We start from the raw sequence: 57,156 nt of genomic DNA on the forward strand, positions 1-57,156 counted from the left end.
GAGCCGTTGTTCGCGGTGGCGTCGATCATGGCCTGGGCGACGGCGCGGGTGCCGTCGGCGAAGTTCGGCTTCTCGAACACACCCATGGGGCCGTTCCAGAACACGGTCTTGGAGTCGGCGATGATCTCTGCGTACTTCTTGGCGGTCTCCGGGCCGATGTCGAGGGACATCCAACCTTCAGGGGTGCCGTCGAGGTCGACGACCTTGCGGTCGGCATCGTTGTCGAATTCGGAGGCGACCACGAGGTCGACCGGCAGGACAATCTTGTCGCCGTACTTCTCGATGAGTTCCTTGCAGGTGTCCACCATCTCTTCCTGCAGCAGGGAGGCCTGGGTGTTGTGGCCCTGCGCGGTGAGGAAGGTGTAGCACATGCCGCCGCCGATGATGACCTTGTCAGCCTTCTCGGCCAGAGCCTCGATGACACCGAGCTTGTCGGAGACCTTGGAGCCGCCGAGCACGACGACGTACGGGGAGGTCGGGTTGTCCTTGACGGAGGCGAGCTTTTCCACCTCGTCCTGGACAAGGTAGCCGGCGTAGGCGGGAAGGCGCTTCGCTACGTCAAACACGGAGGCCTGTGCGCGGTGAACAACGCCGAAGCCGTCGGAGACGAAGGCGCCGTTGTCTGCGGCCAGGGCAGCGAGCTCGTCGGCGAAGGTGCCGCGCTCGGATTCGTCCTTGGAGGTCTCACGGCCGTCGAAACGCACGTTCTCGACGAGGAGCACATCGCCTTCGGACAGGCCGTTGGCACGCTCGTGAGCATCCTCGCCGGTGACGTCGGATGCCAGGGCGACGTACTGACCGAGCTTGTCGGACAGGGCCTCTGCCACAGGCTTGAGGGAGTACTTCGGGTTGACTTCACCTTTGGGACGGCCGAGGTGGGCGGTGAGGATGACCTTGGCGCCGCCGTCGATAAGCGCCTTGATGGTGCGCAGCGACGCGTCGATGCGTCCGGCGTCCGTGATGTTGCCGTCGTCGTCGAGCGGGACGTTGAAGTCAGAGCGGACGAGCACGTGGCGTCCGTCGACGCCCTCCTTGAGCAGTTCGTCGATGGAACGTACAGCCATGATTTTTACTCCTTGGAATCAGGGTGAAACGAGCAAAACCCGGACAGGGTGCGAGATTGCACTCTACCCGGGCATCGCGATTGGAAGTTGTGGTTTAGAGGTTGTCCGCGACGTGCTTGGTCATGCGGATGTACTGGGACGTGTACGAGAACTCGTTGTCGTACCAGGAGATGATCTTCACCAGGTTGCCGTCGATGACGCGGGTCATGCCGGCATCAAAGATGGCACCGTGGGAGTTACCGATGATGTCGGAAGACACGATCGGATCCTCGGTGTACTCGAGCGCGCGACCGAACTCGGTGTCCTGCACAGCGTTCTTGACTGCCTCGTTGACCTCCTCGACAGTGACGTCCTTGCCAACGGTGACGGTGAGGTCGGTCGCGGAACCGGTGATGGTCGGCACGCGCATCGCGAAGCCGTCGAGCTTGCCCTCGAGCTCCGGCAGGACGAGCGCGACGGCCTTGGCGGCACCGGTCGTCGTCGGGACGATGTTCTGGGCTGCGGCGCGGGCGCGGCGCAGATCCTTGTGCGGCGCGTCCTGGATGCGCTGGTCGCCGGTGTAGGCGTGAATCGTGGTCATCAGGCCGCGCTCGATGCCGAATGCGTCGTTGAGGACCTTAGCCACCGGAGCCAGGGAGTTGGTGGTGCAGGACGCGGCGGAGATGATCGTGGCGTCGTTGGTGTAGTCGGTGTGGTTGACGCCCCACACGTAGGTACCGTCGACCTCTTTGCCCGGTGCGGAGATGATGACCTTCTTGGCGCCGGCGTCGATGTGGGCCTTCGCCTTCTCGCCGTTGGTGAAGATGCCGGTGCACTCGAGCACGATGTCCACGTCGGCGTCGCCCCATGCGAGGTTTGACGGATCCTTCTCGGCGGTGACTTCGATGCGCTTGCCGTCAACGGTGATCGACTCATCGTCGTACGTGACCTCGCGGCCGATCTGGCCGTAGGCGGTGTCGTACTTGGTCAGGTGAGCCAGGGTCTCGTTGTCGGTGAGATCGTTGATCTTCACCACCTCGAGGTCGTCGGCGTACTCGTTGAGGATAATGCGGAACGCGGAGCGGCCGATGCGGCCGAAGCCATTGATGCCAATACGGGTGGTCATGTGTGAGTGCTCCTTCGGGGAGTATTGGGTTCCTTCTCTTAGACCGTGCGATGTTTCTTTGTCAATTCGCGGTCTCCGAAACCCAGTGTAGAGAATTGGCCTCTCCCCCGCAGTCGCTTTTCGACGACTGCGTACCCCACCTTTCCAGCACCGTTACGGCACCAAGCGCGAACTATGCTTCCTCGTCGACGGCAGCGTGGGTGTCGGGGATGCCGAGTTCTTCGGCGCGTTTGTCCGCGAGCGAGAGCAGTCGGCGGATGCGTCCGGCAACGGCGTCTTTGGTCATCTGGGGGTCGGCGAGGCGGCCGAGTTCCTCGAGGGAGGCATGGCGGTGCTTGACGCGGAGGTAACCGGCGTCGGCAAGGTGCTCGGGCACGTCGTCGCCGAGAATGTTCATGGCGCGGTCGACGCGGGCGGCCGCTGCGGCGGCTGCTTGGGCGGAGCGGCGCTGGTTCGCATCATCGAAATTGGCGTGGTGGCTGGCACTGGTGCGCTCATCGCGAATCTTGCGTTTTTCGTCCCATTCGAGGCGGGTGCGGGGTGCGCCCATGCGGGACAGGAGGATGCCGATGGCGTCGCCGTCGCGCACGAAGACGCGCTCGGTGCCGCGGGTCTCTTTGGTCTTGGCCGGCACGGACAGGCGCCGTGCGAGTCCGACGAGCGCCAGGGCGGTCTCCTGCCGTGGGCAGATCACTTCGAGATTGGAGGTGCGGCCGGGTTCGGTGAGGGCTCCGCGCGCGAGGAATGCCCCGCGCCATGCAGCTTCGACCTCGGCGGTGGTGCCGGAAATGATTGTGCGGGGCAGCCCCACCACTGGGTGGCCGGAGGCAGTGACGAGCTTGAAGCGGCGGATGACATCGCGGGCGCCGTCGGTCACGGTGACTTCGTAGCGAGTCTCGCGGGAATTGCTGCCAGCTGCAACGGAGTCGACGGCCACGTCGACCTCGCATACGTCGCGGATGGTGGTGGCGAGGTGATCAGCCACGGCGAGCTCGGCGAAATCGGCATGCACCTCGATGCCGTGCAGCCCCTGGGTGAACTCCCCTGCCACGCGGAGCATCGCGGTCGCCTCGGCGATGCGGGCGTCTGTCCCTGACGGGGTGACCGCCAGCAATTCGTCTTTGACTTTCGCTGTCAACGCCACGTGAGAATTCTCCCTTTCCCTGGTGCCAGCAACGTTTCGTGAATGAACCGGTAGCTGTGCGACAGTCTAGTTTCCGTCGAGTTCCGCCGTGATGGCAGCTGCCAATTTGTCCGGATCGTGCCTGTTCATGGGCTCACCCGATGCATCGATTTCGCGGAGATCCGCGAACACCATCCGCGCGCCAGCTTGGTCGGCGGTGCGTGTGAGATAGCTGCGTTCCCCTGCGGTCAGGTCGGTGCCGTTGTCGACTAAGAACATGTCCACGCGTAGCTCGGGTGCATGTTGGCTCAAAACATGAATGTGGCGTTCGGTGGAAAATCCGGGGGTCTCCCCCGCTTCAGGCGAGAGATTGAGGATCACCACGACGGTGGCCTTGGTCTCGTTCAAGGCCGCCACGATCTCCGGGATGAGCAGGTGCGGCAGCACTGAGGAAAACCAGGACCCGGGACCGATGGTGACGATGTCGGCGTTCAAGATAGCGTCCACCGCTTCCGGGTTCGCGGCTGGCTGGGCCGGGTGCAGGCGAACGCGGCGGACGGATCCAGGGGTCGTGGCGACGGCGACTTGGCCGCGGACGGAACGGATCAGACGCGGGTCGTCGTCAAGCCCGGCGACTTCTGCTTCGATGTCGAGCGGTTCGAGCGCGACCGGCAGGACACGTCCTTTGGCGGACGTCCAGCGCGCGACGGTATCGAGTGCTTGCTGGATATTTCCCGTCATTTCGGTGAGGCCCGCGATGATGAGGTTGCCGACGGCGTGCCCCGCCATGGCCCCGTTGCCGCCGAAGCGGTGCTGTAATGCGTCGCGGCGGAGATCACCGTCGTCAGTTTCGGGGGTCAGCGCCGCCATGGCCATGCGCAGGTCGCCGGGAGGGATGACAGCGAGTTCGCGGCGCAGACGGCCGGAGGACCCGCCGTCGTCGGCGACGGTCACAACGGCGTGGACGCGGCAGGCCTCTGGGTCGCAACCGTCGCCGTCTTGTGCGCTGGTCATGCGTTTAGCGGCGATCAAGGTCTGATGCAGGCCGTGGCCGCCACCGAGACTGGTGATGCGGAGTTGGGTCATGGTCGGGTTGCTGTTCTTTCTAGTGGCGCTGCAGGTCGCGGTGCATGACTGAGACGTCGAGGCCTGCTTGCTGGGCGAGCCTGCGGCCGACTTCCTCAGAAATCGCGACGGATCGGTGGTGGCCGCCGGTGCAGCCGATTCCGACGGTGACGAAGTCTTTTCCTTCGTGTTTGTATCCGTCCATCATAGAGGTCAGTAGTTTCACGACACCATCGACGAAGTCCCCGGCGCCAGGACGCGAGAGCACGTAGTCGCTGACCGGTTTGTCGACGCCGCGGAAGTGGCGGAGCTCCTCGATCCAGTAGGGATTCGGCAGGAAGCGGACGTCGAAAACGAGGTCGGCGTCGCGCGGCGAGCCGTGCTTGAAGCCGAAGGATTGAACGGTGACGTGCTGTTTGGCGGAGTCGAGGTCGCCGATGGACGCTTCGATGGCGCGGCGCAGGTCGTGGATGGACAGGTTCGAGGAATCGATGATCACATCGGCGGTGTCGCGCACGCGGGCAAGTTCGGCGCGTTCGCGGGCGATGCCGACGCTCAAGGGGTTGTCGCCCTGGAGAGGGTGAGTGCGCCGGACGCTGTCGAAGCGGCGGATGAGGACATCATCACGCGCTTCAAGGTAGAGCACGAAGGGGTTGAAGCCACGGTCGCGCGCGACGCTGATCATCTCCATCAGGGAGCCTTTGAAGATGCGGGCGCGAACATCGGTGACGACGGCGAGCTTGTCCACGGGCGAGTCTTTGCGCGCCGCGAGGTCCATGAGCTCGAGGATGAGTTGCGGCGGGAGGTTCTGGGAGACGAAGTAGCCCTTGTCCTCGAAGACTTTCGCGGCGGAGGACAGCCCGCCACCGGAAAGACCCGTGATAATGACGGGTCGCAGCTCAGTTGGGGTGGTCATGTGCCCCATCGTATCCAATTGCACGCTTGACGACGTCAGCTTTTCCGCAGATGCTCGTACACCGTTTCCGCGAGCTTGGGACCAATCCCCTTGACTTCTGCGATGTCGTCGACGCTGGCTTGTTTGAGCTTTTTCACGCTGCCGAAGTGCTTGACTAGGTCGCTGCGGCGGGCGGGACCGAGGCCGGGGATCCCGTCGAGGGCGGAAGCGCGCATGCGTTTGGAGCGTTGCTGCCGGTGGTAGGTGATGGCGAAGCGGTGCGCTTCGTCGCGGATCTGCTGCAGCAGGTACATGCCTTCGGAATTGCGGGGCAAGATGAGGGGTTCATCGTCATCAGGCACCCAGATCTCTTCAAGGCGTTTGGCGAGACCGATGAGGGTGACGTCGATAATGCCGAGCTCGTCGAAGACTTTCTGCGCGGCGGTGACTTGCGGCTTGCCGCCGTCGACGATGAACAGCTGCGGCGGGTACGCGAACCGCTTGTTGTCGGTGGTCTCCGTGGAAGAGTCGGCGAGTTCCTCGTCGGTGAAGCTGGTCTCGTCGAGGTCCGGGTCTTCGGGGTTGGCCAGCTTGTCCTGGTTGTGGCGCTTGAAGCGCCGGCGAGTCACCTCGGCGATGGAGCCCACGTCGTCGCTGCGGCCGTCGCCCGCGGCTTCCTTGATGCGGTAGCGGCGGTAGTCGGATTTCTTGGGCAGCCCGTCTTCGAAGACGACGAGCGAGGCGACGACGTCGGTGCCCTGAATGTGGGAGATATCGGTGCACTCGATGCGCAAGGGTGCGTCATCCATGCCGAGGGCGTCTTGAATGTCCTGGAGTGCCTGCGATCGCGCGGTGAGGTCGCCGACGCGCTTCAGCTTGTGCTGGCGCAGCGATTCCTTGGCGTTGCGCTGGACCGTCTCCATGAGCGCTTTCTTGTCGCCGCGCTGCGGGACGCGGAATTCGACAGGGCCGCCGCGGAGCTGTTCCAACAGTGCCCGGGTCTCTTCCGGCTCGTCCGGCATCACTTGAACGAGAATTTCGCGTGGGACAGGCATCGGCGGGCGGATTTTCTCGTGCGATTCCTGGTCGACACCGCGGCGCCGGACCTTCTTGGCCGCCAGCCGTTCATCCTCGGCTTTTTCCTGCTCCATGCGTTCGACAGCATCGGAATAGTGCTGCACCAGGAAATTCTGCATGAGGGCGGGCAAGGCGGGATCGGCTTCGCCGTCGTCAAGCCGTGTGAGCGATCCCGGCTCGTCTCCCGTTTTCTCGACGACCCACCCGCGCTGCGAGCGGATCCGACCCTCGCGCACGGCGAAGATCTGCACGGCGGCCTCGAGCTCGTCGGTGTCGAAGGCGATGATGTCGGCGTCCGTGTCGATGCTGAGCACGACTGTCTGGCGCTCCATGACCTTGTTGACGGCACCGAGATCGTCGCGCAGCCGCGCCGCTTTTTCGAATTCGAGGTTCTCGCTCGCCTCCATCATCTGGCTGGTGAGTCCTTTGACCACAGCGTCGGTCCGGCCAGACATGAAGCCCATGAAGCCGGAGACGATCTCGTCGTACTCTGCCTCGTCGACACGTTGCACGCAGGGCGCGGAGCACTTGTCGATATACCCGAGCAGGCACGGCCGCCCGAGCTGCTCGTGGCGGTTGAAGACGCCGTTGGAGCACGTCCGGACGGGGAAGACCCGCGTGAGCAGGTCCAGCGTTTCGCGTACAGCCCAGGCGTGGGAGAACGGCCCGAAATAGCGCACGCCTTTGCGGCGCGGACCGCGGTAGAAGAACGCGCGCGGGTAGCGCTCCCCCACGCTGACGGCGAGCATCGGGTACGTCTTGTCGTCGCGGTACATGACGTTGAACCACGGGTCGTACCGCTTGATCCAGGTGTATTCGAGCTGGAGCGCTTCGACTTCACTGGCGACGACGGTCCACTCCACCTTGGAAGCGGTAAACACCATCTGGCGGGTACGCGGGTGGAGCTGCTCCGGCGGCTGGAAGTAGTTGTTCAGGCGGACGCGGAGATTTTTCGCTTTGCCGACGTAGACGACGCGTCCGGCGCCGTCGCGGAATTTATACACACCCGGCTCGGTGGGAATCGTCCCGGGCGCGGGGCGGTAGGTAGCTGGGTTGACCACAGCGACTGCCCCTAGTCTTCCGGCATGTAGCGGGCCTCGAGACGGCGGAATTCCTTCACCGACTCGACAGCGCGCTCTTTATCGCCTGACTGAATGGCCCACAGCGGGACGTACTCAAATTCAGGGAGTTCGAGGCGGGCCATGCGTGAGCCGCGCGGGAACGACAGGCCGTAGACGACGACCCACGGGTAGAAGCGGGTCCCGATGATATTGCGGACCTCCACCCCGTCCTCGTTCGCGCGGACGCGTGGGCGGGTGAGCGCCAGCCACACGAGCACGGACAGGATGAGCCCGATCGCCGGGAAAGCAAACTTATCGACGGTCGTGATCGCCGCCCCCGTGAATTCCACGTCCACCATCACGCCGGTGAAGATGTGCGCCGCCATGATCACGATGACGGCAGCGAGAGCAACGCGACGCAGGTATTTCGAGGCGATTTCAACTTCCCACGGCTTGGTCGAGGTGACCGCGTGCGGGTCGAGTGCGTTGAAAAGGGCAAAATCGCGGTCACGGTCAGGGATGTGCTCGTTGCCTCCGTTGTCGGCCTTGGCTACCTCGTTGACCACGTGTCTCCCCTTTGTCGTTCCTTTTCTCGCGCAAGCGCTGCGCGGCGGGGCCATGGTCGCGTGTGCCCCGCCGCTGTGTCGCTGACTGCGAAAGCCAGCCCTGTTACTGCGGTGTCTTTTTACCAGGCGTCGTGAGCGTCGCCGCGGGTGAGCTTCATCAGCGGGAAGCGCTCGATTTCTTCCATGACCTTGGCCGCACCGACAGCGGCGGCGAATGCCTCTGCGCCCTTGTCCTCGTGGGCGTCCGGGCCGCCGGTGCGGTCCATCGCCTGCGCGTAGGTGTCCACAGTGAGGACACCGTTGCCGACCGGGACAGACATGTCCAGGGCGACGCGAGTGAGGCCGTCGGTGACGGAACGGCAGACGTAGTCGAAGTGCGGGGTTTCGCCGCGGATGACGCAGCCGAGAGCCACCACAGCGTCGAAGCGCTTGGACGCGGCCTGCGCCATGAGCGGGAGCTCCATTGCGCCAGAGACCATGAAGACATGGACCTCAGCACCAGCTGCTTCAGCCAGCTCCACTGCGCGTTGGATCAGGTGGTCCACGACCTCAGCGTTCCACTCGGTTCCGACGACGGCAACACGCATGCCTTTCGCGTCGATCTTATCCGGTGACGTGTCGGGCGCTCCGAAAATCATGGTTGCTCCTTAATCAGTTTCGAACATCTTCGGCGAAGAGTCGCACAACCCCATCTTAGATGCCATGCGCCTTATCCCATTCTTTGACTACAGGGAGGTCGTGTCCCATTCGGTCTCGCTTGGTCCGCAGGTACTTGATGTTGCTGTGCGAAGGCGCGATTTCCACGCGTGTCCGGCCCAGAACGACCGGACCGTAACCGCTCAACGCCTCCACCTTAGCGGGGTTATTCGACAACACCTCCATCGAGGCGAGGCCGAGGTCAGCGAGAATGTGACCGGCGACGGAATATTCGCGCGCGTCAGCTGGAAGACCTTGCTCGAGATTGGCGTCGACTGTGTCTAGGCCGTCCTCCTGCAGGCGGTACGCCCGTAGCTTCGCGGCCAGACCGATGCCGCGGCCTTCGTGGCCGCGTAGATAGACGATCACGCCTCGGCCGGCCTCCTGGATGATCCTCATCGACTCGTGCAGCTGCGGCCCGCAATCGCAGCGCCGCGAACCGAATACGTCGCCAGTCAGACACTCTGAGTGCACGCGGACGAGGACGTCTGCACCGCCGGAAACGTCGCCGTGGACGAGGGCGATGTGCTCGGAGGCGTCGATAAGCGATTTGTATGCGTACGCCGTGAAGTCCCCGTACTCGGTGGGAAGCGTCGTCGAGACAACGCGCTCGACAATGCGCTCCGTGCGACGGCGGTACGCGATGAGCTGGGCGATGGAAATCATCTTCAGGCCGTGCTCGTCGGCGAAGCGGCGAAGCTCGTCACCGCGGGCCATGTCCGTCGGGTCGTCTTCGGAGACGATCTCGCACAGCGCGCCGACCGGCTGACACCCGGCGAGCCGCGCGAGGTCCACCGATGCCTCCGTGTGCCCGTCACGGACGAGCACCCCGCCGCGGCGGGCCCGCAACGGCACGACATGGCCCGGACGGGTGAAATCCGCGGCGGTGCGGGCTGGATCGGAAAGGCGACGGATCGTCTCCGCGCGACAACGGGCGGAAATGCCGGTGGTGCCGGTAGCTGCGTCAACGGTGACGGCATAGGCAGTGCTGCGCGCATCCTCGTTCACGGCGACCATCGGTGGCAGGTCGAGGCGCGTGGCTGCCTCTTCGTCCATGGCCACGCAGATATATCCAGAGGAATAGCGCACCATGAACGCGACGAGCTCCGGGGTGGCGTGCTCAGCCGCGAAGATCAGGTCGCCCTCGTTCTCGCGGTCCTCGTCGTCCACCACAACGACCGCTTCACCGCGGCCGACCGCCGCAACAGCTTCTTCAATTGAATCGAGTCGCAGGGTGTCCGTCATGAGGACTAATGGTAGACCCCCACCATTTTCTCAACGTATTTGGCCACCACGTCGACCTCGAAGTTGACGGTCTCGCCCACGGTGAGCTCTCCGAAAGTGGTGTCCCGCAGCGTTGTCGGGATGAGGGAGACTTCGAGATAGTCCTCCCCCACCGCTGACACAGTCAAGGAGGTGCCGTTGATCGCGATGGAACCCTTCTCAACGACGTAGTGGCACAGCGCTGCCGGCAGGGAGAAACGCAGGACGTCCCAGTGCTCGGAGGGCGCGCGGGAGATGAGTTCGCCTACTCCATCGACGTGGCCTTGGACGATGTGCCCGCCCAGGCGCGCGCTGGCGGACACAGCGCGTTCGAGATTGACGCGCGAACCAGGCTCGTAGCTGCCGAGCCGAGAGCGGTCGAGCGTTTCCTTCATCACGTCCGCGGTAAACGCCCCGTTAGCTGAATCGACGACGGTCAAGCACACGCCGTCGGCGGCGATGGAGTCACCAGGTGCGGCATCGGAGGTGACGGTCGGGCCTGACACTGTCAGGCGCACAGCGTTATCTAGCTGCTCAAGGGTTTCTACGGTGCCGATTTCTTCCACGAGGCCTGTGAACATTAGTCGCTCTCCTTGTCGTGTGGTCGCGGGCGGCGCAATTCGACGACGGCGTCGTCTCCGAGGGAGAAGGCGTCGTACAGCTCGAAGCGGTGGGCGTCGGCAAGCGTGCCGGCGAGTGGCCCGCCGAGCAGACCCCGTCCGCTGCCGAGCAGCATGGGCGCGAGGTAGGCGTGGACGCGGTCAACGACGTCGAGCTCGAACACGCTGCGCATGAGCGTCGGGCCGCCCTCGACGAGGACATCGCGGGCGCCGGATTCATACAGGGCATCAAAGGCTTCCTGTGGGGTGGCGTATTGCTCGAAGCCGAGGCGTGTCAGGTTTCCGTCGGGCACTGGCCGCGTGCCGACAACGATTCTGCGCGGCTGGTGCTCAAGGAGAGATCCGTCACGGTCGCGGGCGGTGAGCGATGGGTCATCGGCGATGGCGGTGCCCGTCCCGATGACGATCGCGTCGCGCATTGCACGGTCGAAATGCGTGTACTGGCGGGTGTTGTCGGAGGTGATCCACTGGCTCGTGCCGTCAGATGCCGCGGTGAAACCGTCGAGGGTGGCGGCGAATTTCGCGGTGACGGACACGCGGTCGTACACCGTCGCGTCGAGCCACGGCTCGAGACCGTCGACCGGGTAGCTCACCTCGGTGACCTGCACTCCGCTGGCGCGGAGATGCTCTGCACCTCCCCCGGCGAGCGGGTGTGGATCGCGGTGAACGAAATAGACGTGCGCAATACCTGCATTCACGATCGCTTCGGCGCACGGGCCTGTCCTGCCGGTGTGGTTGCAGGGTTCGAGGGTGACGGCGAGCGATGCGCCGCGGACACGCTCGGGCGCGGTTGCGGCAGCGGCATCGAGGGCGACGCGTTCAGCGTGCCGGCCGCCGACGGGTTCGGTAGCGCCGGTGGTGATGATGCCTGCGTCGTCGAAAAGCGCGCAGCCAACAGGCGGATTCGGGCTCGTCGTTCCACGGACACGTTGGCCCGCATTCGTTGCGGCGATCATCGCAGCTTGAACAGCCGGAGACATGTCCGCGTGAAAGTGTGCGGTCATGCTAACGCTCGGAGGCCGCGGTAGCGAGAGTGCGAAGGGTCTCTACCGCCTCGGCCGGGTCTTCGGCGCCGAAGACCGCGGAGCCTGCGACAAAGGCATCCACACCAGCTTCGGCAGCCAGGGCGATCGTGGATTGGGCGATGCCGCCGTCGATGCCGATGATCGTCGATAAGCCAGCTTCTTCGATGCGTTCGCGCGCGGCCGCGACCTTGCTCAGCACTTCAGGCATGAATTTCTGGCCGCCGAAGCCCGGTTCAACGCTCATGATCATGACTTGCTCGAAATGCTCGAGGTCGTCGAGGTACGGCTCGATCGGGGTACCGGGCTTGATGGCGAATCCAGCCTGAACTCCCAAGTCGTGGATCTGTTTCGCCGCGGCGATATGGTCATCGGTCGCCTCAATGTGGAATACGAGACGGTCGCCGCCAGCCTTGATATAGGTCTCAAACCAGATTTCCGGCTCCTCGATCATCATGTGGATGTCCAGGAACTGGTCAGTCACGCCGTCAACGGCTTTGGTCACGTCGGGCCCGAAGGAGAGGTTGGGCACGAAGTGGCCATCCATGATGTCAACGTGGATCAGGTCAGCGGACGGCACTTTGCGCACGTCAGCACCAAGATCGGCATAGTCTGCGGCGAGGATCGACGGGGCGATGTAGATCATGACCCCAGACTATCGCTTTCGCAGGACGGCGAGGAACATCGCGTCGGTGCCGTGGCGGTGTGGCCACATCTGTGCACTCACGTGCGGGCCGAGATCGCCCATCTCCGGCAGCACGTCACGCACGTCGAGCTCGTCGGTATCGCCTGCGGCAAGCTGCTTATCGACGATCCCCCGCGTCTCCCTTTCATCCGGCGAGCACGTGGAATACACGATGACACCACCAGGCTTGGCCAACCGCACGGCGGAGGCCAGAAGCTCGGACTGCAGCTTAGTCAGCTCCGCGATGTCCTCCTCGCTCTTGCGCCACCGGGCCTCGGGGCGGCGGCGAAGCGCACCCAACCCGGAGCACGGAGCGTCGACGAGCACGCGGTCGTATCCCGGCTCGAGCCCCGGGTCGCGGCCGTCGGCGACGTGAACCGTCACCGGCATTCCTTCAGTGGATTTCCGGATCAGGTCCGCGCGGGTCGCGCTGACTTCGATCGCGTCAACGCGCGCGCCGTCGATGGCAGCCAGCGAGCCCATGAGCGCTGCCTTGCCGCCCGGCCCCGCGCACAAATCGAGCCAGCGTCCACCATCGTCGGCGACAGGCAGCTCGGCCACAGCACGGGCAATGAGCTGCGAGCCTTCATCCTGCACAGCGGCCATCTTGTCGCGGACGGGCTCGAGCGAACCTGGGTCTCCGCCCTCGTCGAGGTACACGGCGTACGGGCTGTAGCGTCCTTCTTCCCCACCGGTGACCAGCGCTAGTTCCTCTGCCGACATCTCGCCCGGGCGTGCGACGAGGTGAACGATCGGGCGCTGCGAGTCGGCCTGGAGAGCTTCCTCCAGTTCGGCAGTCCCGACGACGCGGGCGAAAGACTGCGCGATCCATTCCGGGTGCGCCGTGCGGAACGCAACGGCTGCGATCTCACCGTCCGGGGTGAGCTTGTCCATCCACTTCTCGACGCTCGTGCGGGACATCGTGCGCAGGATGCCATTGACAAAGCCCTTCGCTTTTTCCGCACCCGCGGCCGCCACGAGACGGACTGAGGTATCAACCGCAGCGTGGTCGTCGACACGCGTGAACAGCAATTGGTACGCGCCCAGGCGCAAAGCGGTGAGCACCGCCGGGTCGAGACCGTCCAGCGGCCGCGACGAGCAGTTGGCGATCACTGCGTCGAGAACACCGAGCGTGCGCAGCGTGCCGTAGGCGATCTCTGTGGCGAATGCCGCGTCGCGCCCGGTGATCTTCCGCTCCCGGAGAATCTGAGGCAGGACCAAATTGCCGAATGCATCCTCGACTTCCACCCGCAGCACCGCGTCGAAGGCCGCTTGGCGAGCCGGATCGCCGATACTTCCGACACCGGCATTCCTGCCACGGGGCTCGCCTGAATCGCGGGCTCGGCGGGGGCGACGCGCGCCGTCGTCACGCCTCGGCGAGTGTTTCTTCTCCCCGTGAATCGCCTCTTGCGCAGCCTGTTCCTTCGCGCGCTTGGTGCGGGACCGGAAACCTCCGCTCACTCGAAAGCCACCCCTTCATTGTCCTGCAGACCGCGAGCCCAGTCGGCCGCGGCCATCATCTTCTTGCCCGGGGGCTGAATCTGGCCGAGCGCCACAGCTTCGGTGCCAGTACCAACATGGACCGCAGATTTACTCACAGCGACCTGCCCCGGCTCCAGTTTCTCGGCGGCGGAATCGATGCTTACGGGCCCGACCTTGACACGGTCCCCGCCCAGCGTGGTCCACGCACCGGGCCCCGGGGTGTATGCGCGGACCGCGCGTTCGATCTCCACTGCCGGAGCGGACCAGTCGATCCGGGCGTCGTCCTTGCTGATCTTCGGCGCATACGTCGCATCCCCCTCCTGCGGAGTGAACGTCGCGTGCCCGGTAGCGAGATCGTCCATCGTGCGCACGAGCAGATCGCCGCCGGAATAAGCAAGCCGGGTCAGCAGGTCATCCGCCGTATCAGTCGGCTCGATGCGCTCCGGCTCCTGCAGCAAGATATCGCCAGTATCCAGGCCCGCATCGATGCGGAATGTCGTCGCCCCGCTGTATTCGTCGCCGTGCAGAATTCCCGCTTGCACCGGCGCGGCGCCGCGCCAACGCGGCAGCAACGAGAAATGCAGGTTCACCCACCCGTGCGTGGGAATGTCCAAGAAATCCTCCGGAATGAGGTTGCCGTACGCCACGACCGGAATCGCATCGGGCGCGAGCGCTTCAAGTTCGGCCTTGACCTCCTCATTGCCTTTGAGCTTCTCCGGGGTGAGAACCTCGATCCCGTGCTCCTGCGCCAGGGCCTTCACCGGCGACGGGTGCAACGTGCGACCGCGCCCCTTCTTAGCGTCAGGGCGCGTCAGTACCGCCACCACTTCATGCTCCGAGGCGATGAGCTTCTCCAACGCCACCACCGCCGGTTCCGGTGTTCCCGCGAAAACCACACGCATGTGTCTATTTTCCTCCTACTCGCTCGCTACTCGCCCGTGAACCAATCCATACCGCGGATCATCTGCATCGCTTCTTTCCGCACCTCCGGTTCAAGCCGCCGCAAGAAGAGCACGCCGTCCAAATGGTCAGTCTCGTGCTGGATGCAGCGTGCGAGCAGACCGTTGGCGCGCAACGTCACGGGGCGCCCGAATTCGTCCCGGCCGGTCGCCACCACCGTCTCGTGGCGGGCCACATCAGCCTGCAGATCAGGAATCGACAAACAGCCTTCCGGGCCGATCTGCACCATGTCGTCGATCGGCGTCCATTCCGGGTTGATCAATGCGCCGCGCATGCCGTCGCAGTCGTACACAAAGACCCGCTTGGTCAAACCGATCTGGTTGGCGGCCAACCCGACGCCGCCGGCATCGTCCATGGTCTCGAGCATGTCGTGGACGAGGCGCTGCAACGCGTCGTCGAAAAGCTCGACGGGGGCGGCCTGCGTGTTTAAAACCGGATCACCGAAGATCCTGATGGGACGGACGGTCATGGCAGCCCAGTCTACGTGGCGCACGAGCGCTAGCCGATGTGCATCGGGTTCACCTGGATCCGCAACGGCAGATCCTGCTTGCGGGTCGCGCGGTTCACCGCTGCCGCACGGAGCGCTTTGCCCAGCGCTGTGCGCGTGGACAGCGGGGTACGGATGAGGACACGCTGAGCCTGCCCGGCAGTACGGCGATCCCATTCACCGGGCAGGTCCACGCCGGCGGGAAGATCGACGGGACCGAGAATGTCTACTTCTGCGGGTAGATCAATGTGGTCGAGGAAATCATTCAGCGATTCCCGCGGGCTATCCACTGCTGCCATGTGCACAGCCGGCGGGAAGCGTACCTCGCGTCGCTGGGCGAGCTCCACTGCCGCATGACCGGTTGCATCCCAGCGAATCAGATGCTGGACGACGGGGAGTGCTGCATCAGCGACCACGACCACTTCCCCGCCTTTGCCATGCGGAGCGACCAGCGTGGCCGCCGCCATCCACTTCGCCATGGTCTCCTCCGCGGCGCGAAGGTCTGGCCGGCCGAGCAACGCCCATGTGTCCAACAGAATCGCGGCGCCGTACGCACCGCCGTCGGCGACTCGCGGCTCGGCACCAGGAGTGGCCACGACGATCGCCGGCTTATCCTCCACCTCTGTGTGAATGCGCTCACCCCACGACGCAATCACCTTGTGGGGTGAAAAGGCACGCCCCAGTTCTTCCGCCGTGCGCTGCGTTCCCACCACCACGGCGCGCAACCGGTGCGAACCACAATTCGCGCACACATAAGCGCTGTCCATTCGCCCGCACCACCGGCACGTCGGTGCGGCGGCTTCGTTGCCGGACGGCAGCCCGAGCGGACCGTTGCACGCGCGACACCGTGCGGGGGCGCGGCAGTTCCCACACGCCAGAGCCTGGACATACCCGGCCCGGGGCACCTGGAACAACACTGGCTTGTCAGCGTTGAGCGCGCGCCGCGCCGCTTCGAAAGCGACGGATGGAAGACGTGCAGCGCCAGCGCGGGGATCGCGCTCCAGTTCGAAATCGCTGTCGCCAGCGGCGTGAATGTGTGGTGAGCGCGTTCGCAGGCTCGTGCGCGGGGCGATGAGATCGTGCGCCCAACCGGACTCGACTAAGAGCTGCGTTTCGGCGGTGCGAGCATGACCGCCGATGATCAGCGAGCATTTCTCCACCGAGGACCGTGTTGTGAGCACCTCCCGAGCATGCGTGTACGGGGCACGGGGATCCACGAGCGAATCGTCACCGTCGAACATGACCACTGCCAGCCGCAGATTCTCCACCGGCGCGAACGCGGCGGAACGAGTACCAACGACCAGGCGCCCCTGGCCGTGCAGGATTGAAAGGAAACGGCTGTAGCGTGCCTGCGGGCCGAGCGAGGCAGTGAGAGTGGTGATCTGGCGCGGGCCCACAACTTGCCGAAGTGCCGTGTGCATTCGGTCCACATCGGTCTGGTCCGGCACGACAATGAGCACTCCGCCACCGTCGGCCGCGATCTTGGCCGCCAATGCGGACAGTGCATCTGCCCAGTCATCACCAGGCGCGATCTGCCACGCAGCACGGGCGACAGTGTCGCCGACCACCGCATCGACAAACGACTCGCCGTGGGAATAAGCGCTCCACCCCGACAGGTCCGGTTCTTCCGCGCTGCCGAGCTCCTCCCACGGCGTTGCGGTGTCCGTCGACTCTGCTTTGGTGTGGCGGGCAGGAATCGCAGAACGGATGATGTCGGAGCGGGTCCCGGCATAACGGTCAGCCAACGCGTCCACGAGTTCGCGCATCTGACGTGGATAGACCACCTCCGGCGAGACCACACGCTCAATGAAACGGAGCTTGCCGTCGTGGTCCGACTCAGCGGTGCGCGCGAGCACCAGCGCGTCGACGAGCCTGCCCGCGAAACGGATGCGCACGCGCACCCCCGGTTGCGCATCAGCCGACTGACTTTCGGTCACCAGGTAGTCGAAGCCACGGTCCAGGTGCGGCAACCCCAAAAGTGGCAGCACGTGCGCGACCGGGTTGGCCGCGGCGGGGGCACTGTTGGAGCTTGCTGACATGCACCAAAGTGTAACGGCCACAGCGACCACATCATTGTGACCTATTTGTTACCTGGACTTTTACCCTGAAAATCGCGTGTAAATGCTTGCCAAAAAAGTGCACGAGACGCATAATCAATTCGGTTTCAGTCGTTCGTCGTTGGAAAGTGCGCTTTAGCTGTGAAACGCTCCGTTATCGCTTCTTCGTTGGCTCTGATCACCACCGTCATGCTGGCTGGCCCCGCTACCGCTGGGCCGCTGTCGGCTAATCCGGGTCCATCACTGAATCCGGATCCTGCCGCGTTGAGTTCGCAGGTATCGCACAACATCTCCTCTGGTGTTGAAAACGGCATGCGCCAGGCATACGACGCTCTGCCTCCCGACATGAAGAAGGCGATCCCGGAGGGTCTCCGCCCGGTTCAGCAGACCCCGCATCCGCGCACGCAGCCGCTGCCGAAGGAACCCTCCATGTGCTTCGACACCAATGGCCGTAAGAAGCCAGCACCGGAGACCCCGCCTGCATGCACGAACACCGTGGCGCTCACCTACGATGACGGCCCGTCGCCGGAGACAACGCCGCGTCTGCTCGACATTCTGAAGAGCAAGGATGTCAAGGCGACATTCTTCGCGATCGGCACCAATTCTGACGCATTCCCGGAACTTCTCCGCCGCGAGCGCGATGAGGGGCACCTGGTAGCCAATCACTCGTACAACCACCCGCAGCTCAACGCGATCCCCGAGGATCGAGTCGGCCGCGAACTCGACGAGACCAGCCGTGCCATCGAATCGGCGTTGGGCACAAAGCCACACTGGCTGCGCCCGCCCTACGGCGCGACGAACGACCGCGTTGCCGCTATCGCCGGTGAGCGCGGCATGGCGCTGGCGCTCTGGGACGTGGACACTGCCGACTGGCAGAACCGCAATGCGGACATCACCTGCCGCAATGCCGTGGACAATGCCCAGGCAGGCTCGATCATTCTCATGCACGATATCCACCCCAGCACCGTGGATGCCGCCGCCTGCATCATTGACGGACTCCGTGCGAAGGGTCTCCGCCCAGTCACCTTGGACGAGATGATCCAGCCGGAGCCGGGTCGCACCTACACCAGGGCCGAATAGCGAATCGCTCTCCCTGCCCACCTCATTGCTTTCCTCTGACCGTGCGCTCGATCACACGGCCAGTCGCATTGAAACTACATTTTTGATCGCATAAGTTCGGGGCATGAGTGAATCGGATGCGGTATTCGTCGATAAGCAAAATGACGGAAAACCCGAGCGTCGAGGCTGGCAAAAGGTCACCCCGTATGTGATGTTCGCGGTGTACTTGCTCGGCCCTTTGGTGCTGATTCCGGCTGTCGGCGAAGAAAACGCCGGCGCCCCAACCGCGGGACTGATCTTGGGTACCGCTGCTTTGTTCGGCTTCATCGACGGCTGGACGTACCGTCCGACCTGGTCCCTGCCGTTCACGGCGGGCGTGGGCTTCATGGCCGCGAAGCTGCTGTATTTCAACGACGGAACCGTCATTTACTTCATCGGTGTGATCATCATTGCCGCGGCCTTCGATTACCTGGCGGGGCTTTTGGCGGGAACCACTGGGGATGATGACTAAGTGCTAGAGACGTGGGTACTCGACCATCCCGATTACGGGCGCATCGAGGTGCGCTCCGGCTTCGACAAAGACTTTCTCGCCGCCGACCCCGATTGGCCGGGCGAGCTTCCGGAGAAGTTCAGCGACGACCCGGACGCCGGCGAACGCGCACCCGCCGACGCGAAACCGTGGACGCGTCTCGGCGAATTCCGAAAGAATCCGCCGCTGCGCCTTCAGGTCCTCGTTGACGGCGAGGTGCAGCACCAGTACGACAGCATCGAGCAAGGCTCCAACCGGATTCCGTTGCGCGGTCCGGGCAAGAAGGACAAGCTCGAGCTCTTCGTCAATTTCGGCACCGACCGCTCCAAGCCGCACTTGCGGTTGCAGGTGAACCACTTCAAGGACATCCTGCAGATTGAATTCCGCGAGGGCTCGACGGTCGTCGAATTCGATCCGCCCGCAGGTTCGCGCGGCGAACGGCGCCGCGAGATGATGCAGTCCAGCCCCGTCCGGCGCACAGCGATTCCCATCATCGAGGGAATCGGTAAATCCGGCTGGGCGATCGCAGTGCTCGTCCTGAGCCCCATCATCGGTCGATTTTTGGACTGGCTGTCGCAATTCCTACCGGATTGGGAGCTGCCTGATTTCACGCTTCCCCATGTTGAGCTGCCCGTGCCTGATCTCCCTCAGGTCACGCTGCCGACTCCGAATATCGACCTGCCGAATCTTCCGTCGCTGCCTGCGCTTCCCGAGTGGGTGCAGCTCATGATGGAGTACACGAAAATCTGGGTTCCCATCGTCGTCGGCATTGTTGTGGGAATCATCGCACTGCGCAATTACCGAAAGTCTGAAGCAGAAAAAGAGCAGTGGCGCGAATAAAGCGCCTCCGCTGACACAGCGGAGACGCGTCCGTCCAGCACGCGTGAGCAGCCTGGACAAACCGAGGAGGATTCCGCCGAGGAGACGAACCCCTACCGGCCGAAGGATTAGAGCCCGGCAGCCGACTTCAGATCGTCGACCTTGTCCAGCGCCTCCCACGGGAAGTCCACGTCGGTCCGGCCGAAGTGGCCGTAGGCGGCGGAATCCGAGTAGATCGGGCGGAGCAGATCCAATTCACGGATGATTGCGCTCGGGCGCAGGTCGAAGACCTTCTCCACTGCCTGCTGGATCGTCTCGTTGGTCTGGCCTTCAGCTGCGGTGCCGAAGGTCTCCACGTACAGGCCCACCGGGGTCGCACGGCCGATTGCGTAAGCAACCTGGACTTCCACGCGCTTAGCGAGGCCTGCTGCGACAATATTCTTCGCCACCCAACGCATCGCGTACGCCGCGGAGCGGTCCACCTTTGACGGGTCCTTGCCTGAGAAGGCGCCACCGCCGTGGCGGGCCATGCCGCCGTACGTGTCCACGATGATCTTGCGTCCTGTCAGGCCCGCATCGCCCATCGGGCCGCCCAGCACGAAGGAACCGGACGGGTTGACCAGCAGCTTGGTGTCCGGTGTCAGGAAGTGAGCCAGCCCGGCATCCTCAAGCACCCACTCGAGGACGTGCTCGCGCAGGGCGGCCTCTAGCTCAGCGCCGGTGAAGTCTGGGTCGTGTTGGGTAGAGATGACCACGGTGTCGAGATACACGGGGGTGTCGCCGTCATAAGCGAAGGTCACCTGCGTCTTGCCGTCTGGGCGCAGGCCTCGAACAACCCCCTCTTTGCGCACCTGGGTGAGGCGGCGTGAGAGTCGGTGCGCGGTAGAGATCGGCAGCGGCATGAATTCCGGGGTCTCGTCGGTGGCGTAACCGAACATCAAGCCCTGATCGCCGGCACCGGACTGGTCCTCTTCCCCGGTTGAAGTGTTCGAGCGCACTTCGAGCGAGTCAGTGACGCCGTCAGAGATCTCAGCGGACTGGTCGCCGATGGAGATATTCACACCGCAGGTGCGGCCGTCGAAGCCGACCTCGGAGGAAATGAACCCGATTTCGACGAGCTTGTCACGCACGAGTTTGGCGATATTGGAGTACGCCTTCGTGGTCACCTCACCGACGACATGAACCTGGCCGGTGGTCACCAGCGTTTCCACGGCCACGCGCGACAACGGGTCCTGGGCGAGCATGTCGTCCAGAATGGTGTCGGAGATGGCGTCGCAGATCTTATCGGGGTGCCCTTCAGTGACGGATTCACTGGTGAAGAGGCGGTAGAAGGGGTCTGTCATCGTGTGGTCGGTCCTTTGTCTTAGACGGCTGTCTCATAGCGTGACCCGCGTCGTGCGCGGCGCGCACACAACAATAGACCAAGCTGTCTAAAGAAGACAACCTCACTGTCTGTTTAAAGAAAGCGCTTCGATTCCGTCCCAGATCCGCGCAGCTACCACGTGCTTCGGACCGTCCGGAATTTCCTCGACGTTCCCGCCCTTGCCGATCAGCCAGCCGCTGTTGCGCAATTCACCGAATACCGCACCACCGGCGACGGAGTTGACCATGAGCAGGTCTGCGCCCTTGCGCTCCAGCTTCGCCTTGCCGTATTCCAGCGGGTTGTCCGTCTCCGCGGCAAAGCCCACGATCGTCGCCACAGTCTCGCCCGCATCGCGCTTTTCGACGAGGCCTTTGAGGATGTCCGGGTTTTCCACCATGTGCAGGGTGGCCAGTGCATCGTCGGACTCGCCCTTCTTCAGTTTCGAGTCCGCTTCATGCTCCGGCCGGTAGTCGGACACAGCCGCCGCCATGATGACGATGTCCGCGTCCGCTGCTGCCTGGTCCACCGCCTCTTTCATGTCGCGTGTGGACCGCACCTTGATGATCTCCGCTCCGGGCGGTGTGTCCAGTGCATCTGTGTCGCCAGCCACGATCGTGACATCGGCCCCGCGGTGGGCGGCGATGTCGGCCAACGCGAAGCCCTGGCGTCCGGACGACCGGTTGCCGATATAGCGCACCGGGTCGATATTCTCCTGTGTGCCACCGGCGCTGATGACGACTTTCTTGCCCTGCAGCGAAAGACCGAACGAACCGGTCTCGAGGACGGTGCGCGCCATCTCGGCGATCTGCTCGGCTTCGAGCATCCTGCCCGGCCCGGTGTCCGTTCCGGTCAAACGTCCGTGTGCTGGTTCCAGCACCACGATGCCGCGGCGGCGCAGCGTTGCCACATTGTCCTGTGTTGCGGGGTTCTCCCACATCTCCGTGTGCATCGCCGGCGCCAGCACGACCGGACACGTAGCCACAAGCACAGTCGCCGTCAACAGATCGTCTGCCCGTCCCGCAGCGATCCGCGCGATGGTGTCCGCGGTCGCCGGCGCGATGACGATGAGGTCTGCTTCCTTGCCCACGCGGACGTGCTGCACTTCGTCCACGCGGGAGAACACATCGGTGTCCACCGGGTGACCTGACAATGCCTCGAACGTCGCCGCCCCAACGAAATTCAGCGCCGCCGGCGTCGGCACAACGCGGACGCTGTCTCCGTCCTCGGTGAACTCCCGGACGAGGTGGCATGCCTTATATGCGGCAATTCCGCCCGCGACTCCGACGACGACGTTGCGGGGTGTTTTCGTGTTCTCACTGGGCTCTGGGCTCATGGCCCCCGAGCTTACCCACCACCGCTAGGTCCGGGGCTGCCGGACCCAGTCCCCGATGACCCCGGGCACCACTTCAGGTGCCTCACCAAGCAGTGCTTTCAAGTTTCCTTCACGCTCGACCGCCGATGTCACTGCTTGCACCTTTCCCCGCTTGCCGCTGTTCGCGCCTGCCCCGCGATGACCAGCTCCATACATGCCCGGCCCGCCGGCAACCGCTCCACGCGCGCCCGCACCGTTGCCTGCCTGTCCTCCACCGACGAACGTATTGCCGCCCTGGCCGACAGCGCCAGTGCCCATGCCCGCACCAGTTCCAGCACCGAATCCTCCCATCGGTCCTGCAACCGCACCAGCACCAGCACCAGAACCACCGACACCACCCAGGCGACCACCGCCCCCAGCACCGGATAGGCCAGAGCCACGTGCGCCGCCAAGTGCGCCACCAAGTCCACCTGCACTACCTGACGCCCCACGGCCCGCACCGCCCAGCGGCGCCATCGCCGGACCGCCAAACCCGCCCGAACCACCAGGGCCAATCCCTGCAGCAGCACCAGCGCCAGCGCCAACGCCACCAGCAAGTCCGGTTCCCGCACCAGCTCCCAGCGAGCCCAGTTGGCCCATACCCGGCAAGCCTGCACCAGCACCACCACCTGCTCCGACACCAGCGCCACCGCCAGCGCCGCCACCAGTGAGACCTGTCAGCGCCGGCGGCATTGACGGTGCGGCCGCTGTTGCTGCCTGCGTCGGTGTCGCTCCCGCCGCGATGGACTGGAGCATATCCGGGTTCGGCCGCCCGAACTGCTCAACGACTTGGCTCGGTGTCGACGCGTAGGCCAGATCCCGGTAGCCGGCATTCGACAGCGCCTGCTGCACGATCTTCGGCAGCGGGGTGTCCTCAAACGTCGGCGTTCCCGACCCGGCCGTGCCCGACTGATTCGTTCCGTTCCCATTCGGCGCACCCAACTCTGGCAACAGCTGCGTGAACAGCGGTGTCACTGGCACGAGCTCGGTGGTGAGCTTCGGTGAAAATGCAGTCAGGAAAGTTTCCTCGAATGTCTTGGCCAGACTCGCATTCGGTATCGCACGCGCTACTGCGAGCGCCGCCGCTACTTGGAGTGCGTTCGCCTCGGTCACTGTGACCAGACTCGCGGTGAGCGTGGATAACGCACTGGCATTAGCCATGTATTCGCCACCGGCAGTCTCGATTTGCCCGAGGTTCTCGATCGCTTTCGCGATGGACTCGGTCTCCGACGACCCCTGCAGGTCGGCGATAGCACCAGGAATGTACGACAGCGCCTCCCCGATCGTTGCTGCCGTATCCGCCCAGTCCGTCGACATTCCCGACATCGACGCCACGTCAGTAGCAATCAGCTCCGTATTCAACGTATCCAAGCTGAACGGCTTTCCCGCCACCGGATTCGTCGCGGTGAAGTTGTTCACCGTAGGTTGCTCCGTACTGACATTCTCGATAACCGCTTCCAGGCTCTTCCCCATCACCGATTGCCCGACATTCCCCAGCACATCCGCGAAACTGTTGTCCGCCATCTGATAGCCCGTCAGCTGCGCGGTGAGAAGGTCAACCGCATTCGCGAAGTGTTGCGATAACCCCTTTGTTGCCTCCGGCTCGCTGTCGTTCCGAATGGTGCCGTGCATTGATCCCGATTCGTCCAGGCCCGAGACCTGGGAGAATGACTTTAGCCATGCAAATCCTGATGTAAATTTCTCGCTGGACAATACATCCGCAGCAGAGACGAGCTTGTCGACGGCACTTTGAGCGTCATTCAGTACTAATTTCATTTTCCCCCCAATTTTTGATTAAAGCTTGTAGAGCGCTTCTAGAGTCTCAATGGAACGGTTGCAAAGATCGTCATGGTCGTAAATGCCGCTGGTGCCCGCTCTACCTACAGCGACTGCTAGCTGCCCTCGATCTGTGTCTACGCCTGCATAACAGATATCGTCATCGAGGCCGATCGGACCGTAGGAATAAACACCGGGAATCAAATCTGACACTCCGGTTTCCACAATCGCACCTTGCTCAACTGACATCTTGAGGTTTGCCGGGCCTCCGAGTATCACGTAGTGGAGATAGCTGGAGTCATCTCTGGCGCTCAAGAAACAGGAGTTGATGTCCTTAGTTTCTGACCGCTTACTCTCCCCCTCCGTCTCAAACCCGATGCGGGCAAACTCCTCGGGGGAGATTTCTTCGCAGGGGTTGAAAATGTTGCCTTTGACGTCGTCGTAGACGAAGTCGCCGAGGAGAACGTCGCCGCTTTCGAAGTGGAAGGCGGGCGGGTCGTCATCGGATGGGGTGGTTGGGTTCGGTGCGGTGGAAGAGCTGACGTCGGATTCAGCGGATGGGTGCTGGGTCTCGGCGGCAGCGGAGTTGAGAGCGGGTGCGGGATTCACCGTGAGGGATCCTCCCGACGAGCAGCCGGCCAGCACCGCTACCAACACAGCCCCCCAAGCGGCAAGGAATGCGCGGGCAGACGTAGTCCCCCAACTATGCGTCGTGCGCCGTGACATTCCCATTTCCTCCGTCCCCCCAGTGCGGTGGATGTCGCCTGTGTTCGTAGTGGTGCTGGCCGACAGACACAAGGATTACATGAGTCAAGCAAAAATAAAACGAAACGATGTCTACTTCAGTAGACATCGGGATCGGCGCGACCAAAACCGCACGTCAAAGGGATGCGAAGGAGGGGCGGAAGACAAGAAAAAGCGGGCTACGGACCAAAAATTAGTCGCGTAGCCCGCTTTTGCGGGGGTGAAAATGGGGGGGGAAGCCTTACTGGCCTTCCTCGTGCTCCAGGAGACCGTGCTCGATCTCGCGGAGGGCGATGGACAGCGGCTTCTCGCCCGGCTGCGGAGTGACCAGGGGGCCGATGAACTCGAACACGCCCTCGTCCTGCTCCTGGTAGTAGCTGTTGATCTGGCGGGCACGCTTGGCCGCGAAGATCACCAGGGCGTACTTGGAGGACACCTTGGTCAGCAGCTCGTCGATAGGCGGGGCCGTGATGCCTTCAGGCGTGTCGTACACCTGCTCGTTGACGTCGGCGGTCTCCGCCGAATTAGCAAGATCGTTGGTCACGTTGCTCACTCACACCTACTCGTTGTTTGGACGCTGGACGCACAAGAGAATATCACTGATCCCCTGCACAGCCTCATCCAGATCGTTGTTGACAATGACATCATCGAATTCGTCCTGAGCGGCGAGCTCAGCACGGGCCGTTTGGAGACGACGCGCGATCACGTCTTCGGTTTCCGTCGCGCGACCGGTGAGACGCTCAACGAGCACCTCCCAGGATGGCGGGGCGAGGAAGACTGTGACGGCCTCCGGCATAATCTCCTTGATATTGCGGGCGCCGACTAGGTCGACCTCGACCAAGACCGGACGGCCGGCATCAAGGGCTTCCCGCACGGGTGCGGCGGGAGTGCCGGAACGCTGCAGGCCACCGTGAATGTCAGCCCATTCGAGCATCTCGCCCGCATCGATCCGCTCCTGGAAAGACGTCGGGGACACAAAGAAATAATCCTTGCCGTCCACTTCGCCCGGACGCGGGTCGCGCGTGGTCATGGAGACGGAGAAGTACAGGTCCTCCACTTCCTTGCGGAGGCGCTCGACCACCGTCGACTTACCAACGGCGGAAGGGCCAGCCAAAACAACCAGCCGGCCCTTCCCATTCACGTTTGTCACCGATTATTCCCCGAAACCGAAGCGCTCGAGCAGAGCGCGACGCTGACGGTCGCCCAGGCCGCGCAGACGACGGGTCTGAGCGATCTCGAGCTCCTCCATGATCTCACGTGCCTTGACCTTGCCCACCTTCGGCAGAGCCTCGAGGAGAGCCGAGACCTTGGTCTTGCCGATGATCTCATCAGACTCAGCCTTTGCGAGAACCTCCTTGAGGTTCGTGTCGCCGCGCTTCAGGGATGCCTTCAGCTCAGCACGCTGCTTGCGTGCTTCCGCAGCCTTAGCGAGAGCTTCCTGGCGCTGTTCCGGGGTCAGTTCGGGAAGGGCCACTGGTTCCTCCAATGTGTTAGGGGTTAAGTTCTGATCCAGCTTATGAACCGATTCGACACTGTCGCAAAAGAATTACACAGTTGCAACTCGTCGACGTGGGATAACTGTACCACTGAGCGGTTCTAGACACGATGTTTGACGTCTTGTTTTGCCACGTCATCGCATCGACGCCTATAACCTACCAGCAGTTTTCATCCCACCGAATTTGAGGGTCGGTTTAGCGCTACACTACCAGCGTTTTCGCCGCTTTGCGCAGCTCAGCGATACCAGGTCCAGAGGACAACACTGAGCGGGAGACATTCGGAAAGACGAGGTGAGCCTGGTCGCCAGCAATCCGGGCAACGTCCTCCATCGTCGCGCCCTGGGCACCGACGCCCGGCATGAGCACCGGAGCATTCAGCGCGTTGAGACGCGGCGGGTTCTTCACCGTTGCGCCCACAACAACACCAACGTGCCCGACGTGCCCGACGTTCCCGTCCGCGGAGCCAGACTCGCCGCTTTGCGCACGCTTATCGACGTTATATCCAGCGCATTCGTCCACCATCTGCTGCGCCACGGACACACCGCTTTCGCTGAGCGTCTGCGACTGGAAGCCTTCTGCCTCCGGGTTGGAGTTGGCGGACATGACGAACACACCGCGTCCTTCCCGGCCAGCTAGTTCAATGGCCGGCGCGAGCGATCCCACCCCGAGGTACGGCGTGAGCGTGACAGCATCACAGCACAGCGGGGAATTATCGTCGAGCCATGCCAAGGCGTACCCCTCCATGGTTGAACCGATATCGCCGCGCTTGGCGTCGGCCACGACGAGGGAGTCGCTCTCCCGCAATTGGGACAGCGTCTCCTCGAGGACGGCGATACCTGCAGAACCGAAGCGCTCGTAGAAGGCGACCTGCGGCTTGATCAGCGCGACGTGGCCGGCAAAGGCCTCCACGCAGCGCTGGGAGAACTCCCGCAGACCGTAGACGTCCGGGCTCAACCCCCACGCGTCGAGGAGCGCTTCATGGGGATCGATGCCGACGCACAAGCGACCGTACCGCTCCCCTGCCTCGACGAGGCGATTACCGAAATTTCGCGGGGTGCTCTGCTTATCGTCGTGGCCCATTATCTAGTTCTCCACCGGTGCCGCGTGCTCGAGTTCCTGCAGGCTGGTCACCGTGATCTCGTTGGCTCGCAAAGACTCGATGCCTTGGACTGCCGCGGTGACACCCTGGACCGTCGTCATCATCGGCACGCTAGAGACAACGGCCGCCGCACGGATGTCGTAGCCGTCGTGCCGGGCACCCGCGGATCCAGCCGGCGTGTTCAGAACCAGGTCCACTTCGCCTTCCAGGATTCGGTCGACGATGGACTTGCCCTCAACGCCGTCGCGCACCTCGGAAGCCTTCAACGCGACTTCGCACTCAATGCCGTTTCGACGCAGCATCTGGGCAGTACCTTCCGTCGCCAGCACATTGAAGCCCATCGTGTACAGGCGCTGGATCGGGAAGATCAGGGTGCGCTTGTCACGGTTGGCCAGGGAGACGAACACAGTGCCCTCAGTCGGCAGTTCGCCGAACGCAGCTGCTTCCGCTTTCGTAAAGGCGACTCCAAAGGACGGGGCCAGGCCCATGACCTCTCCGGTGGACTTCATCTCGGGCCCGAGAATGGTATCCAGCACCGCACCGTCTGGACGGCGGAAGCGAGTGAACGGGAGGACCGCCTCCTTCACCGCGATCGGGTGCTCCAGCGGTAACGATCCACCGTCATAATCGGTCGGCAGCAGCCCCTCGGACTGCAACTCCGCGATGGTGGAGCCCATCATGATGCGGGACGCAGCCTTGGCCAGGTGCACACCTGTGGCCTTGGACACGAACGGCACAGTGCGGGATGCGCGCGGATTGGCCTCGATGACGTAGAGGATGTCGTCTTTCAGCGCGAACTGGACATTCATCAGACCTTTGACCCCGATGCCATGAGCCAAAGCCTCGGCGGAGCGGCGCACCTTATTGATGTCGTCCGGTCCCAGAGTCATCGGCGGCAGAGCACAAGCAGAGTCACCGGAGTGGATGCCGGCCTCCTCGATGTGCTCCATCACGCCGCCAAGGTAGACATCGTTGCCGTCCGACAGCACGTCGACGTCGATCTCGATCGCGTTGTCCAGGAAACGATCGACGAGCACCGGGTGGTCCGGGGTCAGCTCGGTTGCGCGATCGATGTAGTCGCGCAGGTTCTCCTCGTCGTAGACGATTTCCATGCCACGGCCGCCGAGCACGTAGGAGGGGCGGACCAGGACCGGGTAGCCGATGCGGTCGGCGACCTCGCGGGCCCCGTCGAAGGAGGTCGCGGTGCCGTAGGCCGGGGCAGGCAGCTTAGCTTCTTCAAGTACCTTGCCGAATTCGCCACGATCCTCCGCCATGTCGATGGCCTGCGGGGTGGTGCCCACGACGGGAACACCTGCGTCGGCAAGCTTTTGCGCGAGGCCCAGCGGAGTCTGGCCACCAAGCTGGACGATCACTCCGGCGACGGTGCCGGTCGCCGCCTCGGCACGGTAGATCTCCATGACGTCCTCGAACGTCAACGGCTCGAAGTACAGCCGGTCGGCGGTGTCGTAGTCTGTGGAGACGGTCTCCGGGTTGCAGTTGACCATGACCGTTTCGTAACCCACGCGGGAGAGCTCGAGCGCCGCGTGAACGCAGGAGTAGTCGAACTCAATCCCCTGCCCGATGCGGTTCGGGCCGGAGCCCAGGATGATGACCTTTTCCTTGGCTGCCCCGCCCTGCGCGGCGCCCACGGCCCCCACCTCGGACTCAGCGTTCGGATCGTACTCGTAGGCCGAGTAGTGGTACGGCGTCTGCGCCTCGAATTCGCCGGCGCAGGTGTCCACCGTCTTGTACACCGGGTGGATGCCCAGGGACCAGCGCAGAGAGCGCACACCGTCTTCGCCGGCGAGCTCCGGACGGAGCGCGGCGATCTGGGCGTCGGAAAGCCCGTACACCTTGGCCTCACGCAGCAGGTCGGCATTGAGAACAGGGGCGTCGATAAGCTGCCCGCGAAAATCGATGAGTGCCTCGAGCTCGGCGAGGAACCACGGATCGATGCCACTGGCCTCGTAGACCTGCTCGATGGTGCCGCCGAGACGAAGCGCGAGCTCGACGTCGTACATGCGCTTATCCGTCGGGCGCTTCAGGTCGTCGAGGACGGCGGCGAGGTCGTTCTCGCGGCCCTCCGCGAAGTACGCGTCCGGCTTCGTCCAGAAACCGCTCGGCTTGTCCTCCATCGAACGCATGACCTTGTTCAGGCCCTGAATGTAGTTGCGGCCGATGCCCATTGCCTCGCCCACTGCCTTCATGGAGGTGCCCAAGGTCTCGTCCGCACCCGGGAATTTCTCGAAAGCGAAGCGCGGCATTTTCACGATTACGTAGTCGAGCGTCGGCTCGAACGCGGCCGGCGTCACGCCGGTGATGTCGTTGGTGATCTCGTCGAGGGTGTATCCGATGGCGAGCTTCGAGGCGATCTTTGCGATCGGGAAGCCGGTGGCCTTAGAAGCGAGCGCAGAAGAGCGCGACACGCGCGGGTTCATCTCGATAGTGATAATGCGGCCGTCGACGGGGTTGACCGCAAACTGGATATTGCAGCCGCCGGTGTCCACGCCCACCTCGCGGATAATCGCGATGCCCTGGTCGCGCATGGTTTGAAACTCGCGGTCAGTCAGCGTCAACGCGGGGGCCACCGTGACGGAGTCGCCCGTATGGACGCCGAGAGCGTCGACGTTCTCGATAGAGGCGATCACGACAACGTTGTCGTCGCCGTCGCGCATGAGCTCGAGCTCGAATTCTTTCCAGCCGAGGATGGACTCCTCGATGAGGACGTTCGCCTCCGGGCTAGCGTCCAAGCCGTCGCCGGCGATGCGCTCCAAATCCTCCATGGTGAAGGCGAGGCCGGAGCCAAGGCCGCCCATGGTGAAGGACGGTCGGACCACGACAGGCAGGCCGAGCTCTGCCACGGTCTCCTTCACTTCGTCCATGCTGAAGCACACGCGAGAGCGCGCGGAATCGCCGCCGATCTTAGCCACGATGTCCTTGAATTTCTGGCGGTCCTCGCCGCGCTCGATCGCGTCGATATTCGCGCCGATGAGCTCGACATCGTGCTTGGCCAGAATGCCTTGCCGGTCGAGCTGGATCGCGGCGTTCAGGGCGGTCTGCCCGCCGAGGGTGGCCAGAATGGCGTCGACCCTGTGGCCCTGTTCTGCCTCACGGGCGAGGATGCGGTCGATGTATTCCGGCTGGATCGGTTCGACGTAGGTGTGGTCGGCGAATTCCGGGTCGGTCATAATCGTCGCCGGGTTGGAGTTGATCAAAGTGACGCGGAGGCCTTCCTCCTTGAGCACACGGCACGCCTGGGTGCCCGAGTAGTCGAACTCGCAGGCCTGGCCGATCACGATCGGACCAGAGCCGATGACCAGGACGTGGTTGATGTCGTCGCGTTTCATTAGTTCCCTTCCTGGTTATTTCTGCTCGGTGGCCGCGGTTGGGGTACCGGTCCCGTTCTTCTTCACCTTGTAGCTGTCCATGAGCTCCACAAACTGGTCAAAGAGCGGGTTTGCGTCGTGCGGGCCGGCGGCGGATTCTGGGTGGTACTGCACGGAGTACGCCATGCCGGACTCGAGTGCGACGCCCTCGACGACGCCATCGTTGAGGCAGGTGTGCGTGATTAGCGCCGGACCGAAATCGGTGTCGAATGTCGTTCCTGCCGCGATCTTCTCGGAGGTGAAGCCTTCCGGCGCCTTCACTGCGAAGCCGTGGTTCTGGGAGGTGATGTCGATTTTCCCGCTGGTATGGTTCTTCACCGGGACATTCACACCGCGGTGGCCGAACTTCAGCTTGTAGGTGTCCAGTCCGAGCGCGCGACCCAGGATCTGGTTGCCGAAGCAGATACCGAACAGCGGCGTGCCGTCGGCGATGATGTCGCGGGTGACCGCCACCATGTCGTCGGCGGTCGCCGGGTCACCCGGGCCGTTGGAGATGAACACGCCGTCGGGGTTGTGCTTCTTGACCTCCGCGTACGGCGTACCGGCCGGGACAACGATTGTCTCGATACCCCGCTGGGAGAAGTGTCCCGGCGTGGCCGTCTTGATGCCCATGTCGTAAGCGACGACGGTGTAGCGCTTGTCCCCCTTAGCCTCGATCACGTAGGGCTCGTCGGTGGACACGTCCGCGGACAGGTCCGCGCCCGACATCGCGGGCTGCTCTTTGACGAGAGCGACGAGCGCGTCGACGTCGCCGCGCGCCTGCTCGCCGGTGAAGATACCGGCGGCGATGGAACCGTAGTTGCGCAGGTGGCGGACGAGCGAGCGGGTATCCACCCCGTGGATGCCCACGATGCCCTGGCTGCTCATCTCATCCTCGAGGCTGCGCTCCGCGCGCCAGTTGCTGACCCTCTTGGACAGGTCGCGGATCACCAGTCCAGCAACCCAGATGCGGTTGTCATGGGACTCGTTGTCCTCGTCGTTCCACCCGGTGTTCCCGATCTGCGGGGCCGTAGCAACCACGATTTGGCGGTGGTAGGACGGATCCGTCATCGTCTCCTGGTAGCCGGTCATGGCAGTGGTGAAAACGGCCTCTCCGAACACGGGCTCGGTGTCGGCGCCGGCCGCGCCGAAGGCGAAGCCCGAGAACGTGGTGCCGTCGGCCAGTACCAGCACGGCGGGGATGCGTTCAGTGCTCATGTGTGTTTCCTTCTTCGTTTCGCTCTATTCACGCTGCTTCTGCGCCTCTCCCCCATGCGGGAGCGGTGCTCGTGCTGGTCAGTCTGTGTCTGTGTTTTTGTCGGAGTCGATGTTGCTGTCGGCTCCGCTTCCAGCCTCGGCGAGGAGGAAGGTCTGTTCACCGCGGAGCCAGGTGCCCACCACGCGCGCCGCGAATTCCGCGCCCTCGTACGGTGTGTTGCCTGACTTCGACGCCATCTCGTCGCCGAGGGCGGTCCACCCGGCGTCTGGGTCGACGAGGGTAAGGTTGGCCGGCTCGCCCACCTCGATCGGGCGGCCCTGGTCGGCGAGACGGAGGATCTCCGCCGGGCGCTCGCTCATGACCTTGGCCACGAAGCGCCAGTCAGCCAGGCCCGATTCGACGAAGACCTGCGCGATGATCGCGAGTGAGGTTTCCAGGCCGATCATGCCGGGCTTGGCGTTTTCAAATTCCACGCACTTATCTTCAGAGCCGTGCGGGGCGTGGTCGGTGGCGACGACGTCGATGGTGCCGTCGAGCAGCGCGTCGCGCAGAGCGATCGTGTCGCGGTCCTCACGCAACGGCGGGTTGACCCGGTAGACACCGTCGTAGCTCTCCAGCTTCGCGTCGGTGAGCAGAAGATGGTGCGGGGTCACTTCGGCGGAGACGTCGATGCCCTGCTCCTTCGCCCAACGCAACAGGGAGACGGTGCCCTCGGTGGATGCGTGGCAGAGGTGGTAGCGACCGCCATAATCACGGGTCATGATGAGGTCGCGCGCCACGACGGATTCTTCGGCGACACGCGGCCAGCCGCGCAGGCCGAGTCGTGCGGCGTTCTCGCCCTCGTGGGCGACGGAGCCGTCGGTCATGCGGTGGTCTTCAGCATGCTGTGCCAGCACCACGTCGTAGGCCTTCGCGTACTCGATGGCGCGGCGCATCAGCTGTGGATCGTTCACGCACTTGCCGTCGTCGGAGAACATCTTGACGTGCCCGCGGGACATCAGGCCGATCTCGGTGAGCGATTCACCCTTGAGCCCCTTGGTGATGGAGCCGACCGGGTAGACATCGCACTTGCCGTAGGCCTGGCCTTTGTCCCACACAGCGTCGGCGAGGAAAGGCTGGTCGATCACCGGCTGGGTATTCGCCATTGTGAACACGGCGGTGAACCCGCCCGCAGCGGCGGCGTCGGAGCCGGTGGCGATGGTCTCGGTGTCTTCGCGGCCGGGTTCACGCAGGTGGACGTGCATGTCAACGAGGCCGGGGAGCAACACCTTGCCGCCGCAATCCATGACTTCGTCGGCGTCGTCGAAGGGGTTCTCGCCGATGGAATCGATCACGCCGTCGGCGACGTCGATGAGAATGTTGGTTTCGTCTTCGCCGTAGGGGCGGACGTTATTCAATGCGAGTGTCGTCACTTCCCTACTCCTTTCCTTCCAGCGTGTCTGCTCCGCTCGCCAGCAGCGTGAACAAGACCGCCATGCGGGTGTACACACCGTTGGTGACCTGGTCGAGGACCACAGTGTTATCGCGGTCGGCGACGTCGAAGTTGATTTCCATGCCGCGCAGCATCGGGCCCGGGTGCATGATCAGGGTGCCGTCGCCGAGCATGTCCGCGCGGTCCTTGCTCAACCCGTACAGGGTCGCGTATTCGCGGTGCGACGGGAAGAACCCGCCGTTCATGCGCTCAGCTTGGACGCGCAGCATCATGACTGCGGCGATCGGCGCTTCCTTTTCGCTGCGGGCGTTTTCCAGCGCAGCATCGAAGTCGTACTCGACCGAGCACGGCCAGTGCTCCACACCAGTCGGCAGCAGTGTCGGCGGAGCGACTAACACGACGTCCGCACCGAGTGCGTGGAGCAAGTCCACGTTGGAGCGGGCCACGCGGGAGTGAAGGATATCGCCGACGATGAGCACCTTCTTTCCGGCAACGTCGCCGATGTGCTGGCGCATCGTCACAGCGTCGAGAAGCGCTTGCGTCGGGTGCTGGTGCGAGCCGTCGCCCGCATTGATGATGGCAGCGCCGGGCACCCACTCGCGGAGCAGGTTCGGTGCGCCGGAGGACGGGTGTCGCATGATGATCGCGTCCGCGCCCACGGAGCGCAGCGTGCTGGCGGTGTCCTTGAGGGATTCGCCCTTTTTGACACTGGAGCCCGAGGCGGAAACGTTGATGACGTCAGCGCTCATCCACTTGCCCGCTGTCTCAAACGATGAGCGCGTGCGGGTCGAATTCTCGTAGAACAGCGTGAAGACGGTCCTGCCGCGCAGAGTGGGCAGCTTCTTCATCTCGCGTCCGTCGAGTGCCTCGCGGAAACGGTCGGCTTCGTCCATCAAGCCGACGATCTCATCGCGGCTCAGATCCGCGATGCTGATGAGGTGCCTCATTCTTCGACCTCCTCTTTGACCAGGAGGACGGCATCGGCGTCATCGAGCGGGGTGAGCGTCACGCGGACGTCCTCCGTGATCGCCGTCGGGATATTCTTGCCCACATAATCCGCGCGGATCGGAAGCGCGCGGTGGCCACGGTCGACTAGGACCGCGAGCTGGATCGCTTCCGGGCGGCCGATATCGCTCAGCGAATCGAGCGCGGCGCGAATGGTTCGTCCCGAAAACAGCACGTCGTCGACGAGAACGATCGTCGCTCCGTTGATGTTGCCCGGGATATCGGTCGGGGCCAAGGCGCGGTGCGGGCGGCCGCGGAGGTCATCGCGGTAGAGCGTCACATCGAGGCTGCCGACGGGAACGCTCACCCCCGAGAATTCCTCAATCGCTGCTGCGATGCGCTGGGCCAAGGGCACTCCGCCAGAGGGAATGCCCAAAATGATCAGTGGTGGAGCACCGTCGGAATCGAGTGCAGTTCTCTCGATAATCTGGTGCGCGATGCGTGCAATCGTGCGCGAGACGTCACTAGCGTCAAGCAACTCTGTGGCACTCATCGAACCTCCTTCCCCGCCTCTCTGTGCGGAATTTAAAGGATGCTTCTTTTGAGCCTGCCTATGCTTGGTAGACGTTTGCAAGAGTAGCACTCCACCGCCCGCATTTTTCGAATGAACAGGTCACCAGCTTTGTCGCTCACCGCAACACACACCATCGATGCACCGCTTGCCGACGTCTGGCGTTGGCACACCATGCCCGGCGCCGTGCACCGTCTGACTCCGCCGTTTTTGCCGATGATGGAGTGCCTTAGGTTTTTAGGTCCGGGTGACTTGAGTGTTGTCCATTGATGCCCTGCCTGTGGGTGGGGAGAATGGATGAATGGTGAAGAAGTTCAGTAAACACACCCCTGAGCAGATTGTTCGCAAGCTGGATAAGGCTCGAGAACTCAGAGAATCAGGATCGACCACGGCTCAAATCCTCACCGCGCTGGGGATCAGCGAAGCCACGCTGAACAGGTGGCAGGCAACCTATGGGGCGATGACCAAGAGCGAAGCTAAAGAGCTCCAGCGATTGCGCGAGGAAAACACGCGCCTCAAACGTCTCCTTGGGCAGGCAGAGCTGGAAAAGGCGGCGTGGAAAGAATTATCGGAGGGAAACTTCTAAGCCCAGCTCGCCGTCATGATGCCGTCTGGCATCTCGTTGGGCTGGGCTACTCCCAAAGGCGTGCCTGCCAGATCGTTGGACTTTCTCGTAGTGCTTATCGGCGCGCTAGGATCCGTCAGGGCAAGCAGGATAAGTACGCGGACCTCAGGGCGTGGATGCACGAATTCGCGCGTGATCACCGCCGGTGGGGACACCGGCGCGCCTGGAGGACCGCCCTCACCGAGGGGTACGGGATATGCCGGGAAACCTTCCGGAGGATTTGGCGTGAAGAAGGCCTGCGCGTCCTACCCAGGAAGTAGCGCAAACGCGTCGATGGTCACGGCCAGCGCGATGTTCCTGCCGGCCAGTACCCGAACGACGTGTGGGCGCTGGATTTCCAGTTCGATTCAACATGGCACGGCAAGACGATCAAGATCTGCAACATCATCGATGAATACACTCGCGAGCACGTCGCCTTCACAGTCGACAAGAAGATCGACGCGGATTCGGTGATCGAGCTGCTCGACCTCGCTTGTTGTGACCAAGGCGGGCGCCCGCGGGTGATCCGGATGGATAACGGCCCCGAGTTCATCGCTCATGCGCTCAAGGAATGGGCTGGGGAGGATGAAACGATTCAGGCGTTTATCCCGCCCGGTCAGCCCTGGCATAACGGTTATGTCGAGTCTTTCCACAACCGAATGCGTGACGAACTCTTAGAAGACAACAGCATCGAGAATCTCGAACATGCACGGATGCTCGTGGCCCAGTGGTCGCAGCGGTACAATGACTTCCACCCGCATTCCTCGCTGGGCTACCTCAGTCCACGGAAGTATGCGGAACAATGGAAACATGAAAACACGGTCAACGCTTAAACCAACTGGACCGAATTCTTAGGCCACCCCAATGACAGTCGTCTCCGGGGCCGATTCACTCAAAGACGGCACCACAGAGTTCTCCCTGCCCGCCGGGCAGAAATGGATCGCCCGCCACCAGCCGCAGGGCTTCGTCGACCATGAACAATTCGTCGACGAGGCCGCCAACACTCCGATCAAGCAGCTGACGAAGTGGCGCCACGAGCACCGTTTTGAAGAAGTAGGAGGAACAACCCGCATCACCGACACCGTGCACACAACAGCACCGGAAAAGGTGCTCTCCCCCGCATTCGCCTACCGCCAGCACCAACTCGCCGAAGACATCGCGTTTCTCAAACGCATGAACCAGCTGGGCACGACCGACTACGACGACCAGCCACGCACACTCACCGTTGCCATGACTGGTTCCCGCGGGCTGGTCGGCACGGCACTTAGCGCGCAGCTTTCCACCGCGGGCCACAAAGTCATTCAGCTCGTGCGTGGCACACCGCGACACAACGGCGCGCACGAACAGCGCCACTGGGACACGGAGGACCCGGACGCGACGCTTTTCGACGGCGTCGATGCCGTCGTACACCTGGCCGGCGAGTCGATCATGGGCAGGTTCACCGATGAGCACAAGGCAGACATCTACTCCTCGCGCATTGGCCCCACGCGCCGGCTCGCACGTCTGGCCGCTGAATCCGGCGTGCGGACATTCATCAGCGCCTCCGCGATCGGCTTTTACGGCACGGACGCCGGTGGCCGTGTCCACACCGAATCCGATTCACGCGGTGACGGATTTTTGGCCGATGTCGTGGACGAATGGGAACGCGCCACCATCTACGCGAAGAACGCAGGCGTCCGAACCGTGAATATCCGCACCGGCCTCGCGCTATCCGGCGCGGGCGGCCTGCTCCCCCTGCTGAAGCTCTCCGCGCAAACGGCGCTGAGCGCGCGCTTCGGCAACGGCGATTTCTGGATGTCGTGGGTCGCGCTCGACGACCTCACGGATATCTACTTCCGCGCGCTTATCGACGATTCCCTCACTGGCCCCGTCAACGCGACGGCGCCTACCACGGTGACCAATGCGGAATTGTCGAAGACCCTGACGTCGTTGCTCCACCGACCGGAGCTCATCGGCATTCCCGAATTCGGCCCGAAGCTTCTGCTCGGCGACGAGGGTGCTCACGAATTAGCGTTAGCCGACCAGCGCGTCGAGCCAGCGAAGCTGATAAGCCTCGACCACCACTTCCGCTACCCGCACCTCATCGACGCATTGCGTCACGAGCTCGGCAAGGAAGACTTCTTAGGCACTAAAGAAGACTTCTTAAGCACCAAGCGCTAGGCGCAGCGGGCGGATGAGAGATGTAGCCTAGGGTGCCATGACAACACCGAACGACAATCCCGTCACGGACCCAGACGCCGCTGGCGACAGCTCCGCCGCCGTCGACACCGACGTTGTCCGCGACGTCACGCTGGCCGATATCGCCACCGTCCTCGAGGGTGAAGAACTCGAATACCGCTTGGAAGAGCCGGTCGTGCGCACCGGTTTCGTCAACGCCGCCATGGTCTTCACCATCGACGACGGCACGCTCGTATTCGAGTCCGTCTGGCGCGGCGAATTCGCACCCGAGGATGTCCCTTCCCTGCTGCACGCCACCAACGAGTACAACCAGACGCACTTCACCCCGACGTTGCGCTTCTTCCAGAGTGAAGAGAACACCCTCGCCATCACCGGTGTGCGCACCCTCGATGTGAGCAAGGGCCTGTCGCCGAACCAGCTCGGCGCCTTCGTTGTCACGTCGATCCACTCGACGATGCAGGCATTTGACTACCTCGCGCAATCTTTCCCGACTGCTGTGACGTGGGAGGAGAACTAATATGACCGACCAGAACACGACCCCCAGCCAGGTCACGATCGACCGCATCGTCGACGCCGCCTCCCAGTCTGGCATCGGCCTTTCCGCCGACGCCAGCGGCCGCGCCGCCCACGGCACGCATGAGGAGCTCGAACTCATGGCGGTTCTGCTCGACTCGGTGTTCATTGTCCGCGCTGACTCGGAGACCGATACCGCAGCCGACTCCCCCGACGCGTCCTACTACCTGGCCGCCAACGAGGTGAACTCGACGCTGATCGGCGCACGTGCGATCGTGGGCAACCGCGCCGAGAATATCGTCGTGCGCACCGAGGCCGAGCAGTCCGTCGCAGCTGGCATGACTGATGCGCAGCTGCGCTCCGCCGTTCAGACCGCCGTCAACGGTGTCGTCAGCGCACACAACGCCATGTCCGCTCTCCACGAGCAGATCGCTGAGGCGCAGGCAAAGCTGGCTGCGGAAAACAGCCAGGATTAACTCACAACGCTCCCACCCCACTGTGGTGAATAATAGGGGCACAAAAGGACACCCACCGGAGAGAGACACCCAGCAACGGAGCACCGCGATGACGAACCCACATGGCCATCAGTACCCGCAGCAGCCGGGCGGCTATTCGCACTACGGGTCTGGTCCGTACGGCTATCAGCACGGCGGACCGCAGCAGGGGCCGCAACCAGGCCAGCCCTTCGCTCAACCGTCGCCGTACCACTCCATGCCACAGAACGACAGGTCGAAAACCGGTTGCCTCGCCGGGTTCCTTGTGTTTTTCACTGCGCTTCTCCCGATCGTTCTCGGCATCATCAGCATCTTGGTCATCGTCGGAGCGGTCTTTTTCGCCATCATGGTCTCCGAAAGCGGAGAAACGTCAAGCACCACCACGTCGTCTTCTGTCACGGCCACGTCGACAGCAGTGACCCCCACCGCATCGACGACTCGCCCCACCGCGCCGGGCGGGGATTCAAGTTTCGAACCGCCCGAGCCCTCGGGAAGCCCGGGCTATATCCGCTAGCCGAATTATTTCCGCAGTTCGTGGTTCAGAGCTTCTAGCTCAGCACCGCCCGACATTTCTTTTGTGAGCTCGTCCAGTGTCACCTCGTCGCGTGAGGCGTTGAGTTCTTGGCGGCCGAGCTTCAAGATCGTGAAATGGTCGCCCACCATGTACGCATGGTGCGGGTTGTGGGTGACAAAGACGACGGCGACACCACGGTCGCGTGCCGAGGCGATGAATTTGAGCACCACTCCCGATTGCTTCACGCCCAATGCTGCGGTCGGCTCGTCGAGCACCACCACGCGGGCACCGAAGTAGACAGCGCGCGCGATGGCCACCACCTGGCGCTGACCGCCGGAGAGATTGCCGATCTCCACGTCGACGTCGGGAATATCAATCCCCATCTCATGTAGCTGCTCAGAGCAGATGCGCTTCATCTCAGCTTGCTTGAGCATTCCGAAGGCGCCGGTCAGCTCTTGGCCCAAGAAGAAATTGCGCCACACGCTCAGCTCGTCTACGACTGCCAGGGTCTGGTAGACCGTGGCGATACCGGCATCAATCGCGTCGCGGGGTGAAGAAAAGGTGGCGGGTGAGCCGTCGATAAGCAATTCTCCGCTCGTCTGTTCGTGCAAACCCGCAAGAATCTTGATGAGCGTGGATTTTCCGGCGCCGTTGTCGCCGAGCACGCACGTGACCTCTCCTTCTTTGATGTCGAGGTCGACTCCGCGGAGGGCGTCGAAGCTGCCGTAGGACTTGGTGATGTCCCGCAATTCGATGATGGCCATGGGCTACCTCCGCTTCGTGATGTTGGCGAACGACGTGTTGGTGAACACTGCGAAAAGCAGCATCGCGCCGAGGAAGAATTTGAACCAGTCGGGATTCCACCCGGCGTAGACAATGCCCTGGTTCGTCATTCCGAAGATGAGCGCGCCGATCATCGTGCCGATGGCGGTGCCGCGGCCGCCTTTCATCGCGCAACCGCCGATGACGGCCGCGATAATGTACAAGAACTCGTTGCCCACGCCCTGGCCGGCTTGGATGGAATCGAACGCGAACAGCGTGTGCATACCCACGAACCAGGCAGCGAAACCGACGGTCATAAATAGTGCGACCTTGACGCGGCGCACAGGGACGCCCACTGCGCGCGCGGCTTCCTCGTCGCCGCCGACCGCTGTGATCCAGTTGCCGAATTTCGTGCGGAAGAGAATGAACGAGGCAATGGCGACAAACAGCAACCACCAAACGACCGTGACGCTGATGCGTACGTCGCCAATGTGGAAGCTGCCGGCGAAGAATGTGCGCGCTGATGGGAAGCCCTCCATGTCGGCGATCGTCGGTGTAGCCACCTGGCCGGTGACGAGTTTTGTCACCGCGAGGTTAAGACCTTGAAGCATGAGAAAGGCGGCCAGGGTGATGAGGAAGCTGTCGATGCCTGTGCGTGAGACGAGAATGCCGTTGAGCGCACCGATGCCGAGAGAAATGAGCAGGGCAAGGCCCGCTCCCACCCACGAGTTCAGGTGCAGGTTGTAGTTGAGCATCGTCGCCGCGAGTGCCGCGGTGGTGACGGCGACACCGGAAGACAGGTCGAATTCGCCGCCGATCATGAGAAGGCCGACGGCCAGCGCAACAATGCCGAGCGTCGAGCTAGCGTAAAGGATCGTCGCTATCGCCTCGAACGAACGGAATGCGGGCGCGACTGCGAGAAACAGCGCGAGGATGACCAGGAAACCGAGCAAGCTAGCCAGCTCCGGACGGCGGATCAGCTTCGCCAGACCAGTATGCGTCCTGAGTCGATCGTCCGGTTCTGCGTCCTGCGGTGAGACGTGGGCTGTCACGTCTTTGTCCGGCTGCGGTGCGACTGTGCTCATCGCAACCCCTTCTTCGCCGCCTCAGTGACCTTGTCCACGTTGGAGCTGTCGACGAAACTCGGGCCGGTGAAGACCGGTTGGCCACCGCCGAAGGTGCCGCCGTTGCGCTTCGCCACCCACAGCGAATCCACCGCCAGGTACCCCTGCAGGTACGGCTGCTGGTCCACCGCCCAGGCGATTCGGCCGTCGGCAATCGCGTCGACGAGCTCCGCGTTGGTGTCGAAGGTGACCACCTGGGCTTCCGCGCCCGACTGCTTCACCGATTCGGTGGCACGCATGGCCACCGGGGCCTGCAGCGCGAAAACGGTGTCGAAACTGGAGTCCTGACTAAGCTTCGAGCTGATCGTCGCTTGCACCGAAGTCAGGTCTTGGCCGTTGACGTAGAGGTGCTCGACCTCGCCGTCGTCAAGCCCCTGTTTCACTCCGTTACAACGCGCTTCCTGCGAAGAATTTCCCTGCTCGTGGATGACGCAGAGAACCTTCTTCTTCCCTTCTTCTTTGAGCCTCTCGCCTGCCCTGGTGCCGGCGATGGTCTCGTCCTGGCCGAAGAATCCGCTGAGCCCGTAGGTTGTGTAATCGTCCATACCGGCATTCAGCCCAACCGTTGGGATTCCCGCGTCGACGGCGTTCTGCGCCGCGGGACCGATGGCTTCCGCATTCGGCATGGTCACCGCAATGCCGTCGACATTGGAATCGACCGCGGAGCGAACCAAGTTGGCCTGGTTCGGCGCTTGCGGGTCGGAGGAATACCGCAGCTCGATATTGTCTTTTTTGGCTGCGTCCTCCGCGCCCTTGCGCACAAGATCCCAGAAGGTGTCACCGGGTGCGCCATGCGTGACCATCGCGACGACGTACCGCGGGGTGTCCACCCCTCCGGCGGTGCCGTCAGAACCGTCGTTGCGCGGCGCCCCACCGGTGGCCGAGCACCCCGCCGCAGTCAGTCCGACAACTGCAACGATAGACGCTGCCTTGAAAAGTCTTCCGATTTTTAACACCCATACAGTGTGCCCCGCGCAGCGAAGGAAACCCGCATTCCAGAGCGACTTGACCGATTCAGAAGACTGCTCGCCGCATGCGCGAACTTAGATATCGGAAAGGCCCGGCCCGATGGGCACATCATCGACGATCGGGGTTAGCTCTGCCATGGCCGCTTTCATGTCGGCGATGTCCGCCTCATCGCCCTTGGAATGGCGAAACTGGTCGGCGGTCACCATCGCATTGCCCATGTTCGTGGTGCAGAAGAACAAGCGCAGATCAGCCGGCGGGTTCTTGGCGCAGGCGAAATAGCGTCCCTCGACGGTGAATTCGAGGTTGTCGAAAGACACGACCTCTTCTCCGTTCTCCCGTTGCTGTCGCTGGTAGTCCTCCGCGATGAAGGTCCGGAACTCATCGGCCGCCCGTTGCGGCTCGTCCGGGCAGGTGCTGTACGCGTCGCCCTCTTCGAGGTACGCGGCACCGACTGAATATTGCCACTGACCTGAGCCGTCCTGGTAGAACTTGTTCCAACCTCCGTCCATATCGTTGCTGAAGTTCGGGTCATGCGGCAGCTGGGTGAAGAACTCTGGCATTTTGTCCTGGAGTGCGTTGATGCTCGCTTCTCTGGCGCACGCTTTAGGATCAGGCTGCTCCAAAGTCGCGGAAACGGTCGCTTCGTCTTGCGCGATGTTTTCTTGGCCACTGTTCGTCGCCTCTGTCGAGCCATCGTCATTCATCGCGCCGCCGTCGTGGCTCGAGCAGCCCACCAGCATCACCGACGATGCCACAAGTGCTAGTACGGCCGTGTTCACTCTTCGCATGCATCCCTCTTCGCTTGTGCTCAACGTACGGGCCTGTTTTGCCCGCAAGATTACACACACGGGTCCACCTGGGATGCGATTTTTATGAAAGCGTTGTGCAGCGTGGCTGCGACGCCGGCAGCGTGGCTGCGACGCCGGTGTGGTGTCCGGTCTTAGGACTCTTCGAGGCGCTTGAGTTCGGCCTCAGGGTCGAAGTCCGGCTCGGGCCACTCCAGGTCAAGCTCGCGCAGTGCTTTCAGCAGCAGGGTCTTGACCACGGTGCGGCAATAGTCCTTGTCGTCGGAAGGCACGCAGTACCACGGGGCGACGTCGGTGGACGTGCGCTTGAGCGCGATCTCGTAAGCCTCCTGGAACTTGTCCCACAGCATGCGGTCTTCGATATCGCCCGGGTTGTACTTCCAGTGCTTGTCCTCGCGCTCAATGCGCTCGCGCAGGTTCTCGCCCTGGAATTCCTTGGAGATATGCGGCATGACCTTGATGATCTTGGTGCCCTTCGCCGCTGCTTCCGCCTCGAAGTCCACAATCGCGCCGTAGCGGCGCTCAATCTCCTCCGGCGGTGCCATTTCGCGGACGCGCTGCACCAGCACATCTTCGTAGTGGGAGCGGTCGAACACACTCACCATGCCCGGCTCAGGCAGGTGCGGTGCGATCCGCCACAGGAAGTCGTGCTTTTTCTCTTCCTCAGTGGGTTTACCGAAGGCCGTGATCTGCACGCCCTGCGGGTCGAGCACATCGCCCACGACATTTCGGATAATCCCGCCTTTTCCGGACGTATCCATTCCCTGAAGCACGAGCAAAATGGATCCAGTGCCCTCAACGCCGGCGCGGGCATTGGCGTACAAGCACTCCTGGAGATCGGCGATCTCTTCGTCGTACTTTTCAAATGCCTCGTCGACATTGCCCTTTTTCACACCAGGCGTGGAGTCCGGGTCCACATCCGCGAGCACGAAATCTTCATCGACGCGGAGCGCCTCAGCTTCCTTGATCGATACCTTCGCCATGGCTCGGTGTACTCCTATTTATCCGCAGACGGGGTTGTTGACTCGGGCGCTTCCGGCTCCGAGGAGAGCTCCGCTACAGCAGTTGCGGAATTCAGTTCCGTTTCCTCAGTGACATCAGGCGCGACGACGGCACCGGGTGTTTCAGACTGAGTATCGGTCAGATCAACATCACCGTCAGAGTCGGCGCCGGTGTCAGTATCGGTGTCGACACCGCTGTCTTCACCGGTCACGATGTCGGGGGCCTCGGCAGCATTGGCCTGGATGATGTCGTCGAGGACGGCGTGGATATACGGCGAGGCGTTGTCGCCGGCGTACTCGGTGGACATCTCCATGGCGTTGGCGATGGAGATCGGCGGGGCGACCTCGTCGTTGTACAGGATCTCCCAGGTACCCACGCGCAAAATAGCGCGGTCGACCGCAGGGATGCGGTGCAGCTCCCAATCCTCCGACAGGAATCGCTCGATATAGTCGTCGATCTCGTCGAGGTTCTCCGCCGCGCCGGCGATGATCTCACGCGTGTAAACAGCGATGGGCGCGACTGCGTTCACGGGGTCCTGTGCCAGTGCGGCACGTTCCTCGACGATGGCGACCGGGTCGAGGTCGCGGGTCTCCGCTTCGAAAAGGATGTCTACTGCGCGGCGGCGTGCACGGTAACGCGCACCATGACGTTTGTAATCAGGCATGTTCGCAAAAGAAGAATCAGGGGCAGGGACGATCAGGTGAAGTGAAAAATGAGGTGGACTCGGGGCTGAGTCCACCAGAATCGGAGCAGTTCGGGACTGCTCCCGTCAAGGCACAAGGCCTTGCATAGGTCGTTTAGTGTATAGGTCGTTTAGTTGCTCACGCGGGAGAGGTACTCCCCGGTGCGGGTATCCACCTTGAGCACGTTGCCGGTCTCGATGAACAGCGGGACCTGGATCTCAGCACCGGTCTCCAAGGTCGCCGGCTTGGTGCCGCCGGAGGAGCGGTCGCCCTGCAGGCCCGGATCGGTGTGCTGGACCTTCAGGTCCACGGAGATCGGCAGCTCGGCGAACAGTGCCTCGCCGTCGTGGAAGGAAACCTGAACACGCATGTTCTCCAGCAGGAACTTAGCGGCGTCGCCGAACTTGTCAGCGGGGAGCTCGAACTGCTCGAAGGTCTTGTCGTCCATGACGACGTAGCTGGTGCCGTCGTTGTACAGGTAGGTCATGTCGCGGCGGTCCACCGTCGCGGTCTCAACCTTCACACCGGCGTTCCAGGTCTTGTCCACGGTCTTGCCGGAGACGACGTCCTTGAGCTTCGTGCGGACGAACGCGGGGCCCTTGCCCGGCTTGACGTGCTGGAACTCGATGATCTGCTGCAGCTTGCCGTCAACCTTGAGCACAAGGCCGTTCTTGAAATCAGCGGTCGTTGCCACGATATTCTCCCTTAATTCGGCTCGGTGGGTGATTCAAACACAGCTATGCTACACCACCGCCAACCGCCGACCACTAACTCTGGCGGATTGATTGACGATCAGTGGTGGCGGAGGGCTCACCGCTAAAGAACGGTGAGTTCCTTCGGTGCCGGGGTGATCACCTTCGGCGCACCGGAGGTGATGATGAGAGTGTCCTCAATACGCACACCGCCCTTACCCGGCACATAAATGCCAGGTTCAATGGTGAGCGTCATGTTCTCCTCCAGCACGCCTTTGCCGCGCGTCGACGCCGCCGGACCTTCATGCACGTCGAGCCCGATACCGTGACCCGTGGAATGCACGAAGTAATCGCCGTACCCAGCAGCGTCGATAATGTCGCGGCACGCCTTATCGACGTCGACGAGCGCGCGCCCCGGCGTCGCCGCCGCGACTCCGGCCTTCTGTGCCTCCAGCACGATCTCGTAGATCTCCCGGTTGAAATCCGACGGCTCGCCGATACAGAACGTGCGCGTCATATCTGAATTGAAGCCGAGGTAATGGGCACCGAAATCAATGGTGACCAGGTCCCCGTCGGTCAGCTCCCGGTCGCCGGCGGCGTAGTGCGGCAACGCCGAATTGGGGCCCGAAGCGACAATGGTGTCGAAGCTGACGCGCTCGGAGCCCAACAGGCGCATCCGGTATTCCAGATCAGTAGCGACCTGCTTCTCAGTCCGGCCGACGCGCAGCTCACCAGCGTCGATAAGCTCGCGCAGCGCAGTGACCGCGATATCCGCTGCTTCCTCAAGTTTCTGGAGCTCGAAATTATCCTTGATCAAGCGGATTTGCTCGACAACTCCCTTGACGGGCACGAGCGTGACCGACTCCGGCGTGGCTTTGTTCAGGCCGTCGAGTTCATCCACCGTGGTCCGCGAAGGATCGAAGCCGACTCGCCACCCTTCCGGCACTGTCGCCAGGACAGCCGGACCTGCATCACGCTGAATGATCGCCTCGATATCCGGAACCTCCTCCGCGATCTGCGTGGTGTACCGGCCGTCGGTCGCGATCGCGGCGGACAGATCCTTATTCATCAGCAATGCGCCGTTGGAACCGCTGAAGCCGGAGAAATAGCGGACATTCGTCGGATCCGTGATCACAAATGAGTCGATCCGCTGCGCGGCAAGTTTCGCCGACAGCTTGCGGCGGCGGGTGAGAAAACGGGAATCGGCGAAGCTCATTAGTGAACGTCCCTCCTCAAGAAGTAATCGAGCGCCATCTCGTAGCCTGCGGTGCCCAACCCGGCGATGACGCCGGTGGCGATCGGTGAGAGGTACGAGTGATGGCGGAACGGTTCGCGCGCGTGCACATTCGAAATATGCACCTCGATGAAACCGGGGGTGCCCTGCAGCTCAACGAGGGCATCGCGCAGCGCCACCGACGTGTGGGTGAAACCTCCCGGGTTGATGATCACGGGCCAGGAATGATCAGCTGCCTCGTGAACAGCATCGATCAATTCGCCCTCGTGGTTCGACTGGATGAATGCGATCTCAGCCCCAGCCTGCTTGGCACGCTCGCGGAGGCGCTGCTCGATATCGGCCAGCGTCGTCGTGCCGTACACATCCGGCTGCCGCTTGCCCAACCTGTTCAAGTTGGGGCCGTTGAGTACCAGAATCTTCACGGTGGCCTCCTCACCGAGGGAGTTGATGTCAGATAAGCGTCATGATGACAGTTCAGTGTACGCGGATCGGAGCTCCTCGATCCCCGCATCCTCGATTCGGGTGGTGCTGCCGATGCCATCCAGCACAACGAAACGGATCTGGCCGTTGCGGTTTTTCTTGTCGTGCGTCATGCCCTCGAAGAGCTCGTCAAATGCGTCGGCGTCGTAGGTGGTCGGCAGACCGATTCCTTCGAGGATCTCGCGGTGAAGCTCCAACACGTCGTCGTCGATAAGCCCGCGATTGCGCGCGAGAATAGCGACGAACATCATGCCCACCGCGACGGCATTGCCGTGACGCCAGCGGTAATTCTCGCGCTTTTCAATTGCGTGGCCGAGCGTGTGGCCGTAGTTGAGGATCTCGCGCAACGAGGATTCCTTGAGGTCCTGGGCCACGACGGAGCCCTTCACCGCGACGGAACGCTCGATGAGCTCTGCGATTTTCTCGGCCGGGCTGCTGCCACCGGCGCGGTAGATATCCAAGATGATCGGGTCGGCGATGAAGCCGGTCTTGATGATCTCGGCCGAGCCGGCGATGAATTCCTCCTCCGGCAGCGTCTCTAGGCGGTCGAGGTCGATGAACACCGAATCCGGCTCGTGGAAAGCACCCACGAGGTTCTTGCCCGCGGCGGTATTGATGCCGGTCTTGCCGCCGACGGCCGCATCGACCATGGCCAGAAGCGTCGTGGGGACTTGGACGACCTTGATGCCGCGCATCCACGTTGCAGCGACGAAACCAGCCAAGTCGGTCGTCGCTCCCCCGCCCAGGCCCACGACAACGTCCTGACGAGAGAAATTCTTCTCGCCGAGGGCGTCCCACAGCTTTTCTGCGACAGCGAGCGACTTGCCGTCCTCCGCATCCGGAATCGGGGCCAGCGTCGCACTGATGCCGTTGTCCCCCAGCCGCTGCTGGAGAGATTCCGCCGCCGCGGTCAGCGGATCCTGGTGAACGATCAACGCCTGACGGGCACCGATCTCAACGATGCGCTGCGCCACCTGGTCATCCAGGCCGTGATCGATCCGGACGGTATACGGCGACGGTCCTGCGACCTTAATATCGGCCATGGCGGTTCTCCTTGGTTGAGAGGCGGCGTTGTGTGTCTGTGCCACTGCTGGACTGTGCTGGACTGCCAGCTGGGCCAGGTTCTCCGCTAGCGGGTATCGATGAGAGCGAGAATTTCGGCCACGAGGCGCTGCGGCGGGCGCGAATCGGTGCGCACCCGGTGCATCGCCACCTCGCGGTAGTACGGCTCGCGGGACTCCAGCAGGGCGCGGTAGTGCGCCTCCGGATCGTCGGCCTTAAGCACAGGGCGGGAATCATTGCCCGAGGTGCGGCGCACGCCCTCCTCGACCGAGACATCGATCCAGACGACATGGTGCGCCTGAAGGAGTTTGCGGGTGGATTCGGTGAGCACCGCGCCCCCGCCAAGGCTGACCACGCCACCGGACGCGAGCGAGCGTGCGACGTATTCTGCCTCGACCTCGCGGAAACGTTCCTCACCAAGCTCGCTGAAGACCTCACCGGTCGGCTTGCCTTCGCCCTTAGCGATCAGGTCGTCGGAGTCGACGAGTGGCAGGTTCATGGCGCGAGCGAGACGTCGCCCAATCGTGGATTTTCCGGCACCCGGCGGGCCGACGAGGACGACGCGGGGTGAGCCGTGGACGACGGGTTCCTCCGGGGCGCCGAACGCGGCGGCATCACCGTGGGAGCCGACCGGCTCGCCCCCGCCGGGCAGGATCTGACTACGCTGACGCGTGCTCGGTGCCGGGGTTCCGGAGGTGGCCGGGAAGCGCGCTGGACGCTGATGGCCCGTTACTGAATTAGTCATTTCCGTTTCCTCCGAATGCGAGACGCTCAGACACGTAGTGCTTATACGCTTCGACGTTCCGTTTCGTTTCCTCAACACTGTCTCCGCCGAATTTCTCCAGCGTTGCGCGTGCCAACACGAGTGCGACCATTGCCTCAGCGACGACACCGGCAGCGGGCACCGCACACACGTCGGAACGTTGGTGGATGGCTGTGGCCTTCTCCCCCGTCGCCATGTCGAGCGTCTGCAGCGCGCGGGGCACGGTGGAGATCGGCTTCATCGCCGCGCGCACGCGCAGCTGCTCACCGTTCGTCATGCCACCTTCGAGTCCGCCCGCGCGGTTGGTGGCGCGGTGGACACCATTCTCGTCGCGGAGAATCTCGTCGTGCGCCTCCGAACCGCGGCGACGCGCTTCCTCGAAACCATCGCCGACCTCGACGCCCTTGATCGCCTGAATGCTCATCAGGGCCGCCGCGAGTTGCGCATCAAGGCGCGTCTCACCGGAGACATGGGAGCCGAGCCCGATCGGCAGACCGTCCACGATGACCTCGACAATGCCGCCCAAGGTGTCGCCCGCCTTCTTCGCCGACTCGATTTCGGCGATCATGGACTCCTCCGCGTCCTTGCCGAAAGCGCGCACGGGAGATTCATCGATCGCGTCAATGTCGCTGAACTGCGGGGACGGACCATCGTACGGATCAGAGGCACCGATGGAGATCACGTGGGAGTAGACCTCTACGCCGAGCACCTCCCGAAGAAACGAGCGCGCGACAGTCGCGGCCGCCACGCGGGACGCAGTTTCGCGTGCCGACGACCGCTCCAGCACCGGACGTGCCGCATCAAAGCCGTATTTGACCATGCCGGAGAAATCCGCGTGGCCCGGGCGCGGGCGCGTCAGGGCTGCGCCGCGGCCGGAGTTCATGGCCTTGGCCACGTCGGGATCGTCATAGTCCAACGCGTCGGGCGACATGATCGTCGTCCACTTCGGCCACTCAGTGTTACCGATCATGATGGCGATCGGACTGCCAATGGTCTTGCCGTGCACCACGCCGGTCAGCAGGGTCAATTCATCCTGCTCGAACTTCATGCGTGCACCACGGCCGTAGCCGAGCCGGCGACGCGCGAGCTGGTGACCGATCTCATCCGCGGAGACAGTGACCCCAGCTGGCATATTCTCGACCAGTGCGACAAGCGCCTGACCGTGGGATTCACCTGCGGTAGTCCAACGAAGCATGCAGGCATTGTCTCATATTGATGTCAGGAAAGTGCTAGCAAACCCCACGATCCAAGACGCAGCAAGCATAGATGGCCCGTGGGCCATGGCCTTCGCCTTTTTGATTAGTAGCGCTACCACGGTGAACATGCTGGCAAGAAGCATTGCCGCGAGCACTGCGCCGGCCCCTCCAACCAGCGCCATCGCTACCCCCAGGGGCACCGCCAGCTTCACGTCTCCCCCGCCGATCCCGCGGCCCATGACCAGGTACGCCCCGGGCCAGATGAATCCGAGCACACCGACCGGCATGGCCACGCACGTAAGAAGCGCCGCTCCAGCCGCCGGCAAGGTCCACGCATCAGGCAGCCGCCGTTGCTCCACGTCCACCACCACGAGCGCCACCGTCCACACCGCGACGAGAGCGCACATGATCACAGCGACCACGATCGCTGTCGCCGAGCTGACTGCTACGACCCCAGATGAATCCCCCATGAGCCTTACGCTAAAGCCACCACACCACAGTGCGCACGGCAAGAATGCGCACTGTAATGCGCAGTGCTCAATTTATTGGATCCGTTGACTCAGGCTGTGTCTGGTCAACGGATCTTGCGCGTCAACGGTTCTTGCGCGTGACCCCGGTGGGTGCGACCCATCCGACGTGGCGGAAAAGCGCTTCGCGCATCTCTTCGCGTGGGGCAGGCACACCTGTGAACTGCTCGAATTGGGAATACGACTGGCAGGCGAGCATGACGAGCCCGCCGACGGTCAGGTATCCATTCGACGCAGCCCTGGTCGCCAGCGGTGTCGGCCAGGGGTTGTAGATGACGTCGAGAAGCGGAGCGTGCCCGAGCTCTTTTTCCCGTCCCTCGATCGCTGCGGGAGGAACCGTGGAAATAATGAGGTCCACGCTCATCGCCAGCGGCTCGAGGTCACGGTTGAAATCAATGAATTCCGCCTCCACACCACCGAGCAGCGGGAGCAGCTCATCCGAACGGTCGGAGCGGTTGAGAACCGTGACCTTCTCCGCCCCGCGCTCGGCAAGCGACCACAGAGCGGGACGTGCGGTTCCGCCGCCGCCGATCACGAGAGCATGCCCGATCGCAGTTTGCTTGCCGACGAGCTCGTCCAGCGCCCCCGCGATTCCCTCACAGTCAGTGTTGTCGGCGCGCCACGTATCGCCGTCGCGAACGAGTGTGTTCGCCGAACCGATCGCCTGTGCGCGCTCCGAGACATCATCGGCGAATTCGAGGGCCGCGAATTTCCCCGGCATCGTCACTGAGAAACCGCGGTATGCTTCCCCCGCCCCGCCGACGATGCCGGGAAGCTGCTCGGCATCGCATTCGATGCGCTCGTAGGTCCAACCCTCAAGCCCAGCAGCTTCGTAACCGGCACCGTGCAGGACCGGCGACAAAGAGTGCTCGACCGGGCTGCCGAGGACGGCTGCTTTACCGCCGCCGGCGGGAATCGCTGTGCTCATGTGCTCGTGCTTCCGCTTCTAGAGCGCCTGTCTGACTCTGTCCGACCTAGCGCTGTGAATCGAGGATGCCGGAATCGTATGCCTTCTGGACATTAGCCTGGTGCTCCTCGAAGGTGTTGCTGAACAGGGTCGTGCCCTTGTCGTCGACGGTGACGAAGAACAGCCACTCGCCTTCCGCCGGGTGCTCCATCGCCTGGATCGCTTCCTCGGACGGGGAGGCGATCGGGGTCTTCGGCAGGCCGTCCATGGCGTAGGTATTCCACGGCGTGACCTTCTGGCGGTCTGTGTCGCCAGTAGCCAGCTCGACCGATTCGAGGCCGTAGTTGACGGTGGAGTCGAACTCCAGTCGCATCGGTTCCTTGAGGCGGTTGAGGATCACGCGAGCGACCTTGTCGAATTCGCCTTCCGGCGCCTCACGCTCCACCAGGGATGCTGCGGTGAGCAGATCGTACGGGCTCAGACCCACGGCCTTGGCGCGGCCGACGATATCGGTGCCGTTGTACTTGTCCGCCGAGCGAGTGATCAGGTCCTTCAGGATCGTCTCCGCGTCTGCACCCGGGTCCACGATGTACTCGCCCGGAGCAATGAGACCCTCGAGGCGCTTCGGGTCGCCCTTGTGCGCGTTGACCCGCTCGATCGCCCATTCCGGCACGCCGAGGCTGGCGGGATCGGAATTCGCCGCAACGTCGTGGAGGTCTTCCACCTTGACGCAGTCCTTGTTCTCGCCGTCGGAGCCGCACGAGACATTCGAAATATTGGTGTAAATACCGAACCGGGTGTCGCCGCCGACGACCTTGACGTCCATGAGCGTCAAACCGCCAGGGATCTTCAGCATGTCCACCTTGTTGGCAGGATCGAGCAGCGCGGCCACTGCCTCTTCGGCGCTCATTTTCTCCTGCAGGCGGTAGAAGCCCGGTTGGATACTGTCCGCATCCGGATTGGTCATCGCCGCATTCTGGAAGGCTTTGTCCGAGCGGACGATCCCCTTCTCGGCGAGCGCGGGGCCCATTGCAGTAAGCGAGGATCCTTCGGGGATCTCAACGACCTGCTCGACGCCATTGCCGGCACCTTTGAAGTCGCTTCCAGTGGAGTTGCTGCGTGCAAAAGCAATGTAGACGACGGCGCCAATGATCAACAGGATCGATGCGACCAGCACCGCGACACCGCGGGTGCGCCCCCCAGACGTAGTTGCCGAGCTCACGTTCAGGTCTCCTTGGGTTCTGGCGACGTGCCCGCACCGTGTGCGGCAGACGTATCTGCCTGCTCCGGCGCGCCCATGTCGCGGTAGTTGTTTCGTCCGTCCAGCCAGGACTGGAGGATGGCCACTGCCGCGGCCTGGTCAATGACAGATCGTCCAGCTTTCTCACTCACGCCGGATGCGCGCAACGCGTGCGTCGCCTCCACGGTGGTGAGCCGCTCATCGGCATACCGGACCGGTACATCGCTGCGGCGCGAGATCCGGAAGCCGATTTCCTTCGCGTGCTTGACGCTGGACGAACCATTTCCTTGCAAATCGCGCGGAAGCCCCACGACGACTTCAACGGCGTCGTACTCCTCGATGATCTCCAGCAACCGTTCAATATCCGCGCCGTCGCGGTCTTTGAAACCCGTGACGCGCTTGACTGTCTCCACCGGGGTGGCCAGGCGTGCATCACGGTCAGAGGAAGCGACGCCGATCCGGACGGTGCCCACATCGAGACCGATGCGGCGGCCGTTCCCCGGGTCGTCGACCCCGGGGGTATCCGGATGAACTTTCATCGTTGGCGGGTTCCCTTTTCTCGTGCTGGAAGTGCCGTCGTTTCCACGGTAGTGCCACTCGGCACGGTCGTGGACCATGGACAGGGCGTGTCACGTAATCAATTCGTGACCTTCCTGAACCCTATCCTATATCTGGGCGATGCGGTCCCGAAGGGCTGCGAAGCCGGCATCAATGCCTGCAGCATCCGAACCCGAACCCTGCGCGAGATCCGGCTTGCCACCGCCCTTGCCACCGACATATCCGCCGAACAGGCCAACGAACTCGCCGGCCTTGATGCCCTCGTCGACAGCTGCCTTTGTCGCAGCCACAGCGAACGGCACCTTGCCATCGGCATCCGCGGCCAGCACGATCACTGCCGGGGAATCACCGAAGCGGCCGCGCAGATCCGTGGCGATGGTGCGCATGTCGCCGCCGGTCGTGCCGTCGGGAAGCTTCACGCTCAGGTAGCGGAATGCCCCGACCTCTTCTGCCTTATTCACCAGCTCGCCGGTCTGGTTGGCCAGTTCCTTCTTGCGCAGATTCTCGATCTCCTTCTCAGCGGCGCGGAGGCGCTCGGTGAGCTGAGCGATGCGCTCCGGAAGATCCTCAGACGGGGTCTTCATCTCGCTGGCGAGCAGGTTCGCAATAGCGGCTTCCTTGGAGAAGTACTGGAAGGAATCCATGCCCGAGTACGCCTCAATACGGCGTGCACCCGATCCGACAGACGACTCGCCGAGCACGGCCACCGGGCCGATCTGCGAGGAGTGGTCCACGTGCGTGCCGCCGCACAGCTCGATGGAGAACGGTCCGCCGATCTCCACGACGCGCACCTCGTCGCCGTAGTTCTCGCCGAACAGGGCCATCGCGCCCATTGCCTTCGCCTCGTCCAAGGAGGTCTCGAAGGTGTTGACGGCGAAGTCCGCGTCGACCGCCTGGTTGGCGATGGTCGAGATCTCCTCCAGCTGCTCGGGGCTCAACTGGTCGGTGTAATTGAAGTCGAAGCGCAAGTAGCCCGGCTTGTTCATCGAGCCAGCCTGCACGGCGGTCGGGCCGAGCACCTGGCGCAGCGCCGCGTGAATCAGGTGCGTCGCGGTGTGCGCCTGACGGGCACCGTGGCGCCACGTCGGATCGACCTCCGCGCGGACGGTCTGGCCGACGTCGAGTCCGCCGTTTGCCACGGTCGCCTTGTGCACCCAGAGCTTCTTGTTGCCGACCTTCTGGACATCGTGCACGTCGAGGACCGTGTCGCCGACGATGATGCGGCCACGGTCAGCGAGCTGTCCGCCGCCTTCGGCATACATCGGGGTCACATCGAGAATGACCTCGACCTCGTCGCCCTGGGCAGCCTCCCCGACCTTCTCGCCGCCGCGGACGAGGCCCAGGACCTTTCCTTCGTGGCTCAGCTCGGTGAAGCCGACGAATTCGGTCGGGTGACCGTCGATCCACTCACGGTAGAGCGATTCATCAATATTGCCGTGCTTCTTGGCCTTGTTGTCGGCCTTGGCGCGCTGCTTCTGCTCGTCCATCGCCGCGTGGAAGGCATCCATGTCCACGTCCAGGCCAGCCTCGGCGGCCATTTCGAGGGTCAGGTCGATCGGGAAGCCGTAGGTGTCATGCAGCTCGAAAGCCTTCTCCCCCGGAACCGTCTTCTGGCCGGCAGACTTGAGCGCCGTGGCCGTCTCGTCGAAACGCGTGGTGCCGGATTCGAGGGTCTTCAGGAAGGCCTTTTCCTCGGCGACAGCGACGCGGAGGATGCGCTCGCGGTTGTCCGCGATCTCCGGGAAGGACGGTGTCATCGTGTCCATGATGGTGTTCATGAACGTCTCCAGCGTGTTACCGGTGGCACCCAGCAGGCGCGCGGAACGTACGATGCGGCGCATCAGGCGGCGCAGGATGTAGCCGCGGCCTTCATTCGACGGGGTGACACCGTCGAGAATGATCATCATCGCGGTGCGGGAGTGGTCGGCGATGACGCGGAAGCGCACATCGTCTTCCTGCTTGCCAGCGCCGTACTTCGTGCCGGTCAGCTTCTCCGCCGCCTGAATCACGGGTGCGAGCAGATCTGTCTCGTAGACATTGTCCACGCCCTGCAGCAGGCAGGCGAGGCGCTCGATGCCCAGGCCGGTATCGATATTCTTCTTCGGCAGCTCGCCGACGATCTCGAAATTGCCCTTCTTATCGCCCTCGCCGCGGATGGACTCCATGAACACGAGGTTCCAGATCTCCATGTAGCGGTTATCGTCGGCGATCGGGCCGCCGTCGGCGCCGTATTCCGGGCCACGGTCGTAGTAGATCTCGGAGCACGGGCCGCACGGGCCGGGGATGCCCATGGACCAGAAATTGTCCTCCATGCCCATGCGCTGGATGCGGTCAGCGGAAACTCCGCCCTTGTCACGCCAGATCTCGGCCGCTTCATCGTCGTCCGTGTAGACGGTCACCCACAACCGCTCCGGGTCGAGCCCGAAACCGCCATCAGCCTGCGACTTCGTCAGCAGGTCCCACGCGAGCGTGATCGCGCCTTCCTTGAAGTACTGGCCGAAGGAGAAGTTGCCCGCCATCTGGAAGAAGGTGTTGTGGCGGGTGGTGATGCCCACTTCCTCGATGTCCAGGGTGCGCACGCATTTCTGGATCGAGGTGGCCTTGCCGTTCTCGAACGGCGGGTTCTGCTGCCCCAAGAAGTACGGCTTGAACGGCACCATGCCCGCGTTGACGAACAGCAGGGTCGGGTCGTCGAGAATCAGCGAAGCGCTAGGCACGGGCGTGTGCCCAGCGTCGACGAAGTGCGAGGTGAACCGGTCGCGGATCTCATGGGTCTGCACAGAAGAATCCTTAAGCGTTAGTAAAGCGTTGACAGTGCGTTTCTCGTCGTTACACCTTACCCGCGCTACGCCATCTCACGGTCACTAGCTCACGGGCACAACGCTTATCGACGCCTATTCTCCCCGCACCATTTCCCTCAGCCTCTCCGCATACGACTGAATACGTTTCTCCGCTCCATGGTCGGTGGGCTGGTAGTACCGGGCATCGTCGAGCCCTTCCGGCATATACCGTTGCTCCACTACACCGCGCGGGTCATCGTGCGGGTAGAGGTAGCCGACCGCATGGCCGATCTTTTTCGCTCCTTCGTAGTGGCCGTCACGAAGGTGCGGCGGAACGGCACCGGTGCGTCCGGCGCGGACGTCGGCAAGCGCTGCGTCGATCGCTTTGATCACCGACGGCGACTTGGGCGCGGTCGCCAAATGGATGGTGGCTTGCGCGAGCGGCAGGCGTCCTTCCGGCATGCCGATGAACTGGACCGCATTGGCCGCCGCCGTCGCCGTTTGCAGCGCGGTCGGATCCGCCATGCCGATGTCCTCGGACGCGTGGATGACCAGGCGGCGGGCGATGAACCGCGGGTCCTCCCCCGCTTCGATCATGAGCGCGAGGTAGTGGAGCGCCGCATCCACGTCGGAGCCGCGGATCGACTTGATGAACGCCGAGGTGATGTCGTAGTGCTGGTCGCCATCGCGGTCGTAGCGCACCACTGCACGGTCAACGCTGTTCTGCACGACCTCGAGGGTGATCGATTTCTGCTCCCCGTCACCTGCGCCCTCGGCAGCCGCTTCGAGGTAGGTCAACGCGCGGCGCGCATCGCCCCCGGCGAGCAGGACAAGCTGCTCACGCGCGTCGTCGTCAAGCGTCACTGCTCCGCCTAGGCCTCGTTGGTCTTCGACGGCGCGGTCGATCACGGTCCTGATGCCGTCGTCGTCAAGCGATTCCAGCTTCAACAGCAAAGAGCGCGACAGCAACGGCGCCACCACGCTGAAGGACGGATTTTCTGTCGTCGCTGCCACGAGCAGCACCGTGCGGTTTTCCACCGCGGCGAGCAACGCGTCCTGCTGCGTCTTCGAA

56 protein-coding genes (2 of these 56 only partly in view) are annotated in these 57,156 nt (G+C 63.1%); 9 read left to right on the forward strand and 47 right to left on the reverse strand.

Annotated features, from left to right (window positions below; all coding sequences use genetic code 11):
* The 16 genes from J5Y21_RS05050 to J5Y21_RS05125 all read right to left on the reverse strand — a co-directional run.
* Nucleotides 1-1,064, reverse strand: the 5' portion of a protein-coding gene (locus tag J5Y21_RS05050; RefSeq protein ID WP_210573382.1) for a phosphoglycerate kinase. It extends 157 nt beyond the left edge of the window; 1,064 of the gene's 1,221 nt are visible here — the first part of the coding sequence; the start codon lies at nt 1,062-1,064; the stop codon falls past the left edge of the window.
* Between the two features lie 94 nt (nt 1,065-1,158).
* A complete protein-coding gene (gap, locus tag J5Y21_RS05055) occupies nt 1,159-2,169 on the reverse strand; it encodes a type I glyceraldehyde-3-phosphate dehydrogenase (protein ID WP_210573384.1) in 1,011 nt (336 codons plus the stop codon).
* Between the two features lie 172 nt (nt 2,170-2,341).
* The gene (whiA, locus tag J5Y21_RS05060; protein ID WP_210573386.1) at nt 2,342-3,313 is read right to left on the reverse strand and encodes a DNA-binding protein WhiA; all 972 of its coding nucleotides are present in this window, start codon (nt 3,311-3,313) and stop codon (nt 2,342-2,344) included.
* Nucleotides 3,314-3,379: 66 nt separating this feature from the next.
* Entirely contained in the window at nt 3,380-4,378 is a 999-nt protein-coding gene (yvcK, locus tag J5Y21_RS05065; RefSeq protein ID WP_210573388.1) for a uridine diphosphate-N-acetylglucosamine-binding protein YvcK, read from the reverse strand.
* Between the two features lie 19 nt (nt 4,379-4,397).
* The gene (gene rapZ / locus J5Y21_RS05070) at nt 4,398-5,273 is read right to left on the reverse strand and encodes an RNase adapter RapZ (RefSeq protein WP_210573390.1); all 876 of its coding nucleotides are present in this window, start codon (nt 5,271-5,273) and stop codon (nt 4,398-4,400) included.
* A 35-nt stretch (nt 5,274-5,308) separates the two neighbouring features.
* Nucleotides 5,309-7,390 (reverse strand): excinuclease ABC subunit UvrC, encoded by a 2,082-nt coding sequence (gene uvrC, locus J5Y21_RS05075; RefSeq protein WP_210573392.1) that lies wholly within the window; start codon nt 7,388-7,390, stop codon nt 5,309-5,311.
* A gap of 11 nt (nt 7,391-7,401) precedes the next feature.
* Complete coding sequence (locus J5Y21_RS05080) at nt 7,402-7,911, reverse strand: PH domain-containing protein (protein WP_349236947.1); 510 nt, start codon at nt 7,909-7,911, stop codon at nt 7,402-7,404.
* Nucleotides 7,912-8,075: 164 nt separating this feature from the next.
* Nucleotides 8,076-8,594, reverse strand: coding sequence for a 6,7-dimethyl-8-ribityllumazine synthase (ribH, locus tag J5Y21_RS05085; RefSeq protein WP_210573396.1), 519 nt, complete (start codon nt 8,592-8,594; stop codon nt 8,076-8,078).
* A 55-nt stretch (nt 8,595-8,649) separates the two neighbouring features.
* A complete protein-coding gene (locus J5Y21_RS05090; RefSeq protein WP_210573398.1) occupies nt 8,650-9,897 on the reverse strand; it encodes a bifunctional 3,4-dihydroxy-2-butanone-4-phosphate synthase/GTP cyclohydrolase II in 1,248 nt (415 codons plus the stop codon).
* A 5-nt stretch (nt 9,898-9,902) separates the two neighbouring features.
* Nucleotides 9,903-10,496 carry a riboflavin synthase gene (locus J5Y21_RS05095; protein WP_210573400.1) on the reverse strand — a complete coding sequence of 198 codons (594 nt, stop codon included), beginning with the start codon at nt 10,494-10,496 and terminating at the stop codon, nt 9,903-9,905.
* Nucleotides 10,496-11,515 carry a bifunctional diaminohydroxyphosphoribosylaminopyrimidine deaminase/5-amino-6-(5-phosphoribosylamino)uracil reductase RibD gene (gene ribD, locus J5Y21_RS05100; RefSeq protein WP_246874961.1) on the reverse strand — a complete coding sequence of 340 codons (1,020 nt, stop codon included), beginning with the start codon at nt 11,513-11,515 and terminating at the stop codon, nt 10,496-10,498. Before ribD ends, J5Y21_RS05095 begins: the two co-directional genes overlap by 1 nt.
* 25 nt (nt 11,516-11,540) lie before the next feature.
* Nucleotides 11,541-12,203: a ribulose-phosphate 3-epimerase gene (rpe, locus tag J5Y21_RS05105; protein ID WP_210573402.1), complete on the reverse strand. Its 663-nt coding sequence runs from the start codon at nt 12,201-12,203 to the stop codon at nt 11,541-11,543.
* Nucleotides 12,204-12,212: 9 nt separating this feature from the next.
* Nucleotides 12,213-13,643 (reverse strand): transcription antitermination factor NusB, encoded by a 1,431-nt coding sequence (locus J5Y21_RS05110; protein WP_349236948.1) that lies wholly within the window; start codon nt 13,641-13,643, stop codon nt 12,213-12,215.
* Nucleotides 13,644-13,699: 56 nt separating this feature from the next.
* Nucleotides 13,700-14,626: a methionyl-tRNA formyltransferase gene (gene fmt / locus J5Y21_RS05115; protein ID WP_210573406.1), complete on the reverse strand. Its 927-nt coding sequence runs from the start codon at nt 14,624-14,626 to the stop codon at nt 13,700-13,702.
* Between the two features lie 26 nt (nt 14,627-14,652).
* The gene (gene def / locus J5Y21_RS05120) at nt 14,653-15,153 is read right to left on the reverse strand and encodes a peptide deformylase (protein ID WP_210573408.1); all 501 of its coding nucleotides are present in this window, start codon (nt 15,151-15,153) and stop codon (nt 14,653-14,655) included.
* Nucleotides 15,154-15,182: 29 nt separating this feature from the next.
* Nucleotides 15,183-17,210 carry a primosomal protein N' gene (locus tag J5Y21_RS05125; protein ID WP_210573410.1) on the reverse strand — a complete coding sequence of 676 codons (2,028 nt, stop codon included), beginning with the start codon at nt 17,208-17,210 and terminating at the stop codon, nt 15,183-15,185.
* A gap of 159 nt (nt 17,211-17,369) precedes the next feature.
* Here J5Y21_RS05125 and J5Y21_RS05130 point away from each other — a divergent pair, with 159 nt between their 5' ends.
* The 3 genes from J5Y21_RS05130 (at nt 17,370) to J5Y21_RS05140 (ending at nt 19,656) form a co-directional block, all read left to right on the forward strand.
* Nucleotides 17,370-18,308 carry a polysaccharide deacetylase family protein gene (locus J5Y21_RS05130; protein WP_210573412.1) on the forward strand — a complete coding sequence of 313 codons (939 nt, stop codon included), beginning with the start codon at nt 17,370-17,372 and terminating at the stop codon, nt 18,306-18,308.
* Between the two features lie 103 nt (nt 18,309-18,411).
* Nucleotides 18,412-18,798: a hypothetical protein gene (locus tag J5Y21_RS05135; RefSeq protein WP_210573414.1), complete on the forward strand. Its 387-nt coding sequence runs from the start codon at nt 18,412-18,414 to the stop codon at nt 18,796-18,798.
* Nucleotides 18,799-19,656: a hypothetical protein gene (locus J5Y21_RS05140; RefSeq protein ID WP_210573416.1), complete on the forward strand. Its 858-nt coding sequence runs from the start codon at nt 18,799-18,801 to the stop codon at nt 19,654-19,656.
* Between the two features lie 107 nt (nt 19,657-19,763).
* Here the strand turns inward: J5Y21_RS05140 and metK are convergent, their stop codons facing one another.
* The 13 genes from metK to pyrR form a co-directional block, all read right to left on the reverse strand.
* Nucleotides 19,764-20,978, reverse strand: coding sequence for a methionine adenosyltransferase (gene metK, locus J5Y21_RS05145; protein ID WP_210573418.1), 1,215 nt, complete (start codon nt 20,976-20,978; stop codon nt 19,764-19,766).
* 102 nt (nt 20,979-21,080) lie between these two features.
* Nucleotides 21,081-22,331 carry a bifunctional phosphopantothenoylcysteine decarboxylase/phosphopantothenate--cysteine ligase CoaBC gene (coaBC, locus tag J5Y21_RS05150; protein WP_210573420.1) on the reverse strand — a complete coding sequence of 417 codons (1,251 nt, stop codon included), beginning with the start codon at nt 22,329-22,331 and terminating at the stop codon, nt 21,081-21,083.
* 24 nt (nt 22,332-22,355) lie between these two features.
* A complete protein-coding gene (locus tag J5Y21_RS05155) occupies nt 22,356-24,125 on the reverse strand; it encodes a hypothetical protein (protein ID WP_210573422.1) in 1,770 nt (589 codons plus the stop codon).
* Nucleotides 24,126-24,143: 18 nt separating this feature from the next.
* Nucleotides 24,144-24,857: a DUF3558 family protein gene (locus J5Y21_RS05160; protein ID WP_349236942.1), complete on the reverse strand. Its 714-nt coding sequence runs from the start codon at nt 24,855-24,857 to the stop codon at nt 24,144-24,146.
* A 253-nt stretch (nt 24,858-25,110) separates the two neighbouring features.
* The gene (rpoZ, locus tag J5Y21_RS05165; RefSeq protein WP_076599411.1) at nt 25,111-25,422 is read right to left on the reverse strand and encodes a DNA-directed RNA polymerase subunit omega; all 312 of its coding nucleotides are present in this window, start codon (nt 25,420-25,422) and stop codon (nt 25,111-25,113) included.
* Nucleotides 25,423-25,428: 6 nt separating this feature from the next.
* Nucleotides 25,429-26,019, reverse strand: a complete 591-nt coding sequence (gene gmk, locus J5Y21_RS05170) for a guanylate kinase (protein WP_210573426.1) — start codon at nt 26,017-26,019, stop codon at nt 25,429-25,431.
* Nucleotides 26,020-26,022: 3 nt separating this feature from the next.
* On the reverse strand, nt 26,023-26,343 hold the full coding sequence (gene mihF / locus J5Y21_RS05175; RefSeq protein WP_210573428.1) for an integration host factor, actinobacterial type: 321 nt from the start codon (nt 26,341-26,343) through the stop codon (nt 26,023-26,025).
* Nucleotides 26,344-26,566: 223 nt separating this feature from the next.
* Nucleotides 26,567-27,445 carry an orotidine-5'-phosphate decarboxylase gene (gene pyrF, locus J5Y21_RS05180; protein ID WP_210573430.1) on the reverse strand — a complete coding sequence of 293 codons (879 nt, stop codon included), beginning with the start codon at nt 27,443-27,445 and terminating at the stop codon, nt 26,567-26,569.
* A 3-nt stretch (nt 27,446-27,448) separates the two neighbouring features.
* Entirely contained in the window at nt 27,449-30,811 is a 3,363-nt protein-coding gene (gene carB, locus J5Y21_RS05185) for a carbamoyl-phosphate synthase large subunit (protein ID WP_210573433.1), read from the reverse strand.
* A 15-nt stretch (nt 30,812-30,826) separates the two neighbouring features.
* Nucleotides 30,827-32,047: a glutamine-hydrolyzing carbamoyl-phosphate synthase small subunit gene (gene carA / locus J5Y21_RS05190; protein WP_210573435.1), complete on the reverse strand. Its 1,221-nt coding sequence runs from the start codon at nt 32,045-32,047 to the stop codon at nt 30,827-30,829.
* Between the two features lie 78 nt (nt 32,048-32,125).
* Nucleotides 32,126-33,460: a dihydroorotase gene (locus J5Y21_RS05195; protein ID WP_210573437.1), complete on the reverse strand. Its 1,335-nt coding sequence runs from the start codon at nt 33,458-33,460 to the stop codon at nt 32,126-32,128.
* A gap of 4 nt (nt 33,461-33,464) precedes the next feature.
* Nucleotides 33,465-34,427, reverse strand: coding sequence for an aspartate carbamoyltransferase catalytic subunit (locus tag J5Y21_RS05200; protein ID WP_210573439.1), 963 nt, complete (start codon nt 34,425-34,427; stop codon nt 33,465-33,467).
* Nucleotides 34,424-34,978 carry a bifunctional pyr operon transcriptional regulator/uracil phosphoribosyltransferase PyrR gene (gene pyrR / locus J5Y21_RS05205; protein ID WP_210573440.1) on the reverse strand — a complete coding sequence of 185 codons (555 nt, stop codon included), beginning with the start codon at nt 34,976-34,978 and terminating at the stop codon, nt 34,424-34,426. The genes J5Y21_RS05200 and pyrR overlap by 4 nt, the downstream gene beginning before the upstream one ends.
* Before the next feature lie 319 nt (nt 34,979-35,297).
* Here pyrR and J5Y21_RS05210 point away from each other — a divergent pair, with 319 nt between their 5' ends.
* The 6 genes from J5Y21_RS05210 (at nt 35,298) to J5Y21_RS05235 (ending at nt 39,299) form a co-directional block, all read left to right on the forward strand.
* The gene (locus J5Y21_RS05210; RefSeq protein WP_210573441.1) at nt 35,298-35,582 is read left to right on the forward strand and encodes a transposase; all 285 of its coding nucleotides are present in this window, start codon (nt 35,298-35,300) and stop codon (nt 35,580-35,582) included.
* A gap of 359 nt (nt 35,583-35,941) precedes the next feature.
* Nucleotides 35,942-36,433 carry an integrase core domain-containing protein gene (locus J5Y21_RS05215; protein WP_210573442.1) on the forward strand — a complete coding sequence of 164 codons (492 nt, stop codon included), beginning with the start codon at nt 35,942-35,944 and terminating at the stop codon, nt 36,431-36,433.
* A gap of 31 nt (nt 36,434-36,464) precedes the next feature.
* Nucleotides 36,465-37,760, forward strand: a complete 1,296-nt coding sequence (locus J5Y21_RS05220) for a TIGR01777 family oxidoreductase (protein WP_210573443.1) — start codon at nt 36,465-36,467, stop codon at nt 37,758-37,760.
* A gap of 37 nt (nt 37,761-37,797) precedes the next feature.
* Nucleotides 37,798-38,295, forward strand: coding sequence for a YbjN domain-containing protein (locus J5Y21_RS05225; RefSeq protein WP_210573444.1), 498 nt, complete (start codon nt 37,798-37,800; stop codon nt 38,293-38,295).
* Nucleotide 38,296: 1 nt separating this feature from the next.
* The gene (locus J5Y21_RS05230) at nt 38,297-38,767 is read left to right on the forward strand and encodes a hypothetical protein (RefSeq protein ID WP_210573445.1); all 471 of its coding nucleotides are present in this window, start codon (nt 38,297-38,299) and stop codon (nt 38,765-38,767) included.
* An 88-nt stretch (nt 38,768-38,855) separates the two neighbouring features.
* On the forward strand, nt 38,856-39,299 hold the full coding sequence (locus J5Y21_RS05235) for a hypothetical protein (RefSeq protein ID WP_210573446.1): 444 nt from the start codon (nt 38,856-38,858) through the stop codon (nt 39,297-39,299).
* A 5-nt stretch (nt 39,300-39,304) separates the two neighbouring features.
* On the opposite strand, the gene J5Y21_RS05240 is transcribed toward J5Y21_RS05235, so the two are convergent.
* The 18 genes from J5Y21_RS05240 to J5Y21_RS05325 all read right to left on the reverse strand — a co-directional run.
* On the reverse strand, nt 39,305-40,063 hold the full coding sequence (locus J5Y21_RS05240) for an ATP-binding cassette domain-containing protein (RefSeq protein ID WP_210573447.1): 759 nt from the start codon (nt 40,061-40,063) through the stop codon (nt 39,305-39,307).
* Nucleotides 40,064-40,066: 3 nt separating this feature from the next.
* The gene (locus tag J5Y21_RS05245) at nt 40,067-41,146 is read right to left on the reverse strand and encodes an ABC transporter permease (protein WP_210573448.1); all 1,080 of its coding nucleotides are present in this window, start codon (nt 41,144-41,146) and stop codon (nt 40,067-40,069) included.
* Nucleotides 41,143-42,132: a substrate-binding domain-containing protein gene (locus J5Y21_RS05250; RefSeq protein ID WP_349236949.1), complete on the reverse strand. Its 990-nt coding sequence runs from the start codon at nt 42,130-42,132 to the stop codon at nt 41,143-41,145. The genes J5Y21_RS05245 and J5Y21_RS05250 overlap by 4 nt, the downstream gene beginning before the upstream one ends.
* Before the next feature lie 96 nt (nt 42,133-42,228).
* Nucleotides 42,229-42,933 carry a hypothetical protein gene (locus tag J5Y21_RS05255; RefSeq protein ID WP_210573450.1) on the reverse strand — a complete coding sequence of 235 codons (705 nt, stop codon included), beginning with the start codon at nt 42,931-42,933 and terminating at the stop codon, nt 42,229-42,231.
* A gap of 161 nt (nt 42,934-43,094) precedes the next feature.
* A complete protein-coding gene (locus J5Y21_RS05260) occupies nt 43,095-43,943 on the reverse strand; it encodes a PPK2 family polyphosphate kinase (protein ID WP_210573451.1) in 849 nt (282 codons plus the stop codon).
* Nucleotides 43,944-43,957: 14 nt separating this feature from the next.
* The gene (nusB, locus tag J5Y21_RS05265; protein WP_210573452.1) at nt 43,958-44,626 is read right to left on the reverse strand and encodes a transcription antitermination factor NusB; all 669 of its coding nucleotides are present in this window, start codon (nt 44,624-44,626) and stop codon (nt 43,958-43,960) included.
* Nucleotides 44,627-44,775: 149 nt separating this feature from the next.
* Nucleotides 44,776-45,339, reverse strand: a complete 564-nt coding sequence (gene efp / locus J5Y21_RS05270; protein WP_210573453.1) for an elongation factor P — start codon at nt 45,337-45,339, stop codon at nt 44,776-44,778.
* Between the two features lie 122 nt (nt 45,340-45,461).
* On the reverse strand, nt 45,462-46,553 hold the full coding sequence (locus tag J5Y21_RS05275) for a Xaa-Pro peptidase family protein (RefSeq protein WP_210573455.1): 1,092 nt from the start codon (nt 46,551-46,553) through the stop codon (nt 45,462-45,464).
* A complete protein-coding gene (gene aroQ, locus J5Y21_RS05280) occupies nt 46,553-46,993 on the reverse strand; it encodes a type II 3-dehydroquinate dehydratase (protein WP_210573456.1) in 441 nt (146 codons plus the stop codon). The genes J5Y21_RS05275 and aroQ overlap by 1 nt, the downstream gene beginning before the upstream one ends.
* Before the next feature lie 39 nt (nt 46,994-47,032).
* Entirely contained in the window at nt 47,033-48,094 is a 1,062-nt protein-coding gene (gene aroB, locus J5Y21_RS05285; RefSeq protein ID WP_210573458.1) for a 3-dehydroquinate synthase, read from the reverse strand.
* Between the two features lie 86 nt (nt 48,095-48,180).
* Nucleotides 48,181-48,858, reverse strand: a complete 678-nt coding sequence (locus tag J5Y21_RS05290; protein WP_210573460.1) for a shikimate kinase — start codon at nt 48,856-48,858, stop codon at nt 48,181-48,183.
* Complete coding sequence (gene aroC / locus J5Y21_RS05295; protein ID WP_210573462.1) at nt 48,851-50,071, reverse strand: chorismate synthase; 1,221 nt, start codon at nt 50,069-50,071, stop codon at nt 48,851-48,853. The genes J5Y21_RS05290 and aroC overlap by 8 nt, the downstream gene beginning before the upstream one ends.
* 12 nt (nt 50,072-50,083) lie before the next feature.
* Nucleotides 50,084-50,542, reverse strand: coding sequence for a prepilin peptidase (locus J5Y21_RS05300; RefSeq protein ID WP_246874964.1), 459 nt, complete (start codon nt 50,540-50,542; stop codon nt 50,084-50,086).
* Between the two features lie 121 nt (nt 50,543-50,663).
* Nucleotides 50,664-51,527 carry a shikimate dehydrogenase gene (locus J5Y21_RS05305; protein ID WP_210573464.1) on the reverse strand — a complete coding sequence of 288 codons (864 nt, stop codon included), beginning with the start codon at nt 51,525-51,527 and terminating at the stop codon, nt 50,664-50,666.
* Between the two features lie 46 nt (nt 51,528-51,573).
* Nucleotides 51,574-52,728, reverse strand: coding sequence for an endolytic transglycosylase MltG (gene mltG / locus J5Y21_RS05310; protein WP_210573466.1), 1,155 nt, complete (start codon nt 52,726-52,728; stop codon nt 51,574-51,576).
* A 2-nt stretch (nt 52,729-52,730) separates the two neighbouring features.
* Nucleotides 52,731-53,285 (reverse strand): Holliday junction resolvase RuvX, encoded by a 555-nt coding sequence (ruvX, locus tag J5Y21_RS05315; RefSeq protein WP_210573468.1) that lies wholly within the window; start codon nt 53,283-53,285, stop codon nt 52,731-52,733.
* Between the two features lie 126 nt (nt 53,286-53,411).
* Complete coding sequence (alaS, locus tag J5Y21_RS05320) at nt 53,412-56,084, reverse strand: alanine--tRNA ligase (RefSeq protein WP_210573470.1); 2,673 nt, start codon at nt 56,082-56,084, stop codon at nt 53,412-53,414.
* Nucleotides 56,085-56,198: 114 nt separating this feature from the next.
* Nucleotides 56,199-57,156, reverse strand: the 3' portion of a protein-coding gene (locus J5Y21_RS05325) for a replication-associated recombination protein A (RefSeq protein ID WP_210573471.1). Its footprint extends 428 nt past the window's final position; only the last 958 of its 1,386 coding nucleotides appear in the window; its start codon lies off the right edge, out of view; it ends in the stop codon at nt 56,199-56,201.

Source organism: Corynebacterium sp. Marseille-P3884 (assembly GCF_017942225.1).
Taxonomy (GTDB): Bacteria; Actinomycetota; Actinomycetes; order Mycobacteriales; family Mycobacteriaceae; genus Corynebacterium.

Bases quoted from the DNA above. Each gene is read 5' to 3' on its own strand.
- aroB (WP_210573458.1), bottom strand. From the start codon at position 48,094: ATGGCCGATATTAAGGTCGCAGGACCGTCGCCGTATACCGTCCGGATC.
- def (WP_210573408.1), bottom strand. From the start codon at position 15,153: ATGACCGTCCGTCCCATCAGGATCTTCGGTGATCCGGTTTTAAACACG.
- J5Y21_RS05220 (WP_210573443.1), top strand. From the start codon at position 36,465: ATGACAGTCGTCTCCGGGGCCGATTCACTCAAAGACGGCACCACAGAG.
- ruvX (WP_210573468.1), bottom strand. From the start codon at position 53,285: ATGAAAGTTCATCCGGATACCCCCGGGGTCGACGACCCGGGGAACGGC.
- J5Y21_RS05235 (WP_210573446.1), top strand. From the start codon at position 38,856: ATGACGAACCCACATGGCCATCAGTACCCGCAGCAGCCGGGCGGCTAT.
- pyrF (WP_210573430.1), bottom strand. From the start codon at position 27,445: ATGGGCCACGACGATAAGCAGAGCACCCCGCGAAATTTCGGTAATCGC.
- J5Y21_RS05300 (WP_246874964.1), bottom strand. From the start codon at position 50,542: ATGGGGGATTCATCTGGGGTCGTAGCAGTCAGCTCGGCGACAGCGATC.
- nusB (WP_210573452.1), bottom strand. From the start codon at position 44,626: ATGCCTGATTACAAACGTCATGGTGCGCGTTACCGTGCACGCCGCCGC.
- ribH (WP_210573396.1), bottom strand. From the start codon at position 8,594: ATGATTTTCGGAGCGCCCGACACGTCACCGGATAAGATCGACGCGAAA.
- J5Y21_RS05245 (WP_210573448.1), bottom strand. From the start codon at position 41,146: ATGAGCACAGTCGCACCGCAGCCGGACAAAGACGTGACAGCCCACGTC.
- carB (WP_210573433.1), bottom strand. From the start codon at position 30,811: ATGAAACGCGACGACATCAACCACGTCCTGGTCATCGGCTCTGGTCCG.
- fmt (WP_210573406.1), bottom strand. From the start codon at position 14,626: ATGCGTGTGGTTTTCGCGGGAACACCGGAACCGGCGGTGGTGGCGTTG.
- J5Y21_RS05160 (WP_349236942.1), bottom strand. From the start codon at position 24,857: ATGGGAATGTCACGGCGCACGACGCATAGTTGGGGGACTACGTCTGCC.
- J5Y21_RS05275 (WP_210573455.1), bottom strand. From the start codon at position 46,553: ATGAGCTTCGCCGATTCCCGTTTTCTCACCCGCCGCCGCAAGCTGTCG.
- J5Y21_RS05090 (WP_210573398.1), bottom strand. From the start codon at position 9,897: ATGACGGACACCCTGCGACTCGATTCAATTGAAGAAGCTGTTGCGGCG.
- J5Y21_RS05260 (WP_210573451.1), bottom strand. From the start codon at position 43,943: ATGGCGAAGGTATCGATCAAGGAAGCTGAGGCGCTCCGCGTCGATGAA.
- yvcK (WP_210573388.1), bottom strand. From the start codon at position 4,378: ATGACCCAACTCCGCATCACCAGTCTCGGTGGCGGCCACGGCCTGCAT.
- J5Y21_RS05305 (WP_210573464.1), bottom strand. From the start codon at position 51,527: ATGAGCACAGCGATTCCCGCCGGCGGCGGTAAAGCAGCCGTCCTCGGC.
- J5Y21_RS05290 (WP_210573460.1), bottom strand. From the start codon at position 48,858: ATGACTAATTCAGTAACGGGCCATCAGCGTCCAGCGCGCTTCCCGGCC.
- J5Y21_RS05230 (WP_210573445.1), top strand. From the start codon at position 38,297: ATGACCGACCAGAACACGACCCCCAGCCAGGTCACGATCGACCGCATC.
- J5Y21_RS05135 (WP_210573414.1), top strand. From the start codon at position 18,412: ATGAGTGAATCGGATGCGGTATTCGTCGATAAGCAAAATGACGGAAAA.
- ribD (WP_246874961.1), bottom strand. From the start codon at position 11,515: ATGTCTCCGGCTGTTCAAGCTGCGATGATCGCCGCAACGAATGCGGGC.
- gap (WP_210573384.1), bottom strand. From the start codon at position 2,169: ATGACCACCCGTATTGGCATCAATGGCTTCGGCCGCATCGGCCGCTCC.
- aroC (WP_210573462.1), bottom strand. From the start codon at position 50,071: ATGCTTCGTTGGACTACCGCAGGTGAATCCCACGGTCAGGCGCTTGTC.
- J5Y21_RS05225 (WP_210573444.1), top strand. From the start codon at position 37,798: ATGACAACACCGAACGACAATCCCGTCACGGACCCAGACGCCGCTGGC.
- J5Y21_RS05155 (WP_210573422.1), bottom strand. From the start codon at position 24,125: ATGAAATTAGTACTGAATGACGCTCAAAGTGCCGTCGACAAGCTCGTC.
- rpe (WP_210573402.1), bottom strand. From the start codon at position 12,203: ATGATCTACATCGCCCCGTCGATCCTCGCCGCAGACTATGCCGATCTT.
- J5Y21_RS05240 (WP_210573447.1), bottom strand. From the start codon at position 40,063: ATGGCCATCATCGAATTGCGGGACATCACCAAGTCCTACGGCAGCTTC.
- metK (WP_210573418.1), bottom strand. From the start codon at position 20,978: ATGACAGACCCCTTCTACCGCCTCTTCACCAGTGAATCCGTCACTGAA.
- J5Y21_RS05210 (WP_210573441.1), top strand. From the start codon at position 35,298: ATGGTGAAGAAGTTCAGTAAACACACCCCTGAGCAGATTGTTCGCAAG.
- rapZ (WP_210573390.1), bottom strand. From the start codon at position 5,273: ATGACCACCCCAACTGAGCTGCGACCCGTCATTATCACGGGTCTTTCC.
- carA (WP_210573435.1), bottom strand. From the start codon at position 32,047: ATGAGCACTGAACGCATCCCCGCCGTGCTGGTACTGGCCGACGGCACC.
- J5Y21_RS05125 (WP_210573410.1), bottom strand. From the start codon at position 17,210: ATGTCAGCAAGCTCCAACAGTGCCCCCGCCGCGGCCAACCCGGTCGCG.
- J5Y21_RS05095 (WP_210573400.1), bottom strand. From the start codon at position 10,496: ATGTTCACAGGCCTCGTGGAAGAAATCGGCACCGTAGAAACCCTTGAG.
- coaBC (WP_210573420.1), bottom strand. From the start codon at position 22,331: ATGAGCCCAGAGCCCAGTGAGAACACGAAAACACCCCGCAACGTCGTC.
- J5Y21_RS05200 (WP_210573439.1), bottom strand. From the start codon at position 34,427: ATGAGGCACCTCATCAGCATCGCGGATCTGAGCCGCGATGAGATCGTC.
- pyrR (WP_210573440.1), bottom strand. From the start codon at position 34,978: ATGAGTGCCACAGAGTTGCTTGACGCTAGTGACGTCTCGCGCACGATT.